Source organism: Bradyrhizobium sp. S69, assembly GCF_009766005.1.
Taxonomy (GTDB): domain Bacteria; phylum Pseudomonadota; class Alphaproteobacteria; order Rhizobiales; family Xanthobacteraceae; genus Bradyrhizobium.
The window spans coordinates 288,947-338,440 of the sequence record NZ_LMUK01000024.1 but is presented as its reverse complement, the minus strand read 5'-3'; the positions used below and the strand labels follow the sequence as shown (position 1 = coordinate 338,440).

General features: G+C 62.3%; 48 protein-coding genes (1 of these 48 running past the window's edge). 32 read left to right on the top strand and 16 right to left on the bottom strand.

What is annotated here, in order from left to right:
- Positions 1-409: 409 nt before the first annotated feature.
- From GSQ88_RS09315 to GSQ88_RS09305, 3 genes are all read left to right on the top strand, one after another.
- A complete protein-coding gene (locus GSQ88_RS09315; protein ID WP_159007326.1) occupies positions 410-1,987 on the top strand; it encodes a TolC family protein in 1,578 nt (525 codons plus the stop codon).
- 30 nt (positions 1,988-2,017) lie between these two features.
- Positions 2,018-2,830 (top strand): efflux RND transporter periplasmic adaptor subunit, encoded by an 813-nt coding sequence (locus GSQ88_RS09310; RefSeq protein ID WP_159007324.1) that lies wholly within the window; start codon positions 2,018-2,020, stop codon positions 2,828-2,830.
- 359 nt (positions 2,831-3,189) lie between these two features.
- Positions 3,190-4,164 carry a zinc-dependent alcohol dehydrogenase family protein gene (locus GSQ88_RS09305; protein ID WP_159007322.1) on the top strand — a complete coding sequence of 325 codons (975 nt, stop codon included), beginning with the start codon at positions 3,190-3,192 and terminating at the stop codon, positions 4,162-4,164.
- 272 nt (positions 4,165-4,436) lie between these two features.
- Here GSQ88_RS09305 and GSQ88_RS09300 read toward each other — a convergent pair whose 3' ends face one another.
- On the bottom strand, positions 4,437-5,258 hold the full coding sequence (locus tag GSQ88_RS09300; protein WP_159007320.1) for an enoyl-CoA hydratase-related protein: 822 nt from the start codon (positions 5,256-5,258) through the stop codon (positions 4,437-4,439).
- 272 nt (positions 5,259-5,530) lie between these two features.
- Here GSQ88_RS09300 and GSQ88_RS09295 point away from each other — a divergent pair, with 272 nt between their 5' ends.
- Both GSQ88_RS09295 and GSQ88_RS09290 read left to right on the top strand, forming a co-directional pair.
- Positions 5,531-6,730, top strand: a complete 1,200-nt coding sequence (locus GSQ88_RS09295) for an ABC transporter substrate-binding protein (protein ID WP_159007318.1) — start codon at positions 5,531-5,533, stop codon at positions 6,728-6,730.
- A 138-nt stretch (positions 6,731-6,868) separates the two neighbouring features.
- Positions 6,869-8,431: a class I adenylate-forming enzyme family protein gene (locus GSQ88_RS09290; protein WP_349628211.1), complete on the top strand. Its 1,563-nt coding sequence runs from the start codon at positions 6,869-6,871 to the stop codon at positions 8,429-8,431.
- 125 nt (positions 8,432-8,556) lie between these two features.
- On the opposite strand, the gene GSQ88_RS09285 is transcribed toward GSQ88_RS09290, so the two are convergent.
- Positions 8,557-9,066 (bottom strand): winged helix-turn-helix transcriptional regulator, encoded by a 510-nt coding sequence (locus GSQ88_RS09285; RefSeq protein ID WP_159007316.1) that lies wholly within the window; start codon positions 9,064-9,066, stop codon positions 8,557-8,559.
- 234 nt (positions 9,067-9,300) lie between these two features.
- On the opposite strand from GSQ88_RS09285, the gene GSQ88_RS09280 reads away from it, so the two are divergent.
- Together GSQ88_RS09280 and GSQ88_RS09275 are read left to right on the top strand one after the other, a co-directional pair.
- Positions 9,301-9,936, top strand: coding sequence for a 2-hydroxychromene-2-carboxylate isomerase (locus GSQ88_RS09280; protein WP_246735165.1), 636 nt, complete (start codon positions 9,301-9,303; stop codon positions 9,934-9,936).
- Between the two features lie 59 nt (positions 9,937-9,995).
- Positions 9,996-11,195 (top strand): CaiB/BaiF CoA transferase family protein, encoded by a 1,200-nt coding sequence (locus GSQ88_RS09275; protein ID WP_159007312.1) that lies wholly within the window; start codon positions 9,996-9,998, stop codon positions 11,193-11,195.
- Between the two features lie 254 nt (positions 11,196-11,449).
- Here the strand turns inward: GSQ88_RS09275 and GSQ88_RS09270 are convergent, their stop codons facing one another.
- Together GSQ88_RS09270 and GSQ88_RS09265 are read right to left on the bottom strand one after the other, a co-directional pair.
- Positions 11,450-12,127, bottom strand: coding sequence for a glutathione S-transferase family protein (locus GSQ88_RS09270; protein ID WP_159007310.1), 678 nt, complete (start codon positions 12,125-12,127; stop codon positions 11,450-11,452).
- A 1-nt stretch (position 12,128) separates the two neighbouring features.
- Positions 12,129-12,869, bottom strand: a complete 741-nt coding sequence (locus tag GSQ88_RS09265; RefSeq protein ID WP_159007308.1) for an SDR family NAD(P)-dependent oxidoreductase — start codon at positions 12,867-12,869, stop codon at positions 12,129-12,131.
- A 302-nt stretch (positions 12,870-13,171) separates the two neighbouring features.
- Here GSQ88_RS09265 and GSQ88_RS09260 point away from each other — a divergent pair, with 302 nt between their 5' ends.
- The 10 genes from GSQ88_RS09260 to GSQ88_RS09215 all read left to right on the top strand — a co-directional run bounded on the left by GSQ88_RS09260 (position 13,172) and on the right by GSQ88_RS09215 (position 23,593).
- Entirely contained in the window at positions 13,172-13,909 is a 738-nt protein-coding gene (locus GSQ88_RS09260; RefSeq protein ID WP_159007306.1) for an SDR family oxidoreductase, read from the top strand.
- A 12-nt stretch (positions 13,910-13,921) separates the two neighbouring features.
- Positions 13,922-15,103, top strand: a complete 1,182-nt coding sequence (locus GSQ88_RS09255) for an acyl-CoA dehydrogenase family protein (protein ID WP_159007304.1) — start codon at positions 13,922-13,924, stop codon at positions 15,101-15,103.
- Between the two features lie 22 nt (positions 15,104-15,125).
- Positions 15,126-16,256, top strand: coding sequence for an acyl-CoA dehydrogenase family protein (locus GSQ88_RS09250; RefSeq protein ID WP_159007302.1), 1,131 nt, complete (start codon positions 15,126-15,128; stop codon positions 16,254-16,256).
- Between the two features lie 37 nt (positions 16,257-16,293).
- Positions 16,294-17,478 carry an acetyl-CoA C-acyltransferase gene (locus GSQ88_RS09245; protein ID WP_159007300.1) on the top strand — a complete coding sequence of 395 codons (1,185 nt, stop codon included), beginning with the start codon at positions 16,294-16,296 and terminating at the stop codon, positions 17,476-17,478.
- Between the two features lie 128 nt (positions 17,479-17,606).
- Positions 17,607-18,617: an NAD(P)H-dependent flavin oxidoreductase gene (locus tag GSQ88_RS09240; RefSeq protein ID WP_159007298.1), complete on the top strand. Its 1,011-nt coding sequence runs from the start codon at positions 17,607-17,609 to the stop codon at positions 18,615-18,617.
- A gap of 60 nt (positions 18,618-18,677) precedes the next feature.
- Positions 18,678-19,451, top strand: a complete 774-nt coding sequence (locus GSQ88_RS09235) for an enoyl-CoA hydratase (protein WP_159007296.1) — start codon at positions 18,678-18,680, stop codon at positions 19,449-19,451.
- 930 nt (positions 19,452-20,381) lie between these two features.
- Positions 20,382-20,978 carry a cytochrome b gene (locus GSQ88_RS09230; protein ID WP_246735164.1) on the top strand — a complete coding sequence of 199 codons (597 nt, stop codon included), beginning with the start codon at positions 20,382-20,384 and terminating at the stop codon, positions 20,976-20,978.
- 31 nt (positions 20,979-21,009) lie between these two features.
- Positions 21,010-21,780: a 5-oxoprolinase subunit PxpA gene (locus GSQ88_RS09225; protein WP_159007294.1), complete on the top strand. Its 771-nt coding sequence runs from the start codon at positions 21,010-21,012 to the stop codon at positions 21,778-21,780.
- Complete coding sequence (locus GSQ88_RS09220) at positions 21,780-22,532, top strand: 5-oxoprolinase subunit B family protein (protein ID WP_159007381.1); 753 nt, start codon at positions 21,780-21,782, stop codon at positions 22,530-22,532. Before GSQ88_RS09225 ends, GSQ88_RS09220 begins: the two co-directional genes overlap by 1 nt.
- A complete protein-coding gene (locus GSQ88_RS09215; RefSeq protein ID WP_159007292.1) occupies positions 22,529-23,593 on the top strand; it encodes a 5-oxoprolinase subunit C family protein in 1,065 nt (354 codons plus the stop codon). Before GSQ88_RS09220 ends, GSQ88_RS09215 begins: the two co-directional genes overlap by 4 nt.
- Before the next feature lie 27 nt (positions 23,594-23,620).
- On the opposite strand, the gene GSQ88_RS09210 is transcribed toward GSQ88_RS09215, so the two are convergent.
- Together GSQ88_RS09210 and GSQ88_RS09205 are read right to left on the bottom strand one after the other, a co-directional pair.
- Complete coding sequence (locus tag GSQ88_RS09210; RefSeq protein WP_159007290.1) at positions 23,621-25,093, bottom strand: GH1 family beta-glucosidase; 1,473 nt, start codon at positions 25,091-25,093, stop codon at positions 23,621-23,623.
- Positions 25,094-25,138: 45 nt separating this feature from the next.
- Complete coding sequence (locus GSQ88_RS09205; RefSeq protein WP_159007379.1) at positions 25,139-26,083, bottom strand: glycoside hydrolase family 16 protein; 945 nt, start codon at positions 26,081-26,083, stop codon at positions 25,139-25,141.
- A 301-nt stretch (positions 26,084-26,384) separates the two neighbouring features.
- Here GSQ88_RS09205 and GSQ88_RS09200 point away from each other — a divergent pair, with 301 nt between their 5' ends.
- The 4 genes from GSQ88_RS09200 (at position 26,385) to GSQ88_RS09185 (ending at position 30,424) form a co-directional block, all read left to right on the top strand.
- Complete coding sequence (locus tag GSQ88_RS09200) at positions 26,385-27,923, top strand: Do family serine endopeptidase (protein ID WP_159007288.1); 1,539 nt, start codon at positions 26,385-26,387, stop codon at positions 27,921-27,923.
- A 101-nt stretch (positions 27,924-28,024) separates the two neighbouring features.
- Entirely contained in the window at positions 28,025-28,879 is an 855-nt protein-coding gene (locus tag GSQ88_RS09195; protein WP_159007286.1) for an SDR family oxidoreductase, read from the top strand.
- Positions 28,880-29,023: 144 nt separating this feature from the next.
- Positions 29,024-29,449 carry a hypothetical protein gene (locus tag GSQ88_RS09190; protein ID WP_159007284.1) on the top strand — a complete coding sequence of 142 codons (426 nt, stop codon included), beginning with the start codon at positions 29,024-29,026 and terminating at the stop codon, positions 29,447-29,449.
- A 156-nt stretch (positions 29,450-29,605) separates the two neighbouring features.
- Complete coding sequence (locus GSQ88_RS09185) at positions 29,606-30,424, top strand: aldo/keto reductase (RefSeq protein ID WP_159007282.1); 819 nt, start codon at positions 29,606-29,608, stop codon at positions 30,422-30,424.
- A 58-nt stretch (positions 30,425-30,482) separates the two neighbouring features.
- Here the strand turns inward: GSQ88_RS09185 and GSQ88_RS34925 are convergent, their stop codons facing one another.
- Together GSQ88_RS34925 and GSQ88_RS09180 are read right to left on the bottom strand one after the other, a co-directional pair.
- Positions 30,483-30,656, bottom strand: a complete 174-nt coding sequence (locus GSQ88_RS34925; protein ID WP_174247958.1) for a hypothetical protein — start codon at positions 30,654-30,656, stop codon at positions 30,483-30,485.
- A gap of 171 nt (positions 30,657-30,827) precedes the next feature.
- Entirely contained in the window at positions 30,828-32,075 is a 1,248-nt protein-coding gene (locus GSQ88_RS09180) for an aminotransferase-like domain-containing protein (protein WP_159007280.1), read from the bottom strand.
- A 156-nt stretch (positions 32,076-32,231) separates the two neighbouring features.
- On the opposite strand from GSQ88_RS09180, the gene ribB reads away from it, so the two are divergent.
- The 3 genes from ribB (at position 32,232) to GSQ88_RS09165 (ending at position 35,785) form a co-directional block, all read left to right on the top strand.
- Positions 32,232-33,311, top strand: coding sequence for a 3,4-dihydroxy-2-butanone-4-phosphate synthase (gene ribB, locus GSQ88_RS09175; RefSeq protein ID WP_159007278.1), 1,080 nt, complete (start codon positions 32,232-32,234; stop codon positions 33,309-33,311).
- Positions 33,312-33,442: 131 nt separating this feature from the next.
- Entirely contained in the window at positions 33,443-34,657 is a 1,215-nt protein-coding gene (locus tag GSQ88_RS09170; RefSeq protein WP_159007276.1) for an acyl-CoA dehydrogenase, read from the top strand.
- A 201-nt stretch (positions 34,658-34,858) separates the two neighbouring features.
- A complete protein-coding gene (locus GSQ88_RS09165) occupies positions 34,859-35,785 on the top strand; it encodes an MBL fold metallo-hydrolase (protein ID WP_159007274.1) in 927 nt (308 codons plus the stop codon).
- A 60-nt stretch (positions 35,786-35,845) separates the two neighbouring features.
- Here the strand turns inward: GSQ88_RS09165 and GSQ88_RS09160 are convergent, their stop codons facing one another.
- The gene (locus tag GSQ88_RS09160) at positions 35,846-36,697 is read right to left on the bottom strand and encodes a DUF1499 domain-containing protein (RefSeq protein WP_159007272.1); all 852 of its coding nucleotides are present in this window, start codon (positions 36,695-36,697) and stop codon (positions 35,846-35,848) included.
- 199 nt (positions 36,698-36,896) lie between these two features.
- On the bottom strand, positions 36,897-38,525 hold the full coding sequence (locus GSQ88_RS09155) for a fatty-acid--CoA ligase (RefSeq protein ID WP_159007270.1): 1,629 nt from the start codon (positions 38,523-38,525) through the stop codon (positions 36,897-36,899).
- 57 nt (positions 38,526-38,582) lie between these two features.
- Between GSQ88_RS09155 and GSQ88_RS09150 the strand changes: the two genes are divergently transcribed.
- Positions 38,583-39,728, top strand: a complete 1,146-nt coding sequence (locus tag GSQ88_RS09150; protein WP_159007268.1) for an extensin family protein — start codon at positions 38,583-38,585, stop codon at positions 39,726-39,728.
- A gap of 68 nt (positions 39,729-39,796) precedes the next feature.
- On the opposite strand, the gene GSQ88_RS09145 is transcribed toward GSQ88_RS09150, so the two are convergent.
- Together GSQ88_RS09145 and GSQ88_RS09140 are read right to left on the bottom strand one after the other, a co-directional pair.
- Positions 39,797-40,477: a L,D-transpeptidase gene (locus tag GSQ88_RS09145; protein ID WP_159007266.1), complete on the bottom strand. Its 681-nt coding sequence runs from the start codon at positions 40,475-40,477 to the stop codon at positions 39,797-39,799.
- Between the two features lie 38 nt (positions 40,478-40,515).
- Positions 40,516-40,827, bottom strand: a complete 312-nt coding sequence (locus GSQ88_RS09140; RefSeq protein ID WP_159007264.1) for a hypothetical protein — start codon at positions 40,825-40,827, stop codon at positions 40,516-40,518.
- Between GSQ88_RS09140 and GSQ88_RS09135 the strand changes: the two genes are divergently transcribed.
- Both GSQ88_RS09135 and GSQ88_RS09130 read left to right on the top strand, forming a co-directional pair.
- Positions 40,826-41,806: a magnesium transporter CorA family protein gene (locus GSQ88_RS09135; protein ID WP_159007262.1), complete on the top strand. Its 981-nt coding sequence runs from the start codon at positions 40,826-40,828 to the stop codon at positions 41,804-41,806. The two genes, GSQ88_RS09140 and GSQ88_RS09135, sit on opposite strands and share 2 nt — an antisense overlap.
- A gap of 147 nt (positions 41,807-41,953) precedes the next feature.
- Positions 41,954-42,175, top strand: coding sequence for a hypothetical protein (locus tag GSQ88_RS09130; protein ID WP_159007260.1), 222 nt, complete (start codon positions 41,954-41,956; stop codon positions 42,173-42,175).
- A gap of 124 nt (positions 42,176-42,299) precedes the next feature.
- On the opposite strand, the gene GSQ88_RS09125 is transcribed toward GSQ88_RS09130, so the two are convergent.
- The gene (locus GSQ88_RS09125; RefSeq protein ID WP_159007258.1) at positions 42,300-43,052 is read right to left on the bottom strand and encodes an SDR family NAD(P)-dependent oxidoreductase; all 753 of its coding nucleotides are present in this window, start codon (positions 43,050-43,052) and stop codon (positions 42,300-42,302) included.
- A gap of 124 nt (positions 43,053-43,176) precedes the next feature.
- Positions 43,177-43,818: a pyridoxamine 5'-phosphate oxidase gene (pdxH, locus tag GSQ88_RS09120; protein WP_159007256.1), complete on the bottom strand. Its 642-nt coding sequence runs from the start codon at positions 43,816-43,818 to the stop codon at positions 43,177-43,179.
- Positions 43,819-43,983: 165 nt separating this feature from the next.
- Between pdxH and GSQ88_RS09115 the strand changes: the two genes are divergently transcribed.
- Entirely contained in the window at positions 43,984-44,349 is a 366-nt protein-coding gene (locus GSQ88_RS09115; RefSeq protein ID WP_349628210.1) for an RT0821/Lpp0805 family surface protein, read from the top strand.
- A 103-nt stretch (positions 44,350-44,452) separates the two neighbouring features.
- Positions 44,453-45,391, top strand: a complete 939-nt coding sequence (locus GSQ88_RS09110; RefSeq protein ID WP_159007252.1) for a DnaJ C-terminal domain-containing protein — start codon at positions 44,453-44,455, stop codon at positions 45,389-45,391.
- 333 nt (positions 45,392-45,724) lie between these two features.
- Here GSQ88_RS09110 and GSQ88_RS09105 read toward each other — a convergent pair whose 3' ends face one another.
- Entirely contained in the window at positions 45,725-46,495 is a 771-nt protein-coding gene (locus GSQ88_RS09105) for an anti-sigma factor family protein (protein WP_159007250.1), read from the bottom strand.
- Between the two features lie 190 nt (positions 46,496-46,685).
- Positions 46,686-47,174 (bottom strand): RNA polymerase sigma factor, encoded by a 489-nt coding sequence (locus GSQ88_RS09100; protein ID WP_159007248.1) that lies wholly within the window; start codon positions 47,172-47,174, stop codon positions 46,686-46,688.
- Positions 47,175-47,488: 314 nt separating this feature from the next.
- Between GSQ88_RS09100 and GSQ88_RS09095 the strand changes: the two genes are divergently transcribed.
- The 3 genes from GSQ88_RS09095 to GSQ88_RS09085 all read left to right on the top strand — a co-directional run.
- Positions 47,489-48,088: a histidine phosphatase family protein gene (locus tag GSQ88_RS09095; protein WP_159007246.1), complete on the top strand. Its 600-nt coding sequence runs from the start codon at positions 47,489-47,491 to the stop codon at positions 48,086-48,088.
- A 236-nt stretch (positions 48,089-48,324) separates the two neighbouring features.
- On the top strand, positions 48,325-49,413 hold the full coding sequence (gene aroC, locus GSQ88_RS09090; RefSeq protein WP_159007377.1) for a chorismate synthase: 1,089 nt from the start codon (positions 48,325-48,327) through the stop codon (positions 49,411-49,413).
- Positions 49,414-49,460: 47 nt separating this feature from the next.
- Positions 49,461-49,494, top strand: partial view of an adenylate/guanylate cyclase domain-containing protein gene (locus tag GSQ88_RS09085; protein ID WP_159007244.1) — the 5' end (the start) only. Its footprint extends 1,151 nt past the window's final position; the window shows 34 of its 1,185 coding nt (coding positions 1-34); it begins with the start codon at positions 49,461-49,463; the stop codon falls past the right edge of the window.

Here is a 49,494-nt window from a genome sequence, read left to right as displayed (position 1 = left end):
GCGGTGGTGATCCGGGAAAGCGGCGCCTGAACCGGTCTAGAGCCCGGTTCTGATGGAATCAGAACGGGGCTCTAGATTCCTGTTTGACGCGTTTTCTTGACGCGAACCGGTACCCACGGAGCCTGTCATCGGGCGCGCGTTCGCGCGACCCGTTGGCTCGAAAACGCTCCAGGCGTGCCAATTGTGGAAATCCGGCGCTAAAACAGTTGCATAAGTGCAACGTAACAACTCCATCTGGGCTCGGAGCGTCGATGTCTCGCTATTGTCCTTGCTGGGCATGCGCGGGCTGAAATAACGTCAGGTTTATCTGGCGTTAGTCAGGGGCGGGGACGGATTTATTTTGATGCTGGGGGCAAGTTCTTTTGCGTCGCTTTCTTTTGCGTCGCTGCGGCGGTTGGCAGGCCTCGCCATGGTGTCTGTCTGGCTTGGCGGCTGCGCCTTCGTTCCGCACCCGCTGACCGATGCTGAGCGCGCCGCCGAGGCCAGCCGGGACATGGCGGACGTGTTCGCGCCGCAGGAGCCGCTGACCCACGCGCTGACGCTGGAAGAAGCTTTCGCCCGGGCGATCGCCTACAATCTTGACGAGCGCGTCAAGTTGATGGAGCGGTCCGTCGCCGAGCGCGATTTCGAGATCAGCAAATTCGACATGCTGCCGAAGGTGATCGCCACCGCCGGGGCCTCGACCCGCAACAATGTGCTGGCCAGTTCGAGCACCGCGGTCGGCACCGGGCAGCAATCGCTGGTGCCGTCGACCTCGACCGACAGTGACCTGAAATTCGCCGACCTCACGACGTCCTTCAACATTCTCGATTTCTGGGTCAGCTATTACAACTCCAAGCAGCAGGCCAACAAGGTGCTGGTCGCGGAGGAGCAGCGCCGCCGCGTCTTGCAGGGCCTGTTCCAGGATGTACGCCGTGCCTTCTGGCGGGCCGCCAGCGCGCAGCGGCTGAGCAACGACATTCGCGAAGCCACCCGCGAGGCCAAGAACGCGCTGGAGTCCTCGCGCAAGAGCGAGACGTTGCGCGCGCCGATCGACGCGCTGCGCTATCAAAAGGCGCTGCTCGATGCGCTGCGCGATCTGCAATCCGTCGAGCAGCTTCTCGGCGCGTCGAAAATCGAACTTGCACAGTTGATCAATCTGCCGCCGGGCACCAATTATTCGCTGGCGGTGCCGCGAAATCTTCGAATCGAAGGCTTGAGGTTGCCGATACGGCAGATGGAAGACGTGGCGCTGATCCGCAATCCCGAGATTCGCGAATCCAGCTACCAGGTGCGCATCAGCGCCGACGAGACCCGCAAGACGCTGGCGCGCAATTTGCCGGGCATCAATTTCAGCTACGGGCCGAACTACGACAGCAACAGTTTCCTGGTCAACAACAGCTGGGCCGCCGGCGCGGTGCGGTTGAGCGGCAACTTGGTCAGCATCATATCGATCCCGGAGCAGTTGAAGCGCGGCAATCTCGCCGAGGCAACCGCGATCACTCGGCGCGAGGCGCTGAGCGTCGCGACGCTGGCGAAATTGCATATCGCCTATCAGCAATATCTGGCGGCGGCGCAGGAATATCGCTGGGCCGATCAACTCGCCTCGGTCGATCGCAAGCTCTACGAGCAGATCTCCAATCGCACCGAGACCGACGCGCAGTCGGAACTGGAGCGGGTGTCGGCTCGCGTCAGCACGGTGCAGTCGGAGTTACGGCGCTACCGCGCCTACGCCGAGGCGCAGGCCGCACTTGGGCGGCTGTATGACGTGGTCGGAATCGACCCGGTGCCGGAGGCGATGGCCTCGCTGGATATTGCAAGCCTCAGCGCTGCGATCCGGCGCAGCGCCAGCGACTGGAAAAGCGACCGGCTCGAACATCTGAGCGAAGGCGCGCCGGGCGCGACGCCGGCTCCGGATGCCGCAACGGCCGCAGCGCCACAAACCGCGCAGGCGCCGTCACCGCAGCGGAGCGCGCAGGCATCCGACAGTCAGCCGGTCGTGCAATAGCGCTTGCCACAAGCTTTTTGAGGAAACGCCGTGCCGTCACAGGGTGAACGCCGTCCTTGCTCGCGTCGCACGGTTGCGCGTTCGGTCGCGTCCGTTCTGTTGAGCCTGGTAGCGATCGGCCTTGGCGCCGTTGTGCACGCGCAAGGCGCGGCGACCGATTCGATGCCGCCGCTCGGCGCGGCAGCGGAAATCCGCGCCCAATTGACGGCGCGTAACTATACGACGCTGTCGAGCGAGACCTCGGCGCGGATCGATCGCATCACGAGCCGGGTCGGCGATCATTTCAAGAAGGGTGATTTGCTGATCGCGTTCGATTGTGCCACGCAGCGGGCGCAGGTGGCGCGGGCCAAAGCGGTCGAGACCCAGGCGGAGAAGGCCGCGGCGATCAACCAGCGACTGGCCAATCTCAAATCGATCGGCCAGCTCGAACTCGACGTCTCCCGCGCTGAAGTCGAAAAGGCCAAGGCGGACCTCGATATTGCCGACGCCGCGGCGTCCAAATGCGAAATCGCGGCACCCTTCAACGGCATCACCGTCGAGCAGAAGGCGCAGCAATTCCAGTACGCCACGCCGGGCCAGCCGCTGCTGGAAATCCTCGACGACCGCAGCCTCGAGATCGAGCTGATCGCGCCGTCGCGCGGGCTCGCCTGGTTGAAGCCGGGCTACGGCTTTCAGGTTCATATCGAGGAAACCGACAAGACCTATCCGGCCGAGATCACCCGGGTTGGCGGCCGGGTCGATCCGGTCAGCCAGACCATCAAGGTGTTCGGCGAGATCAAAGGTGATGCCCCGGAATTGATGGCCGGCATGAGCGGCCGCGCCAATATCCCGCCGCCGAAATAGCCAGGCTTGCGATGTTCGCCGCGTATCCAAAGCTTCGTTCCGATGGAATCGGAACGGAGCTTTAAAGCAGGATGAGATCAGGTTGAATCGTCATTGCCGACCTCTGGCCGGCCCGATGACAGGCTCCGCCATAGCGTCAACGAAGAATGGATTGCTTCGTCGCTGTCGCTCCTCGCAATGACGGCTTAGTCGGTGATCGAACGTCATCTCGTCGCGCTTTAGGTCATTCGCGAATGAATAAGGGGGGTGACAAATCTTTCCTGTCGCGTCCGGTTCAAAGCGGTCATGTTCCGCTGCGGTCCCAAAATCTGGCGGATCGGCCCGAGCGGGCTCGATGTTCCGCGACCGGAGGCGAGTGCATGCGAGCCATTCAAATAGCCGCATTTGGCGAACCGCGCGACGTCGCACAGCTCGTCGACCTGCCGGATCCCGCGGCACCGGGATCCGATGAAGCGCTGGTCGAGGTCGAATACGCGCCGATCAATCCGTCCGATCTGTTGCTGATCCGCGGTCTTTATGGGGTGCGGCCAAAGTTGCCGGCAACGGTCGGTAGTGAAGGCGTCGGCCGGGTTCGCGCCGTCGGATCCCGCGTTCGCGAGCTTGCGGTCGGCGACCGGGTTCTGCTGCCCAGGCAAAGTTTTGCATGGCAGGAGCTGATGCTCGCGCCGGCAAAGGATCTGTTCGCGGTACCGGACGGGGATCCACAGCAATTGAGCATGCTCGCGGTCAATCCTCCGACCGCGGCATTGATGCTGAAGAGCTATGTCAGCCTGTCGCCGGGAGACTGGATCATCCAGAACACCGGCAATTCGGGCGTAGGGCGCGCGGTCGTGGCCTTCGCCAGGGAGTCGGGCCTGCGCCTGATCAGTGTGGTCCGGCGGGAATCGTTGATCGACGAGCTCAAAGATTCAGGAAGCGAAATCGTGCTGACCGACGGCCGCGACCTCGCGGCGCGTGTTGCGACGGCGACCGGCAAGGCTCCGGTCAAACTCGGGTTGGATGCGCTGGCGGGCGAGGGCGGATTTTCGTTGGCGACGACACTGGCGCCCGATGCGACGATGGTCGTCTATGCTGCACTGAGCGGCAAGCCCTCGTCGATCAATCCGTTGAACGTGATCTTTCGCGGATTGACAATCAAGGGCTTCTGGCTCGGGCATCCCAACTTCAAGGACACGCCAGCCTATCACGAAGCGCTGCGCGACAGCGCAGGCCTGGTCGCCAGCGGAAAACTACGGGTCCCGGTTGCCGCGACCTATCCGATCGGCCGTGTCGAGGAAGCGATTGCCCACGCCCAGACCGGAGGAAAAGTGCTGTTCGACCTGCGGGCGGGGTAGAAGCGCGACTGCAAGGTTTCGAAGATGACCGCCGACCAGGGCTAGACGATTATGGATTGAATCGGCCGCGATGTCCCTTCACCTCTCCCGTTGGGAGAGGTCGGCGCGTAGCGCCGGGTGAGGGGTTAGGGCCTCTCGTTTGGCATAAGAACCCTCACCCGATTTGCGCCGGACGATACTTCGCATCGCCGGGAGCAAATCGACCTCTCCCCACCGGGGCGAGGTGAAGGGAAGCGCGCGGATAGCCCGGCTCAATCTCATCTCATCCCGCGCTAATCGCCAACGAAAGTCGGTTTGCGCTTTTCGACGAAAGCGCGAACGGCTTCCTTGTGGTCGTTGGTGCGGGCCGACCGCACCAAATTGTCAGCCTCGTAATCCATCGAGTCGAGCAAGTCCGAACGGAGTGCGTAATCGAGATTGTCCTTGATACGGCCGAACGCGACCTGCGGTCCTTCCGAGAGTTGCTTTGCCAGCGCAAACGCGGCTTCGCGCAGCTCGCTGTCGGGCACGACGCGATTGATCAGGCCGAGCGCCTCGCATCGCCTTGCATCGATCCGTTCCGACAGGAACATCAATTCGCGCGCACGCGCCGGGCCAGCCAATCGCGTCAACAGCCAGTTGATGCCGTAGTCGCCGGTGAGGCCGATCCGGGCATAGCCCGTCGCCATGATCGCCGATTCTGCTGCGATACGGATGTCGCAGGCCAGCGCGATCGCCAGGCCGGCGCCCGCCGCCGGTCCGGGAAGTGCTGCAATGGTCGGCTTGCGAACCGCGACCAGCGCGCCTGTCAGTGTCCGTTGCTTGGTCCTCAAATCGGCGATGCGATCTTCCAGCGGCACTTCTGCTTTCGCGATGCCGTTGCCCATGCCCTTGACGTCGCCGCCGGCGCAGAAGGCGGTGCCGGCGCCCGTGATCAGGATCGATCCGATGGCGGCGTCATCGCCGCATTGCTTGATCATCCGCCGCAGCGCGGGCGTTAGGTGATCCGAAAGCGCATTCCTCGCTTCGGGCCGGTTCAGCGTGATCGTCGCGACCCGGCCGTCGATGTCGCAAAGCAGCTCGTCCGTTCCCGTCTCGATGGATTGCTTGGGCATCGGTTACCTTCCCAGGTCTTTTAATATGCAGGTCTTTTGGTATGGCGCTCTTTTAGTATGACGATAGAAATATAACAGCGGCCGTTCGGATATCAACCGGACTGGCATCGGTATCTTCGCGCGGCGCTTGACGAGTTCTAAAAAAGAACTATAGGATGCGCCGCTGTGGATGGCCGGTAATCGATCCGCCGGTATTTTTTCGATCCCTGAAAAACGAGGCACCGCGCCTTCGGCAGCGGGCCCGCTCGAACCAACGGAGGAGAAGCCGCCCCATGTTCAGAGCACCTGTGATCGCATCCGCGCTCGCCGTCTCATTGATGAGCGGCGCATTTGCCGCCGACGCGCCGGGCGTTACCGTAACCGAGATCAAGGTCGGTGGGATCTTTCCCTTTAGCGGACCGGCCTCATCGATCGGACAGGTCGGCAAGGCCGTGATGGCCTATGTGCAATCGATCAACGACCGCGGCGGCATCAACGGCCGCAAGATCAACTATATCGCCTATGATGACGCCTATAGTCCGCCGAAATCGGTGGAGCATGCAAGAAGGCTGGTCGAGAGCGACGAGGTGTCGTTTATTTTCAGCGAGCTGGGGACGCCGGGAAATTCGGCGACCGCGAAATATCTGATGGCCAAGAAAGTGCCGACGGTCGGTATCGTCTCGGGATCAAACAAGTTCACCGACGTCGCGAATTATCCGCTGACCACGACGAGCCTTGTCAGCTTCGATACCGAGGGAAGAATCTACGCCAAGTACCTGACCAAGGCGCTGCCGAACGCGAAATACGCGATCCTCTACCAGAACGACGATCTCGGCAAAGACTATGTCAATGCCTTTAAATCCATACTGAAAGCGGATTTCGACAAGAAGGTCGTTGCGATCTCCTACGAGATCAGCGACCCGACGGTGGACTCGCAAATCGTCAGTCTGAAAAGCTCGGGCGCCGAAGCTCTGGTCATCGGGGGGACACCGAAATTCGCGGCGCAGGCGATCCGCCGGGCTGCTGAAATCGGCTGGAAACCGACGATCCTGTTGAACTATCCCTCGGGCTCCGTCGGCGCCACGCTCAAGCCGGCGGGTCTCGAAGCCTCGACCGGTGTCATCAGCGGAACAATGATGATGGATCCGACCGACTCGCAGTGGGACAATAATGAGGGCATGAAGAACTTTCGTGCCTTTATCGGCAAATACATGCCCGGCGTCGACATCTCCGATAACAACTACCTGTTTGGCTACATGCAGGGCATGCTGCTCGAGCACCTGATCCAGCAATGCGGTAACGATCTGTCCCGCGAAAATATCATCACGCAGGCGAGAAGCTTCAGGGATGTCGCGCTCCCCACCGCGCTGCCCGGCATCCTGGTGAACACTTCCGACAAGATCGACATGAACTTCACCCAGATGCGTTTGCAGCGCTGGACCGGTACGCATTGGGACCAGTTCAGCGAGGTTCTGGACGGCGCGTCGGAATAGCCGCTTGCAGGTCGGTCGCTTGCGAGGCCACCGATGAAAATATGATTTTATAGTTTGAAAAAGGAACTTTAGAGATAGCGGCCGAAGGTCTCTGCGGTCAGGCCGTTCTCGTAAAAGTCCTAAACGAAAGGTCAGTCAGTGGCAGAACCGACAATCGACATCGAAACGCTCGCGACGGCGCTTCCCCGCCGCATCCATGAGGTGATGGACCGCTATGTGACCGAAATCCCTGACCATGCCGCACTGATCGAGGATGGCACGGTCTGGAGCTACCGCGATCTCGACAGGCATGTGCGCGAGGTTGCCGACCATCTCGGGGCGCTCGGCGTCAGGGCCGGCGACCGGGTCATGATCGTCAGCGAAAACTGCATCGCGCTTGCGGCACTGCTGCTGGCGGCGAGCCGGATCGATGTCTGGGCGATCGTCTCCAATCCGAGGCTGTCGGCGCGCGAGCTCGACCTGATCCGCGACCATAGCGGGGCGCGGCGAATGTTCTTCACCAACGGCGTGTCAAAGGAAGCGGCGGCTCACGCGTCGCGGTGCGATGCGCAGACGCATTCGATCGGTCCGCTCGAAGAAATCGGCGTCACCGCGTTGAACGAGAGCGCCTCCGCGGAACCGGTCGAGCAGGATCCGGCGCGGCAGGTCGCGGTGCTGATCTATACGTCAGGAACCACCGGCACGCCGAAGGGCGTGATGCTCACCCACGAAAATCTGCTGATCAGCGCCGGCATCACCGCGCAATTCCGGCAGATGGGTCCCGACGACAAGGTCTATGTCGTGCTGCCGATCTCGCACATCGTGGGCATCTCGCTGCTGGTCATGACGCTGATGGTCGGGGGCGCCGTTCGATTGGTCAGCCGCTACGACCCGGCCGCGCTGGCGAAGGCGATGGCGGAAGAGGGCATCACGATCCTCAATGGGGTGCCCGCGACCTATCAGCGCCTGCTCGAATACAAGGCGGTCTCCGGCCTGAAGCGGCTCGATCGCGGTTCGCTGCGGATCATCGCGGTGGCCGGCGCGCCGCTCGATCTCAGTCTGAAGCAGCGGGTCGAGCAGGAGCTCGGCCTGTCGCTCTCGAACGGCTATGGCATCACCGAATGCTCGCCGGGGATATCGGGGGTGCGCTACGATGCGCCGCGCGCCGATCATGCGGTCGGCACGTTGCTGCCGGGTGTCGAAGCCCGGGTGCGGACGCTTGATGGCATCCCGGTCGCGAATGGCCAAACCGGGGAGCTTCATGTTCGCGGCCGCAACGTCATGCGCGGCTATTATCGCGATTCGGCGCTGACGGCGGCGGTGATCGACAGCGAGGGCTGGTTCAACACCGGCGATCTCGCGCGCTTCGAGGGTGATATCCTCTATATCGTCGGCCGCACCAAGGAGATGATTATCCGCTCCGGCTTCAACGTCTATCCCGCCGAGGTCGAGGCGGTTCTCAACTCGCACAAGGCCGTGGTCCAGTCGGCGGTGGTGGGACGCCGCGTCGAGGGCAATGAAGAGGTTGTCGCCTTCGTCCAGCTGCTTTCGGGCTCGGATGTCACGGCTTCCGACCTGATGGCCGAAGTCGCACCGCAGTTGACGTCCTACAAGCGGCCGTCGGAAATCATCGTGCTGGATGCGCTGCCGGCAACATCGACCGGAAAGATTCTCAAGCACAAGCTCGCGGAGAGCTTGAGGCAACCCGGCCACGTGAGCTGAAGCGCGATGAGATGAGGTTGAATCGTCATTGCGAGCGAAGCGAAGCAATCCATAGCGTCAAACGGAGAATGGATTGCTTCGTCGCTGTCGCTCCTCGCAATGACGGCTCAGTTGGTGATCGGCCACTACGCCGCGTGCGTTCGCGATTTCACGGCGGGCTCGGCGGATTTCTTCGCCGCAGCGGGACGCGCGCCGGGGCCGGGACGGGTGGTGACTTCCTTCGCCGACAGTGGTTCGTTGCATTCGGAGCACACCATCACCGGATCGAACAGCTTGCCGCATTTGCGATGCTCATGCAGCAGCGGCCGGCCGCGCTCGTCGACCATATGGGTGTCGCCCCAATGCACGATGGCCATCATGATGGGATAGAGATCGAGCCCCTTCTGGGTCAGGATATATTCGTGTCGTTTCGGTGATTCCTGGTAGGGAATGCGGCGCAGGATGCCCGTCCTGACCAGCTTCTTCAGCCGTTCGGCGAGCAAATGACGGGTGATGCCGAGCGCCGATTGAAATCCTTCAAAGCGCCGGGTCCGCAGAAAGCACTCACGCAGGATCAGAAGCGTCCAGCGGTCGCCGATGACGCCGATCGTCCGCGCCACCGAGCACGGCTCTTCCTCCAGGGCATCCCACTTCATTGCCGTCTCCAAAATTCCGCGTTTCGGGCGCGAGCTCCAAAACCACATCCAAATTCTAAATAGGTACTAAGGGTGAAGCAACCACCCCAGCGTGAATCGGTTGAATATACTGGCTGATCTGCATTAATGGAATTGACAGTTCATTTTTGGAACTATAAGAAAACGACGGTCGGGCCGATCGTTCGCTTTGATTTTGGCGCCGGCTGGTTGACGCATTTACGCGAGGAGAGGCCGGTGGCAAGTCCCCTGAAGGTTGAATTTCAGTTCGACTTCGGCAGCCCGAATGCCTATCTGGCCGAGTTCGTCATCCCCGCCATCGAACGCCGGACCGGCGTCACGTTCGACTATGTGCCGGTTCTGCTCGGCGGGATCTACAAGGCGACCGGCAACATGTCGCCGAACGACTCGCTGCGCGGCATCAAGAACAAGCCGGAATACCAGGCGCTGGAGACGCAACGTTTCCTGCGTCGGCACAACATTACAAAATTCCAGCAAAATCCGTTCTTCCCGGTCAACACCTTGATGCTGATGCGCGGCGCGGTCGCGGCCCAATTCGAAGGCCTGTTCGAGCCGTATTTTCGTGCCGCCTATCACCACATGTGGGCGGAACCGAAGAAGATGGACGACCTGGAAGTGTTCCGGGAAGCCTTCAAATCCTCCGGCATCGATATCGACCGCCTGATCGCGCGGGCCCAGCAGGACGACGTCAAGAAGCGCCTGATCGAGCTGACCAACCATGCGGTGGCCAGGGGCGCGTTCGGCTCGCCGACTTTCTTCGTTGGCGAGGAGATGTTTTTCGGCAAGGATCAGTTGCGCGACGTTGAAGAAGCGATCGTCGAGCAGAAAAGCCGGCTGGCGAAGGTGGGCTGAGCGGCGATTTCCGCCGCGGCACTTCGCGTCGTAACAGAACAAGATCAAGGGAGAAGTTCATGCCCGGTCCACTCAACGGCGTTCGCGTCCTCGACCTCACCGGCGTCGTCTCGGGTCCATTCGCGACCATGTTCCTGGCGGACCAGGGCGCCGACGTCATCAAGATCGAGCCGATCGGTGGCGATATCACCCGCCGCAGCCGCGCCAGCATCGACAAGAACGGCGAATTCTCCGCGCTGTTCATCTCGTCGAATCGCGGCAAGCGCTCGCTGTCGATCGACGTCAAGAGCGAGGCCGGCCGCGAGGTGCTGGCCAAGCTGGTCGCGCAAGCCGATGTGCTGGTGCAGAATTTCCGTCCCGGCACCATGGAGCGCCTCGGTCTCGGGGCCGATGAATTGCGGCAGCGGCATCCGCGCCTGATTTATGTGTCGATCAGCGGCGTCGGCGAGACCGGCCCCTACGTCAAGAAGCGAGTCTATGACCCGATCATTCAGGGGCTGTCGGGTTTTGCGGATATCCAGTCGCAGCCGGTGACCAACCGCCCGCAGATGATCCGCACCATCGTCTGCGACAAGACCACCGCGGTGATGACGGCGCAGGCGGTGGCCGCGGCACTCTATGCGCGCGAGAAAACCGGCAAGGGCGATCACATCAAGGTCGCGATGCTCGATGTGATGATCTCGTATCTGTGGCCGGAAGGCATGTCACAATATACCGTGGTCGGCGCCGAGGCTGCGGCGGGCGATCCGAACGACAGGCCCGATCTGGTGTTCAAGACCACCGACGGCTACATCACGGCCGGAACGATTTCGGACTCGGAGTGGCAGGGGTTCTGCAAGGCGACGCGCGATCCCGAACTGGCCAATGATCCGCGTTTTGCCACGCCGGGCGCCCGCAGCGTCAATGCCACCGCGCGCATCCACAAGATGCAGGAATATATCGCCCAGCATTCGACCGCGGAGTGGCTCGAGAGACTGGATGCCGCGGACGTGCCGTGTGCGCCGATCCTGCGTCGCGGCGAGATCATCCATAACGAACAGGTGGTGGCGCGCGGCATCATCACCGAATTCGACCAGCCGACCGTCGGACGGGTGCGCCAGCCAAAGCCCGCCGCGCGCTTTGAGCTCAACGAATCCGCGATCGGCGGCCCGGCGCCGCGGATCGGCGAGCACTCCCGCGAGGTGCTGGCCCAGCTCGGCTATGATGAGCGTTCCATCGACAAGATGGTGAGCGACAAGGCAGTCCGGCTGGCGGGCTAGGCGGGTTGAGTTCAGTTAAATAGGCTCGCCGCGGTTTCCCTTCACCTCTCCCCGTCGGGGAGAGGTCGGATTGCGAAGCAATCCGGGTGAGGGCTCTTGCGCTCTCGATAGACCGTAACCCCTCACCCGATTTGCACCGGACGATGCTTCGCATCGCCGGGAGCAAATCGACCTCTCCCAAGGGAGAGGCGAAGGGAAATGCCGGCCGATTCAATCAACAATCAAGACTATCCGAAAATCCCAAGCCTTAAATCTCAAACCTTGGCTTGCACCGGCACGATCGGCGCAAGCGGCACGTTCGCTGCGGTTCCGCGTTGATAGGCTTCGCGCTGGTGGATGCGTTCGAGATAAGGCTGCGCGACGTCACAGATTCCGACGCCGTAGGCGATCGCCCAATCGAGACAGGTCGTGAGCAGGATATCCGCGCTGGTGAAATGATCGCCCATCAAATAGGTCCGATCATCGCGCAAGGCTTTTTCGACGTGCCGCAATTGCTCCCGGAAATATTCGCCGGCCTTGGCGACGACTTCCGGCGCGATGCCATAGATCGGTCCGAGCGCGTTGGCGCTGTGCCGCCGCATCACGTACAGGCTGGTGGAGTCGAGTTCGGTGACGATGAAGAAGCACCATTCGAGCCAGGCCGCATAGTCGCGTTGCGCCGTCGGTATCAGCGCGCGATCCGGGCTTGAATAGGTGCTCGACAGATAGGCCACGATCGCCGCACTTTCGCCGATGCAGAAATCGCCGTCCTGCAACAGCGGCACCTTCTGGCGCGGATTAAGCGCGGTGTATTCCTCGGTCTTGGTCTCGCCGGTGCGGGGGCCGATCGGTTTGACCTTGTAGGGCAGGCCGAGTTCGAACATGGCCCAATGCGGACGCACCGTGCGGCTGGTGCCGACGCCCCATAAAGTGAGATCCGGTGTGCCAGTCATCTCACCATTTCTCCCCGGCGGGGCGCAGGTCGAGTTCGTGGGTCCAGCCGTCCTTGGCTTGCTGGTGCGCGAACCAATAGGCCTCCGCGATCGAATCCGTCTTGGTCAGGCTGTCCGGCGCGATATCCCTGGCCTCGACGCCGCTCGCCGCTTTCATGCGGGCGTGGATCGCCGGGCTGTCGACGCCGGCGTCGATGATCAGGTGCACGACGTGAATGTTCTTTGGCCCCAACTCGCGGGCCATGGCCTGGGCGACCGCGCGCAACCCGAATTTTGCGGAAGCAAATGCCGCAAAGCCCTTGCCGCCGCGCAGGCTCGCGGTGGCACCAGTGAACAGGATGGTGCCGTGGCCCCGCGCCGTCATCACCCGGGCCGCCTCGCGTCCGACCAGGAATCCCGCATAGCACGCCAGCTCCCAGGCCTTGAAGAACAGTTTCTCGGTGGTCTCGATCAGCGGCTTGTTGACGTTCGAGCCGGCGTTGAAGAGGCACACCTCGATCGGCCCGATCTCCTTCTCGACCTTGGCAAAGAGCTCCTGGACCTCGGATTCCTGCCGGGCGTCCACGCTGAAGGCATGGATCTTGTGGCCGGCCGACGTAAGCTCGTCGACGAGCCCCTGCGACTTGGCGCCATCGCGCCTGCCAATACAAACGGTGTAGCCGCCCTTGGCAAAACGTCGCGCCACCGCGGCGCCGATCGCGTCGCCGGCGCCCACCAGCATAGCCACCTTCTGCGCTTCCATCTGAATCTTCCCTATAAGTTCTTATTTAGAACGTTATGATTAAGCCCCGGCGCTTTGATTGTAAATCGGTTTCTTGTCGAAAATCCCTCAAGACGCTGTGTCATGCATGGCATGAGAAAATCTCCTCCATGCCGATGCAACGATCCCGATTGACGAGTTCTAAAAAAGAACGTTTAATTCGATCCGTCGATGCACCCGGTCTTCCGGGGGGCATCACGGACAACAAGACTGACGGATAACAAGCAGGACGGTGCCGGCCGTATGGGCCGCCGATCCCGCATTCAGAGGATGAGGAGACGCGCGTGCAGAAGAGAAACGCGACCGTGGCCGTGATCGGCGCCGGCGACTTTATCGGCGGCGAGATCGCAAAGAAGTTCGCCTCCGAGGGGTTCACGGTGTTCGCGGGCCGCCGCAATGGCGCCAAGCTGGACCCGCTGGTGAAGTCGATCGAAGCCGCCGGCGGCGAAATCCACGCGCGTTCGCTGGATGCGCGCAAGGAAGAGGAGATCGTCTCTTTCCTGGGCGATGCCGACAAGCATGCGCCGCTCGAGGTCTGCATCTTCAACATCGGCGCCAACGTCAACTTCCCGATCCTGGATACCACCGAACGGGTGTTCCGAAAGGTCTGGGAGATGGCCTGCTATTCTGGCTTCCTGGCGAGCCGCGAGGCGGCGAAGTTGATGCTGGCTCGTGGCGGCGGCAATATCTTCTTCACCGGCGCGACCGCGAGCCTGCGTGGCGGTACCGGCTACGCGGCGTTTGCCAGCGCCAAGTTCGGCTTGCGGGCGGTGGCGCAGGCGACCGCGCGCGAGCTTGGTCCGAAAAACATCCATGTCGCGCATCTGATCATCGATTCCGGTGTCGACACCGAATGGGTGCGGCAGCGCCGGGTCGAAGCCCTGGGACCCAATGCGCTCGACAATCCGGATCTGCTGATGCCGCCATCGTCGGTCGCCGAGTCCTATTGGCTGCTCTATCAGCAGCCGAAGAGCGCCTGGACGTTCGAACTGGAAATTCGCCCGTTCGGCGAGAACTGGTGACGGGAATCCGCCATGGAGCTGCAGCTTTCCAGCGAAGATGCCGGGTTTCGGGACGAGGTGCGCGTATTTATCGCGGAAAATTACCCGGCGGAAATGCGCGTTCCAAACCCGGAGACCGACCTCTCCAAGGAGCAGATGCTGCTGTGGCATCGGATCCTTTACGACAAGGGCTGGATCGCGCCGCTGTGGCCGAAGCAATATGGCGGCCCGGGCTGGTCGATCACCCAGCGCTTCCTGTTCGAACAGGAGACCTCCCGCGCCGGAACGCTGCCGCCGCTGGCCTTCAGCGTCACCATGGTGGGGCCCGTGATCTACACCTTCGGCAACGAGGCGCAGAAGCAAAAATTCCTGCCGCGCATCCTTTCCGGCCAGGACTGGTGGTGCCAGGGCTATTCCGAGCCGGGCTCCGGCTCCGATTTGGCGTCGGTCCGCACCAAGGCGGTGCGCGAGGGCGACCACTATATCGTCAATGGTCACAAGACCTGGACCACGCTGGCCCAACACGCCGACTGGATATTTTGTCTCGTGCGCACCGATGCCGCGGCAAAACCCCAGAGCGGAATATCGTTCCTCTTGATCGACATGAAATCGCCGGGCGTCTCGGTGCGGCCGATCATTACGATCGATGGCTCCCACGAGGTGAACGACGTATTTCTTGAAAATGTCCGGGTCCCGGCCGAAAACCTGATCGGCGAGGAAAACAAAGGCTGGACCTATGCCAAGTTCCTGCTGGGCAACGAACGTACCAGCATGGCCGGGATCGGCCGCTCGATCCGCGCCCTGAACAGCCTGCGCAAGATCGTTGAGGCCGAAATCCCCACGGAAGACCCTGCGCATCTCGAATTCATCAAGGAGATCGCGCGCATCGAACTCGATGTTCTGGCACTTGAGGCCACCGAACTTCGGGTGGTGGCGCAGATGTCGCGCGGCATAGACCCCGGCGCGGCGGCGTCTTTGTTCAAGATCAGGGGCACCGAAATATTCCAGGAAATCACCGAGCTCACGCACCGGGCGATCGGAAATTACGGTCTTGCGATCCGCGAGCACCCCGTGAGCGGCAACCATTTCATGCCGGGGCCGGAATACGGGCACACCGCATCCGAGCGCTATCTGAACTCGCGCAAGCTCAGCATCTATGGCGGCTCGAACGAGATACAGCGCAACATCATCGCGAAAGCGGTTCTGGGTCTGTGATCCGGCGCGTAAGAGAGGGCGAATGGACATTCAATTGACCGAAGAGCAGGAACTGCTGCGCGCGAGCGTCCAGCGTCTATTGCGCGATCAGTATGGCTTCGATGCGCGCCGCAAGATCGTCGCGACCGAACAAGGCTGGAGCCGCAAACACTGGAATTCATTTGCCGAACTGGGATTGCTGGCAGCGCCGTTTTCCGAGGACGCGGGCGGCTTGGGCGGCGGCCCACTGGCGACGATGATCGTGATGCAGGAATTCGGTCGTCATCTGGTGGTCGAACCGTTTGTCGAGACCGTGGTGCTCTGCGGCAGCCTGATCGAACATTTCGGGTCCGACGACCAGAAGCAGCAATTCATTCCGGACATCATCGCGGGAGATTCGATCTGGGCGCTGGCATGGAGCGAGAAGGGGTCGCGATACGACCTCAACAACGTGACCGTGACCGCAAAACAAGACGGCAGCGGCTATATCCTGAACGGCGAAAAGGCCGCCGTGATCGGCGCTCCCTGGTCGGACTGGCTGATTGTCTCGGCGCGCACATCGGGCGACCGCAGCGATCGTGACGGGGTGAGCCTGTTCATCGTCGACCGCCGCACCGCCAATCTCGACCTGCAGAATTTTAGGACTATCGACGGTCGCAGCGCTGCCGAAATCAGGCTGCGCGACGTCAAGGTCGGTGCCGGCGCGCTACTTGGGACCGAAGGCAACGGCGTGTTCGCGCTGGAGCAATGCCGGGATATCGCCATCGCCGCACTCTGCGCCGAAGCGGTCGGCGCCATGGCGGAATTGAATGCGGTGACCTTGGAATACGCCAAGACCAGGAAACAGTTCGGGGCGGCGCTTGGCAGCTTTCAGGTGCTGCAACACCGGATGGTCGACATGTTCATCGCGCATCAGGAAGCCATCTCACTGATGCAGCATCTCAGCCTGAGCCTCGTGACCCGGGAGCCCGGCGGCTCGAAGCTCGCCTCCGGGGCGAAATCGAAAATCGGCTACGCCGCCAAGTTCATCGCCGAACAGGCGGTGCAGCTCCATGGCGGTATGGGCATGAGCGACGAGCTCAATGTCGGGCACTATTTCAAGCGGATATCGTCCTTCAACATCCAGTTCGGTGATCCCGCCTATCACGTCCTGCGCTATGCGCGGCATAACTGAACGTACCCGTGAGTTTACGACAGGACAGAGGTGAGAGATGATCGAAGCAGTGATCGTATCCACGGCCCGCACGGCCGTCGGCAAGGCCTATCGCGGCGCCCTCAACAATACCGAGGGACCGACCATGGCGGGTCATGTGATCGCGGAGGCGGTCAAGCGCGCCAACATTGCGCCCGACGAGGTCGAGGACGTCGTGTTGGGCTGCGCGATGCAGCAGGGCACCATGGTGATGAATGTCGCCCGCAAGGGCGCGATCCGCGCGGGACTGCCTGTTACCGTGGCGGGAACCACGATCGACCGGCAATGCGCTTCGGGTCTGCAGGCCATTGCGGTCGCGGCGCGATCGGTGATGCTGGACGGCGTCGATATCGCGATCGGTGGTGGCATCGAATCGATCAGCCTGGTGCAGAACGAACATATGAATCTGTTCCACGCCGTCGACGACGAGCTGATGGCGATGAAGTCCGAAATGTACATGTCGATGCTGGAGACCGCCGAGGTCGTTGCCGAGCGCTACAAGATCGGTCGCGATCGGCAGGACGAGTACAGCCTGGAGTGCCAGCGGCGCGTCGGCGCCGCCTTGCAAGGCGGCCGCTTCAAGGATGAGATCGTGCCCATTACGACCAGAATGGCCGTGGTGGACAAGGCGACCAAGGAAGTATCGTACAAAGAGGTGACGCTGTCGCAGGACGAGGGACCGCGCCCGGATGCCACGGCCGAAGGACTTGCCAGCATCAAGCCGGTGTTCGAGGGCAAGACCATCAGCGCCGGAAATGCCAGCCAGTTGTCCGACGGCGCATCCGCCTGCGTGGTGATGAGCGACAAAGTCGCGGCGCAAAAGGGCATCAAGCCGTTGGGCATTTTTCGCGGCTTCGTCGCCGCGGGTGTCGAGCCGGACGAGATGGGAGTCGGACCGGTGGTTGCGATACCGCGGCTTCTGAAACGGCACGGGCTGAAGATCGACGATATCGATCTGTGGGAGCTGAACGAAGCCTATGCGGTCCAGGTGATCCATTGCCGCGACAGGCTCGGCATCGATCCCGAAAAACTCAACGTCAACGGCGGCTCGATCGCAATCGGCCATCCCTATGGTATGACGGGTTCGCGGCTGACCGGCCACCTCCTGATCGAGGGACGGCGGCGCAAGGCAAAATATGGCGTGGTAACCATGTGCATCGGCGGAGGCATGGGGGCTGCGGGACTTTTCGAATTCGTCCATTGATCCACGCGGCTAGAGCGTTTTCAAGCGAAGTGGCTACCGGTTCGCGTGAAGAAAACGCGTCAAAACAAAGACCAGAGCCCCGTTCCGATTCCATCGGAACGGAAAAGGCTCTAGAGGCAGGAGCTTTCATGAAAACGGCGATCACGGAATTATTCGGTATCGAGCACCCGATCATCCAGGGCGGCATGCACTATGTGGGGTTTGCCGAGCTCGCAGCGGCGGTCTCGAGCGCCGGTGGCCTCGGCATCATCACCGGCCTCACGCAAAAGACGCCGGAGCTGTTGGCCAAGGAGATCGCGCGCTGCCGCGACATGACGAACCGGCCGTTCGGGGTCAATCTCACCTTCCTGCCGATGCTGAGCTCGCCGCCATATCCGGAATACATCGCCGCCATCAAAGAGGGCGGGGTCAAGATCGTCGAAACCGCCGGCCGCAGCCCCGAGCAATATATGCCGGCGCTCAAGGCCGCCGGCATCAAAGTCATTCACAAATGCACCTCGGTGCGGCATTCGCTGAAGGCCGAGGCGATCGGCTGTGATGCGGTCAGCGTCGATGGTTTCGAATGCGGCGGGCATCCCGGCGAAGACGACATGCCGAACATGATCCTGCTGCCGCGCGCTGCGGATGAATTGAAAATCCCGTTCGTGGCCTCGGGCGGCATGGCCGATGCGCGCAGCCTGGTCGCAGCGCTCGCGCTCGGCGCCAGCGGCATCAACATGGGAACACGCTTCATCGCCACCAAGGAGGCGCCGGTCCACGCCAACGTCAAGCAGGCCATCCTCGATGCGACCGAACTGGACACGCGGCTGGTGATGCGCGCGCTTCGCAACACCGAGCGGGTGCTGAAGAACAAGGGTGTCGACCGCTTGATCGAGATCGAGCGGGAAAAGGGCAAGGCGCTCAAGATCGAGGACATCCTCGATGAAGTCGCCGGCGTCTATCCCAAGGTGATGATCGACGGCGAGATGGATGCGGGCGCTTGGAGCTGCGGCATGGTGGTCGGATTGATCAATGACATTCCGACCGTCAAGGAACTGATCGATCGCACCATGGCGGATGCCGAAAACATCATTCGCCAGCGGCTGACTGGATTCCTGGACGGCACCGTGACTAAAACAGCGGCGCGCGCCGTCGCCTGACCCATCGCTTTCAAGATATGGCGCTCAATATAATGCTTCCACGGTCAAGGACTTGATCCGATGAATGAGCACGTCAAAGCTGAACTGATCGACGGCATCCTGGTGCTGACGCTGCAACGCCCGGAAAAGAAGAACGCGCTGACCGGCGCAATGTACGATGCGCTGTCGGATAACCTCGAACGGGCCGAAACTGATAGCGCCATCAAGGTGGTGCTGTTCCAGGGCGAAGGCGACAGTTTCACGGCCGGCAACGATCTGGCCGACTTCGCCGCGCAAGCCAACGGCAGGAACAGCGAGGACAGCCCTGCTTTCCGCTTCATCGGAAACCTCGGCAAAATGACAAAACCGCTGATCGCGGCGGTGCAGGGCAATGCGGTCGGCGTCGGAACGACGATGCTGCTGCATTGCGATCTGGTCTATCTCGCCGACAACGCGCGCCTGATTACGCCGTTCGTCAATCTGGCGCTGGTCCCTGAGGCTGCCTCAAGCTGGCTGCTGCCGACGCGCATCGGCCATGTCAGGGCCTATCAGATGTTCGCGCTGGGAGAGCCAATGGATGCGGCGACCGCGGTTGCCTGCGGCCTCGCCAACGCGGTGCTGCCGCCGGCCGAGGTAAGGCAGAAGGCGATGGCCGCCGCCGTGACCTTGACCAAGCGCCCGGCCGGCTCGCTGAGCGCGACCAAAAAGCTGATGCGCGAGCAGGAGAAAATTGCACTGAAGATGTCAGAGGAAAGCGAACTCTTCCGGCAGCGCCTGACTAGTCCGGAGGCTGCCGAAGCATTCGCCGCGTTCGCCGAGCGCCGTCCGCCGGATTTCACGAAATTGTCGAACTGAGCCGGTGCTGCCGTCATCCTGAGGTGCGAGCTCTTGCGAGCCTCGAAGGATGGCCGCGCGCACTGTGCTGAACACCATCCTTCGAGGCTCGCCGAAGACGGCGCGCTCCTCAGGATGACGCAGCATGCGTCGCATCCGAAAAATAAATCTTGACAGCATTTTGCTGATTTGCCCGTCGTGCCAATGTGTCGCAGCGGTTGCGCTTGATCGCGAAGGCAAATCAGCTTCACTTCTTGTGCCATCCCGTCCCACCAGAGGGGCGTATGCGCATTCGTCACGAAACGCGGGTCGGGGAGCGATGGACGCAAAAGCTGCGACTGACGAGCGCGGCTAGTGCGGACGGCAAAGTCGTGTGGTCCTGACGCCCCAATGGCTGGTGTCAAATTCCTAAGAAGCTCACGCTCCTTGGGAACGACGGTGACAAACAAGCCAGGTCTCGCCGGGGAGAGCACGATATAAGCCGTAACACCATTGCGCAGGGAAGGCCGGGCTGCTTCCGCTGAACCTGTATGCTCATGTGCGTTTTTTTATCTACCTTTGCACATGAGACCGCGGGTGCAGCGCGCACCCGGTCTTCCCTGCGCCCTCTCTTGAGGGTCGCCTGCGCCCTCTTCTTTTTGGGGCGAACGAATTTGCAAACCTCGGGCGCAGCGTGCCGCGAGAATGCGGAAGTGTGCTTTCTTCACCCTACCCTGGAGGGGGAGGGTGAAGTGAAGCGGATGATCTCTGACATTTCAGCCGTCATTGCGAGGAGCCCTTGCGACGAAGCAATCCACTCTTTCTTTGCGGCCCCTGGATTGCTTCGCTGGCGCTCGCAACGACGACGTTGGAGCTCGACGCCATTCTCGTCGGCGTCCGGCGTCGCTGCCGTCAGGGTATTCCCAAAACGCACTTGAGCAGGACCTCCGCTCTGTGCCAATGATCGCGGGCATGTCGGCTGCCGATCGCCAAAATATCCGCCACGATGAAATCCCGGATTCCGGCCGCCAATTCAACTATGACGGCGCCCAGAGGGGCTTTCACTGGACGATGGCGGTCTTCATCATCGTTGCGATGATGCTCGGGATCTACGCCTCGTTCTTGCCGCCGGGAACTTCGCCGCGCAAGGAGCTGTTGGACATTCACAAGTCCCTTGGCATGACGGTGCTTGTGCTGGTTCCGCTCAGGCTGGCCTATCGATTTGTCGTGGGCGAACCGCCGTACCATGCAGCTCTGAGCCGACTCGTGCACCTTGGCGCCCGGCTCGGGCATTTTGGGTTGTATGGTTTGATGCTCGCAGTGCCGATATCAGGATATATCTACTCGGCCGCGGGCGGTTATTCGTTGCCCTGGTTTGGCCTTTTCTCCTGGCCGCGGTTGCTTGCCCGCAACGAGGCGCTGGCCCGGTTTGGCGAAGACATTCATTTTTGGGTCGGCTGGAGCTTTGTTGCTCTGCTTTGCACGCATCTTGCAGCGGTGGCTTGGCACGTCTTCGCCAAACGGGATGAGGTCATGAGCCGCATGCTGCCGCGGAAGCAGCGCAGGTAATGAGCGCCAATCGCGCAAGCAAGGAGCAGCGATGCCGTATGTCGATTTGAATTCCGATCTTGGCGAAGGTTTTGGCACCTATCGCTGTGGTGACGATGAGGCCATGCTCGCCATCGTCACCTCGGCCAACGTCGCCTGCGGTCTGCATGCGGGCGACCCTGAAATCATGGCGCGGACGTTCACCATTGCCCGCGAGCGCGGCGTCGCCGTCGGCGCCCATCCCGGATTTCCCGATCTGTGGGGTTTTGGCCGCCGTCGTCTGCCGTTCTCGACCGGCGAGATCGAAAGACTGATCGCCTACCAAATTGGCGCCGCCACGGCGCTGGCGGCCTATGCCGGTCACCGCATCAGCTATGTGAAGACCCACGGCGCGCTGGGTAACATCGCCTGCGAGGAGCGCGACGTCGCCGATGCGGTGGTGCGCGCGGTGAGGGCTGTCGATCGCAATCTTCCTCTGCTGGGTATCGCGCTGACCGAACTGGTCGCAGCCGGCGATGCCTTGGGGCTCGAGGTGATCCAGGAAATCTATGCCGATCGCGGTTACACCGAAACCGGGCAGTTGATCCCGCGCGGCCAGCCCGGCGCGATGATCGAAGGCGCGGAGGAGGCGGCGGCGCGGGTGCTCGCGATGGTCGAGGCTGGTGCTGTGATCACCGCAAGTGGAAAACATCTGCCGACGCCGATCCGCTCGGTCTGCGTCCATGGCGATTCCAGCCACGCGGTCGCAACCGCCAGCCGCGTTCGCGGGGTGTTGGAGCAGGCCGGGGTTACGCTCAGGCCATTCGTATCAAGCGGAAAATGATGCCGCACGTCGCAGCGGACCCAGCGATCGCGCCGGCGGTCCCGCGCTTTCTGAACGCCGGTGAAACCGCACTGGTGGTCGAATTCGGCGAGACCGTCGATCCCGCCATCAACGATCGGGTGCTGGCGCTCGATGCCGCGCTGCGCGCCGATCCTCCGGCGGGAACACGGGAGTTCGTGCCGACCTATCGCTCCCTGATGATTCATTATGATCCCTTGCAGATCGACCGGCAGACGCTGGTCGGCCTCGTCCACAAGGCGCTGGCTGTGCCCGCGGCACGGACCGCGCTGGCTGCCAACTGGATCATCCCGTGTTGCTATGATTCCGGGTTCGGCGAGGACATCGAGGAGGTGGCGCAACTGCTGAAAATAACGCCAGGCGATCTGATTGCCCGGCACACGGCGGCGACCTATCGCATCTATATGTACGGCTTTGCGCCCGGCCAGATCTATCTCGGTGGCCTGCCCGAGGCGCTCGCTATTTCCAGGCGTCCGGCGCCGCGGCCTCCGCATCAGCCCGGCGCGGTACTGATCGGCGGCGGCCTCTGCGTGATCACCAACTTTGCGATGCCGACCGGCTGGTATGTCATCGGGCGCACGCCCGAGCGTCTCTATGCCGTCGCCAGGGCTGACGCTTTCCTGTTCCAGGCCGGCGACAATCTGCGATTCGAGGCCATCGACGCTGCGACATTTCTGGCGCTGGAGCAGCGCGTGGCAAGCGGCGAGATCGTTGCCCGCAAGAGCGCCGCATGAGCAGTGTGCCCGCGCAGGCAGCCCTTCGCGTGCTTTCGGCCGGGCCCGGCGTCACGCTGCAGGATGCCGGCCGCCACGGATATCTGCGCTATGGCGTCACCGCGGCGGGGCCGATGGACCCGCTGGCTTACGCAACAGCCAATCTTGCCGCCGGCAATGCCGCAGGTTCGACCGCGATCGAAATCTCATTAGGCGGCATCGAGCTTACCGCCGAAGCCGAACCGCTGGCCGTTGCGCTCGCCGGCGGCGATTTCGCCATCAGTCTTGATGCGCGCGTGCTGCCACGATCGTCGCTTTGGGCCGCCATGGTCCTGACCATCGAGCCCGGCGCCGTGCTGAACATCCGCGCCGGACAAAGCGGCGCCTGGTGTTACCTCGCCGTCGCGGGGCGTCTGGTGGTGCCGCAACTGCTCGGCTCCAACGCCACCCACACGCGGACCGGCTTTGGCGGCGTCGATGGCCGCGCGATCCGCACCGGCGACCGTTTATCCGTCGAGCCGTCCCGCAGCTCGACGCTGTCCTTCGGTGCGATCGCGGCGCCCTGGCTCGATCGGCCGCCCGAAATCATTCGCGTCGTGCTCGGTCCGCAGGACGACTATTTCAGCGCCGAGCAGATCGCGGCGTTTCTCGAGGGGCCCTGGCGCGTCTCCATCAAGGCCGATCGCATGGCCTATTTTCTCGACGGGCCGCGCCTGACCCACGCCAAAGGCTACAACATCGTCTCCGACGGGATCGCGATGGGCGCGATCCAGGTGCCGGGAGACGGTCGTCCGATCGTCCTGATGGCCGATCGTCAATCGACCGGCGGTTATCCAAAGATCGCAACCGTGATCGGCCCCGACCTCGGCAGGCTGGCCCAGGCGCGGCCGGGAACGGCTTTCAGGTTCGAGGCGGTGTCGATTGCCGAAGCGGTGGCGGCGCGGCGCGAAGAGGCCGCCGCTCTGGCGCGCGACCTCGTCGTCGATCCCTTGGTGCGGACGCAGTTCTCATCCGAATTCCTGCTCGGCCTCAATTTGATCGACGGCGTCGTCAACCCGATCGAACACGTCAAGATCGCTTGACGGGAATCGGGTTGGTTCGCCGCGTGCTCAAGCCCCGATCGCATTGCGCGCGATGACGTCATGGTAGAACGACACGCTGAGTTTCGGGATCCGTTGCTGCGTCTCGAAGTCGACGCGGTACAGCCCGAAGCGCTGTTCGAAGCCGAATACCCACTCGAAATTGTCCATCAGGCTCCACAGGAAATAACCGCGAACCGGCACGCCCTCGGATGTCGCGCGCTGCAACTGCGTCAGATAGTTGCGCAAGTACATGATACGGTCGAGATCGTACACCTTGCCGTCGGCGGACACCTTGTCTTCGGAGGCTGTGCCGTTCTCGCTGATATAGATGGTCTCGACATTCCAGATCTTTGCCACGATCCGCGGCACCCAATAGGCGGTCTCGGGCCCGACCCTGAGCCAGTCGGACTTCATGTGCGGAAACGAAGACGGGAAAGGCAGCACGTCGAAGCTCGGCGCGCCATCCTTGGCGACCACGTAAAATTGCGGCGCGTAGATGTTCACACCGACGAAATCGATCGGCGAACCGATGATCTTCAGCTCGTCGGAGGTGAATTTGGGAGCGTCCTTGCCGGCATATTCCAGATACCCGTCGGTGTATTTGCCTTCCAGCACCACGCCCATGAAGCCCGCATTCAATTCGCGCGTCGCGATCTCGGTGGCGCGAATGTTCTCCGGCGTGTCGATCGCCGGCACGCAGGCCGCGATATTCTCGGCGAACCCGACTTTGGTGCCGGCGCGCCCGTGGGCCCGGATCGCCTGCACGGCGAGGCCGTGGCCGAGCGCGACGTGGTGCCGTGCCTGATTCAGCTCGGCGGTCGGCAGCTTGAGCCCGGGAGCATCGATGCCCCATCCGTAACCGAAATTCAGGAACCTTCCGACTTCGTTGACCGTAAAGAAGTTCTTGACCCGGTCGCTCAAGCGCTCCGCGACATGCCCTGCGTAATTCCCGAACGCCCGCGAGGTCTCGCTGGACTGCCATCCGCCGATTTTGTCCTGCAGCGACTGCGGCAAATCCCAATGATACAGCGTCGCGAACGGCTCGATGCCGTTGCTCAGGAGTTCGTCGACCAGGCGGTCATAAAAGTCGAGGCCTTTGGGATTTGGTGCGCCGTCGCCGTCCGGAAAAACCCGCGGCCATGCGATCGAAAACCGGTAGGTCTTGGCTCCCAGCGCCTTGATCAGGCCGACGTCTTCCTTGTAGCGATGATAGTGATCGTTGGCACGGTCGGCGTTGCTGTGATCCGAAATCTTGCCCGGCACACGGGTAAAAGTATCCCAGATCGACGGGCCCCTTCCGTCCTCATGGACGGCGCCCTCGATCTGGTAGGCCGAGGTGGCCGTGCCCCACAGGAAGCCTTCGGGGAATTTGGCCGCGGCATGCCGGTCGATGGCCGGTTTGGCCCCGTCGTCCGCCGACTTCGCCGGCGCCGTGGTCATTGCAAGCGCCGAAAGGCCGGCCAGGCGGGCAAATTGCCGACGCGAGAACTCACCGAACATTGCCTGCCCCCGTCAGCTTTCTGGATATCGATCCGAGCACACGGATTAATTCGGGTCAATTTGATAGACGGTAACCCTGTCGATCTCGAAGGCGACCGTGTCAGGGGATTCGCCGTCGACAAATCCGACGCCCTGGAAATTCTTCGCGCCCATTGCAAGGTTCACAATCATGTACATCGGGTCGTCGAAGCCGACCGGGACCTTGATTTCCGACACCGGCCGCCGGTCGATCATGTAGATGATGCGGTCCGGTTGCCACAGCACGCCATAGTCGTGAAAATTAACCGACGCGTCCGGGCGCAGGAAGTCCATGCCGCAGGATTCCACGGAGCCCGCGGGCCTGGTCCGCCAATGCGTCGTCATCACGAGGTCGCCGGGCTCCTGCCCGCGGCCTTCCATGACGTCGATTTCGGGAGGCCAGCCGCCATCATTGGCGAGCATCCAGAACGCCGGCCATACGCCGGTCCCGATCGGTATCTTCGAGCGGATTTCGAAATATCCGTATTTCTGCGAAAACGAATTCTGTGTGGTCAGGATGCCCGATGTGTATTCATTATTGAACAGCACCGATCTCAGTTCGGGCGGCATGCGGCTGGCGACGATCGACAGAATGCCATTTTGAACCTTGAACGGATCAAGACCGAGCGGCGTCGATCCCCGTCCGGCATAGCGTGGATCGACATAGATCTGCTGTTCGCCATTGTAGGTGGTCTTGCGCTTGAAATCGGAGCCGTCTCCGCCCCAGTAGCGGGCTTCCGGCCACGCGGCGCCGCCGGCATAATGAGGCTCCCACTTGCCATGCGCCAGGGGATGCTCGTCGAAATCATCATGGAAGGTCCGGTGCAAGGACACAGTTGCGACGGGATCGGACGGTCCGATGCGGCGGCATAATTCGTCGAACGCATCGTTGGTCGCCGTCAGCGAGAGCTGCCCAGGCGCCGCCTTGAGGTCGCTTCGCAGGTCCTCTCCCGCAACCGCCGGCGCCAGCATGAGGAAGAAACAGATGAGAATCAAAAGTCTCGGTGTCAATTTGTTGAACCTCGGTTCGCAGGGAGCCGACAGGAACGTTCCAGGCGTATTGTACGATGAAAAAATGCTCCGTTAAAGATCGTTCATGCGAAGGCATGCGGTGGTTGGTCGCAGAGTTCTTGCTAAATCGTAATCAGCCGAAAAGGACCACGTAATGTGACGTCGCCATGTTGAGCACAGAAATTCTCACAAGGGATTTTCAAAACGGATTCCTCGGGGACCTCCCTTGGAATTGTCCCGCGCTCAGCATCGGAGATGCAACATGAACGATCAATCGAACACCTCCCGTCCCGCACCACGAAAGATTCTGAAGCCGCGGCGCCTGGCGCTGCTCGCCTCGGTCGCCGGCCTCAGCATGGCGGTTCTCGCCATCGGCCCAAGCGGCTATCTGCCATTCAATATTCCGGCCCTGACGTCATCGGCGCAGGCAGCGGAAACCGTCCAGAACGCCGGCTTCGGCGACCTCGTCGCCAAGGTTAAGCCGGCGGTGATCTCGGTCCGTGTCAAGATTGACGGCGATGCGGAGAACAACGGCGTGACGCGGGAGAACGAGCGGATGGATTCCGATCAATCCGGTTCGCCGCTTGACCAGTTTTCGAAGGAATTCGGCTTCCCCGGCACGCGCGGCATGCCGCAGCGGCACCAGGTGATCACCGGCGAAGGCTCGGGCTTCTTCATCTCGCCTGACGGCTACGCCGTGACCAACAACCATGTGGTCGATCACGCCCAATCGGTCCAGGTCACCGCCGATGACGGCACGATCTATACCGCCAAGGTGATCGGCACCGACAAGAAGACCGACCTTGCGCTGATCAAGGTCGACGGCAACAAGAAGGACTTCTCCTATGTGAAGTTCGCGGATGCCCCGCCGCGCGTCGGTGATTGGGTGGTCGCCGTCGGCAATCCGTTCGGCCTCGGCGGTACGGTCACGGCCGGTATCGTTTCGGCCCGCGGCCGCGATATCGGCGCCGGTCCCTATGATGATTACGTCCAGATCGACGCGCCCATCAACAAGGGCAATTCCGGCGGTCCGGCGTTCGACACCAACGGCAACGTCATCGGCGTCAACACCGCGATCTTCTCGCCGTCGGGCGGATCGGTCGGCATCGGCTTCGACATTCCGGCTAGCACCGCTAAGCTCGTGGTCGCCCAGCTCAAGGACAAGGGCTATGTCACGCGCGGCTGGCTCGGCGTGCAGGTGCAGCCGGTCACCGCTGATATCGCCGACAGCCTCGGCATGAAGCAGGCGAGGGGTGCGATGGTCGACAATCCGCAGGACGGCAGTCCGGCGGCCAAGGCCGGGCTCGAGGCGGGTGACGTGATCACCGCGGTCAACGGCGCAGAGGTCAAGGATGCACGCGATCTCGCTCGCAACATCAGCACGATCGCGCCCGGAAGCTCGGTGAAGCTCGATGTCCTGCACAAGGGTGAAGCCAAGACGCTGACCCTGGCGCTCGGCGAAATGCCGAACGACCGTCAGGCCAACGCCGGCGACCAACCGTCGAAGGAACTGGCGGGCACACCCCATCTCGGCCTCCAGTTGGCGCCGGCGGGTGAGGTCGACGGTTCCGGTGACAAGGGCGTCGTGGTGGTCGCAGTCGATCCGCAAGGGCCGGCGGCGGAGCACGGCTTCCAGACCGGCGACGTCATCCTCAATGTCGGCGGCAAGACGGTCTCCAATGCCGGCGACGTGCGGGCGGCGCTCAATGCCGCCAAGCAGGGCGGCAAGAACAGCGTCCTGATGCGGGTCAAGACCGCGGATGCGACACGGTTCGTCGCGGTTCCGCTGGCGAAGGGCTGATCGGCGTTTCCGCTCGAATGGCGGGAACTGAATCGGACCTGAAAAGTAGGACAAGGCCGGGCGTGATGCCTGGCCTTGTTTTCAAGGATTGGTGCGTCCCAATGAGCTCAACAGCCACGTCCTCAAGCCAATCGACCGCGCCCGCGGTCACGGTTCATAGGCTGCTCGCCGGCCAGAAGGCGCTGGTGACCGGCGCCAATTCCGGGATCGGCAAGGCCGTCGCGATCGCGCTGGGGCAGGCCGGCGCCGATGTCGTCGTCAATTACGTCGCCGATGATGCCGCTGCCGGAGCCGTGGTTGAGGAGATCGAAAAATCCGGCTCAAAAGCCTATGCGCACCAGGCTGACGTTTCGTCGGAAGACCAGGTCGCGGCGATGTTTGCCAGGATGAAGCAGGAATTCGGCACCATCGACATTCTCGTCAGCAATGCCGGCTTGCAGCGCGACTCGGCGTTTCACGAGATGACCCTGGCGCAATGGAGCAAGGTCCTGGACGTCAATTTGACCGGGCAATTTTTATGCGCGCGCGAGGCGGTCCGCGAGTTTCTGCGCCGCGGCGTGGTGCCCTCGGTATCGAGCGCCGCCGGCAAGATCATCTGCATGAGTTCGGTGCATCAGCAAATCCCATGGGCCGGGCACGCCAATTACGCGGCGTCGAAGGGCGGCATCAAATTGCTGATGGAGAGCCTGGCGCAGGAAGTCGCGCTGAAGCGGATCCGGGTCAATGCGATCGCGCCCGGTGCGATCCGGACCCCGATCAATACCGAGGCCTGGAATACCAAGGCGGCCTACGATGAGCTGATGAAGCTGGTTCCCTATGGCCGCATTGGCGAGCCTGAGGATATCGCCCGCGCGGCGGTCTGGCTGGCCTCGGATAACTCCGACTATGTCGTGGGCACGACGCTGTTTGTCGACGGCGGCATGACGCTCTATCCGGGCTTTGCCACCGGCGGCTGAGGCATCGAATACCCCGGAATCGCGACATTCCAGGGTCGTCAGGTCGGGAGGGGGTAACCTTGCCGGCAACATCCGCTGGAATTAACCAATGCCGCTTCCTACATCAGGTGCTGTTGCATTTTTTGGTTGTTCAGGGGATTTCAGATGATCCTGAAAAATGAGTTCGGAAGAAACATTTTCACCGCCGCCGTTTGCGCCGGCCTGTTGGCGTGGGGTGGCCTTTCGGCCGCGGCCGATGACCTGCCCAATCAATATCGGCCGAGCGAATTCTTGAACCTTGACCTCTCGAAGGCCGTGCTGTCGCCGAAGCCGCTTGGGCCGCCGAGCACCTTTGCGGCGGTTCCGATCGAGGCTGATTCCGGTAGTCCGGGCGCGCAGGCGCGTGCCGAGCCGAAACCCGCTTCCGGCAGCGTCATTCGCAAAACCAGAGTGGCGGAGAAGCCGCGCGGCGCGGCGCGAACGAGGCTCGCGCGGCGGCACAGCAATCCGCTCGATGCCGAGGCGTTCGACAGGCGGATTCAGGTCTGGCCCTGCAAAACCGGCGGCATCTGCGATTGGCAGCGTCGGTAAAGCGTGCGCCGCCGACCGCCCGGTCCACGCGGTCTTGATTTGGACTGACCCCTCCGGACGGGCTATTGAAGCTGCGGTCTCGCCTATCCCCCTCAACAAGCGCCGCTCAAGCGGCCTCGCCAGCTTTAGCCCGCGCTTTCGTCTTCAGGAGCCATCATGGAATCTCTGCAAACCCAGGGCATCAGCCTGCCGCGGCTCGGGCTCGGCACCTTTCGCCTTCAAGGCGATGCCTGCCGCGCGGCGGTCGAAAGCGCGCTGGGTCTCGGCTATCGGCATATCGACACCGCGGAAATGTATGCCAATGAGGAAGCCATTGGTCCGGCCATCGCGGCGTCCGGTATCGCGCGCAAGGATCTGCACGTCACCACCAAGGTCTGGAATGAAAATCTGGCGCCCGACGCCATCCGCAAGGCATTCGACAGCAGCCTGAAAAAATTGCAGCTCGATCATGTCGATCTCTATCTCGTGCATTGGCCGTCGCCGAACATGAAGCTGCCGGCGGTGCTCGAGACGCTGATGAAGCTGAAGGAAGAGGGCCGCACCCGCGCCATCGGCGTCGCCAACTTCAACATCGCGCTGCTCAAGCAGGCGGTCGAGGAGATCAAGGCCCCGATTGCCTGCAACCAGATCGAATATCACGTGCTGCTCGATCAGACGCCGATCCGCAAATATATGGCGGGAAAATCCATTCCGCTGGTGGCCTATTGCCCGCTGGCGCAGGGCCGTGCCGCGAGCAACGAGACGCTGATGGCGATCGGCAAGAAGCACAACGCCAGCGCCGCGCAAGTGGCGCTGAAATGGCTGCTCGACCAGGACGGTGTTGCTGCGATCCCCAAAGCGTCGCGCGGGGAAAGCCAAAGGGCCAATCTCGGCGCGCTGAAGGTGAAGCTCGACGATGACGACCGCAAGGCGATCGCGGCGCTGCCAAAAGATCAGCGGTTCGTGAAGCCGGGTTTTTCACCGGTCTGGGATTGAGACCGGAAAATCAGATTAAAAAATGGCCCCGCGAGGGGCCATTTTTGCTTAAGGCTTATTAGTCGTGATGATGGTGACCATGCCGGATCACGACCATGCGGTCGTGATGCGGATGCCAGTGATCGCGATGCATCCCGCCGTGTTTGACCACGATGGTTTCGGCGCTTGCAATCGACGGCGCCGCGATGGCGATGGTGGCGAGCGCGGCAATAACGTAAGCAAACTTCTTCATGAATGTCCTCCACGGTTGTATGGGGAGCCAACGTTACGTGCCATGCAACGTTCCCAAGGAACCGCGTAGAAACCGAGGAAAATTCTGAACAGCTGTTCAGCTTGAGATTGATGCGCGCGCTTGCGAGGCGCCGTTCGCGGTGAGGTCACCGCGAGCGCTATCAAAGCGGACTCAAACGGACGTGCTGGCGTGTTTCTCGACATTGGCGCTTCGGGCGGGCACGCCGAACTCCTTGCGGCAGACTTCGGCCAGCAACGCGATGCCCTCGCGGATCTGGTCATGCGACGGGCTGGCAAAGCAGAGTCGCAACCGGCTGACGGCATAGCCCTTGTTGGTCGACCATTCCGGTCCCGGATTGATGGCGACGCCGGCGGCGAGCGCGGCCTGGTAAAGCTTCAGGGTGTCGACATTGTCGGGCAGTTTGACCCACAGAAAGATGCCGCCTTTGGGGTCGTCGAATTCGGCCGAGGTGCCGAACTGCTCGTTGAGGGCTTCCATCAGCGTGTCGAGCTTGGCGCGCAAACCGCGCGTCAGCTTTGGCACGTGCGAGGCAAAATGCGCCGCGCAATATTCCGCGAGCACCATCTGCTCCAGCGCGCCGGAGCCGGCGTCGGTCTTCAGCGCCAGCATCCGCGACAGCATGGCCCAGGGGGCTACGATGTAGCCGACCCGTAGCGCCGGCGCGATCGATTTGGAAAACGAGCCGATATGGATGACGTTGCTGGTTTCACTCATCGCATAGATCGCGGGCGGCCGTTGGCCGTCCCAGATCAGATCGGCGTAGCAATCGTCCTCGAAGACCGGCACGCCATATGCTTGCGACAGTCTCAGAAGCTCGGCGCGGCGGGCCTCGGGCAGGATGGTGCCGGTCGGGTTCTGCACGGTCGGGATGGTGTAGATGTATTTCGGCGTGATGCCGCGGCTTTTGAGGTCGGCGAGCGCTGATGCCAGGACGTCCATCCGCATGCCATCCTGGTCGAGCGGAATGCCGACCACGTTGACGCCGAGCCTGGTGAGCCGGTTCAGCGAGCCCTGATAGGTCTCTTGCTCCATGATCACGGTATCGCCGCGCGCCAGCAGCGACTGGTTGACGAGGTCGAGCGCCTGCAGCGAGCCGGAGACCACCAGAATGTCGTCGGCGGCGCAGGCGATGCTGGCGTCGCGTTTCAGCTTGGCGGCGATGAATTCGCGCAGGGGCCGATAGCCCTGCGGGCCGCTGGCGAGGCCGTAGGTGGCGAGCGTCCTGCCCTCGCGCGTGAGCACGGCGTTGACCGCATCGATCAGGCCCTCGAGCGGGAGCTGGTCGGGGTCGTTATTGCCGCCGATAAAACTGTATTTCGCAAGGCCGGTCCATCTAGCCGCGGGCGCGGGCAGGCCCGCCGGAAGCAGGGGGGCGAAATCGAATGGTGCCGAGGCCATGAACGGCGTCTCCTTTGTTATTGGTTATTATGGATATTAGCCAAGTCCGGGGCGGTTGTCTCGCGGCCCCCTTTGGAGCCGTGCTGCCTTGCGTAATCCTGCTGGCGCAGGCTTCCGAGTCCGGCTAATGCTCCTTTCCCAACAGCGAGAATTTAAATGGCCGACCCGATCCAGGACGTATTGCAAGCCTTTGCCCGTGGCGAACTCGTCGTCGTCACCGATGACGACGATCGCGAGGGTGAAGGCGATTTGATCATCGCAGCCTCGTTATGCACCGCCGATAAGATGGCATTCATCATACGACACACCTCGGGCATCGTCTGCGCGCCGATCACCACCGACGATGCGCGGCGGCTGCGGCTCGATCCGATGGTCGCGCACAATGAATCCAATCACACCACGGCTTTTACCGTATCGATCGACTACAAGCCCGACGGCGGCACCGGCATCTCGGCGGATGAACGCGCGTCCTGCTGCCGCGCGCTGGCCAACCCGAATGCCGGCGCCAATGATTTTGCGCGTCCCGGCCATGTGTTTCCGCTGATCGCGCGCGACGGCGGCGTGTTGCTGCGCTCGGGCCACACCGAGGCCGCGGTCGACCTGTGCAAGCTCTCCGGCCTGCCGCCGGTCGGCGTCATCAGCGAGTTGATGAACGATGACGGCACCGTGATGAAGGGCGAGCAGGTGTCGCGGTTCGCCGCCACCCACAAGCTCAAGCACGTCACCATTGCCGACATGATCGCCTACCGCCAGGCGCGGGAGAAACTGATCGAGCGGGTCGCAACCTTTACCACCGACAGCCCGATCGGGCCGTTGCAGGGCTATGCCTATCGTTCGCCATTCGATCCGATCGCGCATGCCGCCTTCGTCTATAACGGCATTGGCGATGGCAAGAATGTCCTGACCCGGTTGCACAAGCCCAATATCGTCAAAGATCTCTTTACCACCGGTCCTGCGCGCATGCAGGCCGTGCTTCAGCATTTCAAGAAGGCCAACCGTGGCGTGCTGGTTTATATGCGCGACGGCGCCGCCGGTGTCCCGGTAGAACCGGTTGGGCAGCCGAAATCGGCGGAAGCGGATCGTAACAAGCAGTGGCGCGAGGTCGGTGTCGGCGCGCAGATCCTGCGTGACCTCGGTGTCACCTCGATCCGGAATCTCACGTCTTCCGTGCATGACTACAAGGGATTGTCCGGTTTCGGAATCGAGATCGTCTCGAACGAGCGTCTCGAAGACTAAGCCCCAAGTCGTTCCAAGCCCCAAGTCGTTCCCGGGTAGCTCGAACGGTGCGCCAATTCAATTGCGCTTGAGCCCGTATGGCTTTAATTTGGCGAGGAATTCAGAACGGCAATGATACGAAAGGATGTTTCATGAGTGTGCGCCCTCAGTCCAAGGACAAGCCGTCGTCGGTGGCTTTCCAGTGGGACGATCCGTTCATGCTCGATGAGCAGCTCACCGAAGACGAGCGCATGATCCGCGACACCGCGCGCGCCTATGCGCAGGACAAGCTGTTGCCGCGCATCACCAAGGCCTATCTGGAAGAAAAGACCGACCGCGAAATTTTCAACGAAATGGGTGAGCTCGGCCTGATCGGCATTACGTTGCCGGAAGAATATGGCTGCGCCAATGCAAGCTACGTCGCCTACGGCCTGGTGGCGCGCGAAATCGAGCGTGTCGATTCAGGCTATCGCTCGATGAATTCCGTGCAGTCCTCGCTGGTCATGCATCCGATCTTTGCCTATGGCGATGAGAACCAGCGCAAGAAATATTTGCCCAAGCTCGCCACCGGCGAGTGGGTCGGCTGTTTCGGCCTGACCGAGCCGGACGCCGGCTCCGATCCCGGCGGCATGAAGACCCGGGCCGAGAAGACCTCCGACGGTTATCGGCTGTCCGGTTCCAAAATGTGGATATCCAACGCGCCGATCGCCGACGTGTTCGTGGTGTGGGCGAAATCCGTCGCGCACGACAACCAGATCCGCGGATTTATCCTGGAAAAAGGCATGAAGGGCCTTTCGGCGCCCAAGATCGAGGGAAAGCTTTCTCTTCGCGCGTCAGTGACCGGCGAGATCGTGATGGACAGTGTGGAGGTGCCGGAGAGCGCACTGTTGCCCAACGTGTCCGGCCTGAAGGGGCCGTTCGGCTGCCTCAACCGTGCCCGCTACGGCATCTCCTGGGGCGCGTTGGGCGCCGCGGAAGACTGCATGCATCGCGCCCGGCAATACACCCTCGATCGCAAGCAGTTCGGCCGTCCGCTGGCGGCGACCCAATTGGTGCAGAAAAAGCTCGCGGACATGCAGACCGACATCGCACTGGGCTTGCAGGCCTCGTTACGCGTCGGCCGCCTGATGGACGAGGGCAAGATGGCGCCGGAGATGATCTCCATCGTCAAGCGCAACAATTGCGGCAAGTCGCTCGACATCGCGCGGATGGCGCGCGACATGCACGGCGGCAACGGCATCCAGATCGAATACCACGTGATGCGTCACGCCGCGAATTTGGAAACCGTCAATACCTATGAAGGCGCCCACGACGTTCACGCCCTGATCCTCGGCCGCGCCATCACCGGCATTCAGGCGTTTTCGTAAGGGGCGATAGGAATTCTGGACATGGCCCCAAGTACTGGCCCCATGTACTGGCGTCATCGTCCGCGAAGGCGGACGATCCAGTATTCCAGAGCCTCTCGTGTTACCCTTGAACGTCAGTGATTACTGGATCCCCCGCCTTCGCGGGGGATGACGGCCGTACTTGTTTTGCCGGTCGCTTCACTACCTAGATGCAGGTACCCCATGGCCGATAACGACGACATTCCGTTCAATCGTAACTTTCCGCTGTCGCCGGGCGTGGCCGAGGAAGTCCGCCCCGGCGTGCGGCGGGTTCTCTGCAACAATCCGAGCCCCTTCACCTTTACCGGCACGGTGAGTTACATCGTGGGCAAGGGCAAGGTCGCGATCATCGATCCCGGGCCGGACGATGAGGCCCATGCGGCGGCGCTGCTCGATGCGGTGCGCGGGGAGACCGTGACGCACATTCTGGTCACCCACACCCACCGCGACCATTCGCCGAACACCGCGCGGATCAAGGCTGCGACCGGCGCTCCCGTTTATGCCGAAGGTCCGCATCGGGCATCGCGGCCGCGTTACGAGAGCGAGAAGCACAATCCGGAATCCGGCGCCGACCGCGACTTCAATCCCGATATCAGGGTAAGCGACGGCGAAACCATCGAGGGCGACGGCTGGGCGCTGCAGGCGGTGGCGACGCCGGGCCATACCGCCAATCATCTGGCGTTCGCCTGGCCGCAACGAAAGATCAGTTTCGTCGGCGATCACGTGATGGGCTGGTCAACCTCGATCGTGGCACCGCCGGACGGCTCGATGGTCGATTACATGGCCTCGCTGGACCGGCTGGCGGCGCGCGAGGAGGATTTGTATTTCTCCGGCCACGGACCGGAAATACCCGAAGGGCCGCGCTATGTGCGTTTCCTGACCCGGCACCGCCGGGCGCGCGAGGCCTCGATCCTGCACCGGCTCGGCAAGGGCGAATCCGACATCCCGACCATGGTGCGCGCGATCTATATCGGCATCGATCCTCGCCTGATGAACGCGGCGGGCTATTCCGTGCTGGCCCATCTGGAAGATCTGGTCGCGCGCGGAATTGTCGCGACCGATGGCGATCCGGTAATCGGTGGCAGGTACAAAATGGCGAGTGGCCAGTAGCGAATGGTGAATAGGGAAGGGCGTAAAGTCTAACCCTTCCTCTATTCGCTATTCGCCTCGCTACTTCTTCACCGTCTTCGCCGGCAGCTTCACCGGTAATTGCGGCTTCTTGGCCGGCTTGAGGTTGTCGCTGTCAACCGCGGTGTTGAGGTCATCGATCAGCTTGGCGACCCGCGCGGCGTTGCTGCCGAGATCGCCCTCGAAGTAACGCGACGACGAGCGGATATCGACCCGCGAATCCTCGCCGTCGGGGGCAACGCGGATCGAGACGTCCTCGCGAAAGCCCATGATCGGGGTCCGCGCCACCGCCTCGATATGGCCGATCTGTCGCGGCGGTTGCGGCGGCCGCTCGTCGATCACCAGCCATTTTCGCTTGTTCACCAATTGCAGCGTGATCTGATAGGCGCGTAGCACCGGCGTTTCGAGGTCCACCGGCTCGATGTCGGGATAGGCCTGCCGCTGCTGCTCGGCGGAATACAACCCGGCATAGACGGCGGTGTTGGCGCCGTCGCCGGCACGCAGGCGCGCCAGCGCGTCGAAACGCGGTGGATCGATCGGATCGGTGGTGATGTCGTGGATCGGCGGCAGCTTGCGATATTGCAGGCCGAGATAGGCCGGGTAGGCCAGCACCATCACGTCGATCACCAGCGCCAGCAGGATGCGGCTCATGCCGCGCGAGCCGTTCTGCCAGATCGCGGCAAAGGCGGCGAGGCTGACCAGGATAGACAGACCGGCGCAGGCCAGCGCGCCGAAAAACGTCGCCAGCGCCGGCTTCATTTCGAGGAAGCCGAAGCGGACGATCAGGATCGAGACCACGACCGCGACCACCGAAAACACCGCGAGATTGCGCGCCCATGAGGCGAGGCCGGACACGGGCTCCGACTGATAGGGAGCGGAAAACCTGCGGGCCATCGCGTTAATTCTGCTTGAGTGGGAACCTGGCCGGGCGAAATGCGCCGGGCTGTCAAATATGCCCGTTTGAGACCACGGCTCCGCGGCGAATTCAAGGGAAAGTAAGCGGCGAATGGCGAATAGCGAGTGGCGAGTAGGGGAAACAGCAGGCCTCGGCCCAACCTTCCCTATTCGCTATTCGCCACTCGCCATTCGCTGACTACGCTGCCGCATTCGGAAAACTGTAGGCCTTGAACTGATCGCGCAATGCGGTCTTGAGGATCTTCCCCGTGGCGGTGTGCGGAATGCCATCGACGAACGCGACGTCGTCGGGCATCCACCATTTGGCGATCTTGCCGTCCATGAATTTCAGGATGTCCTCGCGGGAGGCGTTCTGGCCCTGCTTGAGTTGCACGATCAAGAGCGGCCGTTCGTCCCATTTCGGATGATGGATGCCGATCACGGCGGCTTCTGCGACCGCGGGGTGCCCGACCGCGAGGTTTTCCAGGTCGATCGATGAAATCCATTCGCCGCCGGATTTGATCACGTCCTTGGAGCGGTCGGTGATCCGCATATAGCCGTGCGGATCGATGGTCGCGACGTCGCCGGTGTCGAAATAGCCGTCCTCGTCGAGGATGTTGGCGTCGACGCGGAAATAGGCTTTAGCGACTGCGGGGCCGGAGACCTTGAGCCGGCCGAAGGTCTTGCCGTCCCACGGCAACTCCTTGCCGGCATCGTCGGTGATCTTCATCTGCACGCCGTAGGGCGGATAGCCCTGGGTCTGCAGCACATCCAATCGATCATCGCCCTGGAGGTTCGAGAACGGCGGCTTCAGGGTGGCCAGCGTGCCGAGCGGGCTCATCTCGGTCATGCCCCAGGCGTGACGCACCTGCACCCCCATATCGACGAACGACTTGATCATCGAGCGCGGCATCGCCGAGCCGCCGCATACCACCATCTTGAGGTGGGGCAGCTTCAGATTGTTGGCGGCCATGTGGTTCAACAGCATCAGCCAGACCGTCGGAACGCCCGCGGTGAAGGTGACCTTCTCGGTGTCCAGCAGTTCATAGACCGAGGCGCCGTCGAGCTTGGGGCCTGGCATCACCAGCTTGGTGCCCATCGTCGGCGCCGAGAACGCGATGCCCCAGCTGTTGGCGTGGAACAGCGGAACCACCGGCAGCATGGTGTCGGCTGCCGAGGTGCCTAGCGCATCCTTGGTATTGGCCATGAAGGAGTGCAGCACGTTGGAACGGTGCGAATACAGCACGCCCTTCGGGTCGCCGGTGGTGCCCGAGGTGTAGCACATCGCGGCCGCGGTATTTTCGTCGAAATTCTGCCATGCGAAATCGCCGTCGGCTTGCGCGATCCAATCTTCGTAGGCGACCGCGTTCTTCAGCGTGGTCTCCGGCATATGCGCTCTGTCGGTGAGGACGATGAAGCGGTCCACGCTCGGCAGCTTGTCGGCGATCTTTTCCAGCACCGGCACAAAGGTGGTATCGACCATCACCACGCGGTCTTGCGCATGGTTGATGATCCAGGCGATCTGTTCGGGGAACAGCCGCGGATTGACGGTATGGCAGATCGCGCCGATGCCCATGATGCCGTACCAGGCTTCCAGGTGGCGCCAGGTGTTCCATGCGATGGTGGCGACGCGGTCGCCGAGCTTGATGCCGTCACGTTGCAGGCCTTGCGAGACCTTGAGCGCGCGGGCGTGAATTTCGGCGTAATTGGTGCGATGAATGGGGCCTTCGACCGATCGCGTCACGACCTCTTGCGTGCCGTGGAACAACGCCGCGTGTCCGATAATGCGGTGACAAAGCAAAGGCCAATCTTGCATCAATCCGCGCATGCGAACATTCCTCCTGGGACTGTGTTATCGCTTTCCGCGGGTGATCACGGAATTGACATGAAGTTTAGCGCGGAGAACGCCACCCGCAAATGGCCTTGTAGCCGCACTGAGGCGGTGATGGTTACCGTCGCCGTGGTGCTGTTGTCGATCTGCGTGCCGGCAGGGCCGGCCGCGGCCGCCCGGAAGTCCGATTCGTTCCCCTGGGACGGCCTGTTCGGGGTTCACAAGCCGAGGCCGGGTAGATCTGGCTCGGCAAAGCCCCTCCGGCCCGCATCGGTACCCTTGCCGGCGCCACGCCCGGCCGAGGCGCCGGCGATCGAAGCCGCGAAGCCGGTGCCCGAGACGCCTCCCTCTGTCCCAAATGCCGCGGCGGTGCCCCCGGGCGAGAAGCCCGCCGAGCAGGCCACGGCGCCGGCGTCCGTAGTGCCCGGGCCGATAGTGCCCGGGCCGGCAGTGCCAGGGCCGGTGGTGCCCGCACCCCCGCCGCTCTCGGCCTGCCGGCTGGCGCTGACCGATGCGATCGCCGTTGCCCCCAGCATCCCCGATATCCATGGCCCCGGCGGTTGCGGCGGCGACGATCTGGTGCGGCTGGAGGCGGTGGTGCTGCCGGACAAGCGGCAGGTCGCGTTAAAGCCCCCGGCCATCCTGCGCTGCGCCATGGCCTCGCAAATTGCCGATTGGGTCCGAACCGACGTCGCGCCGCTCACCTCGAGCCTTGGCAGCGTCATCAGCGTTCTCGACAATTTCGACTCGTTCGAATGCCGCGGCCGTAATCGCGTCGTCGGCGCCCCCTTGTCCGAGCACGGTCGTGCCAATGCGCTCGATGTCCGCGCCTTTAAGCTTGCCAATGGCCAATCGATCTCGCTCACCGACCGCACGGCGCCGCGCGAGGTCCGCGAGAACGTGCTGCATTCGGTCTGCACGCGATTTACGACGGTGCTGGGGCCGGGCTCGGACGGCTACCATGAGGACCACATCCATCTGGATCTGATGCAGCGGCGAAATAACTACAAGATCTGCCAATGGTACGTGTGGGATGCGATGCCGCAAATTGCGCCGCTGCTGCCGGCCGAGCGGCCGGACGAAGCCCCGCCGCGCGAAGTCGCCGGCAAGGCGGATGTGGGCCAACCCGAGACGCCGCCATCGGATAGCGCTGCGCCGAGTTCCAAGGCGGTCACGCCTGCAACAAAAAAGCGCCGGTAAAACCGGCGCTTTGAGACGTTGCGAACCCTCGCAAGGGATCTGTCGGCGGCGGATCAATCCGCAGCCGATTACTGGAAGACCGCGTTGCCGCCGCCTTGCAGGGCCATCTGCGAATTATACGGCGAGTCGCCATGGTGCGGTTCGAGCACGACGACGACGGTTCCCGCCTTTACCCGGCCATAGAGGTCGATCACGTCTTCATTCGTCAACCGGATGCAGCCGGAAGAGATCGACGAGCCGATATATTCCGGCTGGTTGGTGCCGTGAATGCGGAACAGGGTGTCCTTGCCGCCCGAATAGAGATAGAGCGCGCGCGAACCCATCGGATTATCCGGACCGGGCGGCACGAAGGTCGGAACGCCGAGCCGCTCGATTTCGCCCTTGGTCGGATGCCACGGGGGCCACTCGGTCATGCTGCCGACCTTGGCGATGCCCGACCATGCCATGGCTTCCTCGCCAACGGTGATGCCGTAGCGGATCGCCTTGCCATTATCGAGCACGTAATAGAGGTAGTGATTGTCGGAATCGACCAGGATCGAGCCGGGCGCTTCCTTGCGATGATAGTCGACGATGGCGCGGCGGAAAGGTTCGGCCACGGCAACGTTGGTGTAGCGGATCTTGGCCAGCAGTTCCTTGTCGTGCGGCTTGAAATTGGCCGTATTGGTCGCCTCGTAGGTGGTGGCGTCCATGCAGCCCGCCAGCGTAATGCTGGCGGCCAGAATTCCCAAAATTGCCTTGAGCGACGACATGTGCACTTCCAATCGAAACACTTGCGCAGGCGGCGCCACTATTGCGCCCAAAACGCGACGATTCCATTAATCGCATTATCGCCAAAATCGGTCGGAATTCCAGAACTTAGATGCTTGTCCCGCGATGCGGGAGGGTGGTTGTGTCCTTTTTGCCGCATGTTTTTCGATTTCTGCCCGATTTCCGGACAACATCGGAGTTGATGCCGAATCGGCGCCATTTCTCCGCCATCCGGTCGCCGCAAATGTGGATCGGCGGTTAATGTTGCGTCATCAGTGCTTGCCAGAATCGAGCCGATCCCTGTTGGGTAACTCTTCGGGTGGCTGCGTGCCCAATTTCTGGAGTCGTCCATGCTCTCGGTGTTCGTCCCTTCGGAAACCTCGCTGAAGAAAGCCGCGACAGCCGATCTCGCCGCGCTGCCCGACGGCGCGGTCTGGATCGACCTCATGAAGCCGACCGCGGAGGAGGACCACGCCGTGGAGCGACTGGCCGGGATCGCGGTGCCGACCCGGGAAGACATGCAGGAGATCGAGATTTCCAGCCGGCTCTATATCGAGAACGGCGCCCGCTACATGACGGCGACCCTGATGTGCTCCTCGGACAGCGAGAACCCGCGCACCACCGCGGTGACCTTTATCCTTGCCGGCCACCGTCTGGTGACCGTGCGCTACGACGCACCGAAGCCGTTCCTTTTGGTGGAGAACAAGCTGGCGCGCGGCTGTCCGGCGGGCATCACCGGCGAAATGGTGCTGATGGAATTGCTCGATGCGGTGATCGACCGCAATGCCGATATTCTGGAGCGCGCCGGTGCCGACATGGACGCCATCAGCCACGATATTTTCGAACCCGACGGCGCCGCGCGCACCGGGCACGCCAAACGCTATTCCGACATCCTGATCGCGATCGGCCGCAAGGGCGACCTGACCTCGAAGGTCCGCGAGAGCCTGGTCTCGGTCGGGCGGGTGGTGACGTTCGTCACGGCCGCGATCGACGGCGCCAAATGGTCCAAGGACATGCGCGAGCAGCTCAAGACCATGCAGCGCGACGTGATCTCGCTGACCGACCACGCCTCCTTTCTCTCCAACAAGATCACCTTCGTGCTGGATGCGATGCTCGGCGTGGTCAATCTCGAACAGAACAACATCATCAAGCTGTTTTCGGTGATGGCGGTGGTGTTGATGCCGCCGACGCTGATCGCCTCGATCTACGGCATGAATTTCAAGATCATGCCGGAACTGGAATGGCAACACGGTTACCCGATTGCGCTTGCGATGATGGTGCTGGCGGCGGTGCTGCCTTACGTTTTCTTCACCTGGAAGAGGTGGCTGTAGGAATTAATGCGTTAAAGACGCGAGCGCCTTTACACGCCGCATCAAATGGAACCCTGCCTCAATTTCTCCGATAAAATTTGAGCGTTGCGCTGAACGTTTGAGCGAAACTTGTCTGCGATAACGCTGTCTCACGCCGCGAGGACAGCAATGGTTGAGAAATTAATAATACCCGAACCGAACGTCGTCGATTTCGCGCGCTATCAACAGGGCCGCAACGTTGCCGGCAAAGCGCTGGCGATATCGGCGCGGGTCTGCCGTCATTGCGGCGCGGCACTATCGGATGGCGAGAACGAAGACGATTGCTCAACCGTACTCGCGACCGAGGCGCCGCGTTTGCGCAACAGGCCCCGCAAGTTTCGGGTGGATTGAGGATTGTTCGTCGTTCCCCGGCACGCGCATCCAAGTCGGCTGTTGCCGACTTGGACAATAATATTTGCCGAACTCGGGTAAACCCGAGTCCGGTGGCGCAGCCCGGAATGACGAACGAACCGGCTTAAACGTGCTGCCCGCCATTGATGTGGATCTCGGCACCGTTGACGTAAGACGATGTCTCCGTGCACAGCACATAGATGATTTTCGCCACTTCGTCCGGCGTGCCCAGCCGATGCAGCGGAATCTGCTGATCGACGATCTTCTCGGTGCCCGGCGACAATATCGAAGTGTCGATTTCGCCCGGCGCGATCGAATTGACGCGGACGCCGATACGGCCGAAATCCGACGCCATTTCGCGGGTCAATGAAGCGAGCGCCGCCTTCGAGGTGGCGTAGGCCACCCCCGCGAACGGGTGCACCCGCGAGCCCGCGATCGAGGTCACATTGACGACCGAACCCCTGGTTGCCTTCAGTTCCTCGATCAGCCCGCGCGCCATCATGATCGGCGCGAAGAAGTTGACCCGGAACACGTGGCTCCACATCTCGATGTCGGTATCGACCGTGCCGAGCCGGGTGCCGTCGGCGGCTTTCGGCGAGATCGCGGCGTTGTTGACCAGTGCATGCAACTCGCCGCCTTCCAGTCGCCGGCGGATTTCCGAGATCGCACGCGCGGTGTCGGCATGGTCGGCGAGGTCGACCTGGACGTGATCTTCAGGTCCCGCGCCCCACGGGCATGTTTCCGGAAAGGCATGCCGCGAACAGGTGATTACGCGCCAGCCCGCGCTGGAAAAGCGGATCGCGGTGGCATGGCCGATGCCGCGGCTGGCTCCGGTCAGAAGCAGCGTGCGCCGCGGACCGTGATTGGAAGAAGACATAAACGGTTCTCTCGTTGTCCGTCATGCCCGGCCTTGTGCGGGGCATCCAGATCTTTTTAAAAGGACAGGTCTTTCTAAAAAGACATGGATGGCCGGGACGAGCCCGGCCATGGCGGCTTAAACCTCAGGGATAGAGCCTTACTTTGGTCCATGCATCATCCGGCGCGTCGCGGCGGAATTCGATGCGATCATGCAGGCGAAACGGGCGGTCGTGCCAGAACTCGAACCGCGCCGGGACGATGCGCCAGCCGCTCCAGCCCTGCGGCCGCGGTACTTCGCCGACGATGTGCTTGGCGGCGACCTTGGCGATCGCCTGCTCGAAGGCAAAACGGCTTTCCAGCGGCTGCGATTGCTTGCTGGCCCAGGCGCCGATCTGGGCCTGCTTGGGCCTGGTCGCGAAATACGCGTCGGCTTCCGCTTCCGTCACCGGCGACACGTTGCCGCGGATGCGCACCTGCCGGCGCAGCGATTTCCAGTGAAACAGTAAAGCGGCCTTAGGATTTGTGGCGAGTTCGCGGCCCTTCTGGCTCGTGATGTGGCTGTAGAACACGAAACCCCCGGCATCATAGCCTTTCATCAGCACCATCCGGACGTCGGGCAGGCCGTCGTCGTCGACGGTGGCGAGCGACATGGCGTTGGGATCGTTCGGTTCGGCTTTGACGGCTTCGGCGAACCACTCGGCGAACAACGCAAACGGCTCCTCGGCCGCGGTGAAATCACCGGATGTTAACGGTGTCGGGTGTCTGATGGAGGTCGTGTCCGTCATGTCAGGAGATCCGAATTGCGTTCGCCCGAGGCCCAGCGCGCGCCACCGCTCCAATATAGGCTCGTCCTATATAGGACATGCGAACGCGTTGGCCTATCGGCGATCGGGCCCGCCGGCACCGTGATGACATTGATTCTAATCGGTCTCGCCTCGAGCGGCTGTAGCATGTCCCGGCCCGATAACGCCTTTGCCAAGATGGAGGACCAGGAGATCACCGGTTCGATCAAGCCCCGGCTGGTCAGAGCGGTCGCTCCGACCGACGGCGATCTGGCTTTTGCCCGCAACGCCGCGTCCGACGTGCTAACCAGGGGCGACAAGGATTCCAGCCAGCCGTGGGAAAACCCTGAAACCGGCGCGCGTGGCTCGGTGACGCCGTTGGCCCAGGCCTATTCGTCGGAAGGCCGCATTTGCCGGGATTTCCTGGCCAGCTACGTCAACGGCTCGTCGGAAAACTGGCTACAGGGGGCGGCCTGCAAATCCGGTCAGGGCCGTTGGGAGATCCATACGTTGAAGCCGTGGCAGCAGGGGTGATCTCGCAACCCCGTTGCAAAAATGCCACGAAGACCCCAGATGAAGGCGAGACGGGCCGAAAACCCGAAGTTCACTATGGATATCCCTGAAGGAGACGTGACGGATGCGCGACCCCTATGAGGTCTTGGGGGTGCCGCGGGGCGCCAGTGCTGCGGCAATCAAGAGCGCCTATCGCAAGCTCGCCAAGAAGCATCACCCGGACAGTAACAAGAGCGATCCCAAAGCCGCGGACCGGTTTTCCGAATTGAACTCGGCCAACGAGATCATCGGCGACGAGGACAAGCGCAAGCAGTTCGATCGCGGCGAGATCGATGCCGACGGCAAACCGCGCTTCCAGGGTTTCCCCGGCGGCGACCCGCGGGCGCGCGGGGCTGCCCGAGGCGGCTTCCGCACCAGCGCCGGTCCCGGAGGCGGCGGTGGTTTCGAGGACATCCTCAACAGCATGTTCAGCGGCGGGCGTGGCGGCGCCCGGCCGGGCGGGGCTACCAGCTTCGAATTCGATCCAGGTGGCATCGCGCTCGATCTCGATCTCAACGTTGCGATGGCGGTATCGCTGGAAGAGTCGGTCAAGGGCGAGGAAAAGCGTGTCCGGTTGCCCACCGGCAAGGAGCTCAATGTCAGGATTCCGGCTGGCGTCGTTGCCGGCCAGGTGATCCGGCTGAAGGGGCAGGGCGAGACCGCGCCCGGTCACCCACCCGGCGATCTCCTGATTACGGTCAGCATCGCGCCGCATGCCTTCTTCAAGCTCGACGGCAACGATCTGCGCGTCGAGCTGCCGATTACGCTCTATGAGGCCGTTTTGGGCGGCAAGGTCCGCGTCCCGACGTTGGGCAACGCGGTCGAATTGTCGATCCCGAAGAACACGTCGAGCGGCCGGACTTTCCGCCTCAAAGGCAAGGGACTGCCCAAGGCCGGTACGGTGGGCGACCTGTTCGTCACCACCCGGATCATGCTGCCGGACGGGAACGACACCGAGCTCGAAGCGTTGATGCAGAAGTGGCGCGACGGACACCCTTATAATCCGCGCAGCGATCTTGGCTGATCGTTGCTTGATCGTGGCGCGCTACCCAAAAAGGGGCGGCCTCGACAGGGGGACCAGCGCGGTACCAAACCCCGATCGAGGCCGCGTGCGCCGATCGGCGGGATCGGGCGCGCCCTAGTTTCGCGTGAGCATCCGGTGCGATATTGAGACGCCCCCATGACTTGATTCCAGATTTTCGATGTCGGAATTGGGACGTCCGGAATGACCTAATTAGTTTAGGCCTCAATTAGAGCGTTTTCCGAGCAAAAGAGCACCGGTTCGCGTGGCAATCAGCTTTACGCAGGTTGCCTGAACTTGGCAGCCGTCGAAAAAGCGCCTCGAACGAAAACAGCGCTAACCGTCGATTTTTTCCATCTGGTCGTAGACGGCCTGGGCGATCTGGGTCAGTCGCCCGCGATCCGAGCTGCCGCTCACCACATAGGCGACGCCACGGTCGGCCCAGAACAACGCGCTATCGCCGCCCTCCGCCGCATAGCGCATCTGGGTCGTTTCACCCTTGGCTTTGGCCGAGTAGATCGTGAAGCGCTCGCCGGAGGCGCTTTCATACATGAAAAACGACGCGGGTCCGGTCGGGCCCGGCAACAGCCTGCCGCCGACGAGCTTCAATCCGGCCGCGGCCAATTCGGGTGCGTGAACGTTCCAGCCGCAGCGCTTGGTCAGCCATTGCTGAAGATGGGTGAGGTCGCTGCCGGGCACTTCGACCGGGTGACGCACCTCGACCACGTAGAGCCGATGCGCATCCAGCGCATCCAGCGTGAAGTTCTGAAACGCCGAGGGCGAAGCGGTCGCGCCCCGCGCCAACCAGCCGGTGCCGCCGCCGGCAATGAAGGCCAGCAGTGTCGCGGCTATCGCACCATAGACCCATCTGCGCGGCTCGCGCACCAGCCGCTCGATCTCGAGCCGCTTCGGCACCGCCTCGTCGGCGACCTGATCGTAGCGCGCATGCAGCGCATCCGCCATCGCACGCCACGACTGCACCCGCTCCGCATCGTCCGGATGCGCGATGAGCCATGCCTCGACATCGGCGCGACGCTCCGCCGGCAATTCGTTGTCGACATAGGCGTGCAGCTCATCTTCGGTGACGGGAATCCCAGGGTCGGTCATTGTCGTTATCTCTGCCTGATCCCGAGCGACAATTGCTTGCCGGCCGGTTGTGATTCCTCCGTTCGGAGGAAAATTGAGAAAAGCCGCCGTGATTCAAACGCGTTTGTTATTTCGACACTACATCCAGATCGTTCTTAGTCCTTGAAAGCATATTCCAAGCCATTATTTCGTTTCATCTTATTTCACCCTCTCACTTCACCTGCCGCAGCACCGGACGCGCGCCTTCGAGCGAGGCCTTGACGTGGGCGCGGGCACGGGCGAGGCGGGACATCACGGTGCCGATCGGCACGCCCTGGATGTCGGCCACTTCGCGATAGCTGAGCCCCTCCAGCATCACCAGCAACAGCACCGCGCGCTGTTCCTCGACCAACGTCGCCAGCGCGCGGGCGATGTCGCGGCCTTCCGCCTCGGTCCCGCTGGCGTCGGGATTGTTGTCGAGCAGCGGCATGAATTGCGGCCGCCGGGCCAGCGATCGCCGCCGGTTCTTGTTGAGGTTGGTCAGGATGGTATACAGCCAGCTCCTGACGTCGCCGCCGAGAAACAGCCGTTCCGAACGCAGCGCCCGCACCAACGTGTCCTGCACCAGATCGTCGGCGATATCGGCATCGCGCGCCAGCGCGCGCGCGTAGCGGCGCAGGGCCGGAATCATGGCTTCGACACTCTGACGAAATACGCTCATTAACGCCTGATCTTGAAGTCCGGTTTCAGGTTTGCTTCGGGCTCTCTTCGAAGTGCTCTCGGCCCGAACGCCTTCCACATCATAACACCCCGACGATCCAACTATTCCGGCTGTTGAGGCTCGCGGTTAACAACCGTATCAGGGCGCGGATTTTGGGCTGTACCGGCCCGGAGCGCTGGTGTACCCCGAAACACCGATCAACGTCCGATCGAGGTCCCGTTCCGGCTATCACGTCGTCGGCATCGAGCGTCCGGACGCGCCGGACATTTCACTTGGCCATTCGGCCGGGAGCCAAGGAATAGTTGCAAGCTTCAATGCCGATGCCGACGATCTATTACATCCGCCACGGCGAAACCGGCTGGAATGCCGAAGGCCGCTTCCAGGGTTCGAAGGACATTCCGCTCAACGACCTCGGCCGCACGCAGGCGGTTGCCGCCGGCGAGATCCTCGGCCGCCTGCTGGCGAGCGACGGACACCAAGCTGCCGCGATGCCGTTCGTCTCCAGCCCGCTCGGCCGCGCCCGCACGACCATGGAATTGGCGCGCGGCGCGCTGAAATTGGCGCCGGCCGATTACAGCATCGACGCACGGTTGCGCGAGATCGGCTATGGCCATTGGGAAGGGCTGACTTTGCCGCAGATGCAACTGAACGACGCCGCGACCTTTGCCTCGCGCCAGGTCGACAAATGGAGCGTCGCGGCACCGTCCGGCGAGAGCTATGCCAGCGTCACCTTGCGGATGCGCGACTGGTTCGATTCAGTGCGGGCTGACACCGTCGCGGTCGCCCATGGCGGCACCATGCGCGCGCTGATGGTGGCGCTCGGCATTGCGACGCCACTCGAGGCCGCCGATACGCCGATCGGGCAGGGCGTAGTCTATGTGTTCAGGGACGGCGGACTGACGAAATATAGTTAAGGCCAGAAAGGGCATCGTCCGCCGTCATGGCCGGGCTTAGCCGTCCAAGGGACGGCGTCGCTTCCGCTCGCCTGTGCCCGGCCATCCACGTCTTTCTTTTGCAGAAGAAAGACGTGGATGCCCGGCACAAGGCCGGGCATGACGAACGAGAGGTTTGACGTGCCAGACCACGCGAGTTACGACATGTTGACATGCACCGTCAGCGGTGCATGTCAACGAAACCAATCGCAGGCACCATGTCCTTCAACACCTTCGGCCACATGTTCCGGGTCACGACTTTTGGCGAAAGCCACGGGGTCGCGATCGGCTGTGTGGTCGATGGCTGCCCGCCGCTGATCCCGCTGACCAATGAAGACATCCAGCACGATCTCGATCGCCGCCGCCCCGGACAGTCGCGCTTTACCACCCAGCGCCAGGAACCCGACGCGGTCAAAATCCTGTCCGGCGTGATGGCGCATCCCGAAACCGGCGTGCAGGTGACAACGGGAACGCCGATCGCGTTGTTGATCGAGAACACCGATCAGCGTTCCAAGGATTATTCCGAGATCAAGGACAAGTTTCGTCCCGGCCATGCCGACTTCACCTATGAGGCTAAATACGGCCTGCGCGATTATCGCGGCGGCGGACGCTCGTCGGCGCGCGAGACCGCGACCCGGGTCGCGGCCGGCGCCATCGCCCGCAAGATCCTGCCCGACGTTCAAGTGCGCGGCGCGCTGGTGCAGATGGGGCCGCATAAGATCGACCGCGCCAAATGGGATTGGGACGAAGTCGCGCGCAATCCGTTCAATTGCCCGGACAAGGACAAGGCTGCCTTCTTCGAAACCTACCTCGACGGCATCAGAAAGAGCGGCTCCTCGATCGGCGCGGTGCTCGAGATCGTCGCCGAAGGCGTGCCGCCGGGATTGGGCGCGCCGATCTATGCCAAGCTCGACGCTGATCTAGCCGCGGCGCTGATGAGCATCAATGCGGTCAAGGGCGTCGAGATCGGCGCCGGCTTTGGCGCCGCGGAACTGACCGGCGAGGAAAACGCCGACGAGATGCGAACCGGCAACAACGGGACAAGGTTTCTGTCCAACCATGCCGGCGGGGTTTTGGGCGGCATCTCGACCGGTCAGCCGGTGGTGGCGCGGTTTGCCGTCAAGCCGACCTCGTCGATCCTGTCGCCGCGCCAGACCGTCGATCGCCACGGCGCCGACACCGACATCATGACCAAGGGGCGGCACGACCCTTGCGTCGGCATCCGCGCCGTGCCGGTCGGCGAAGCCATGATGGCCTGCGTGTTGGCGGATCATCTGCTGCGGCATCGTGGGCAGGTCGGCGGGTAGCTTGCCTGGGGTGCTTTATCTGAATTTGGTTTCGGCTGGAGAACCCCATGAACGTATCGGAGCTGCAAAAGATCATCGACT

Excerpts from the sequence above, each read along its gene's own strand:
- GSQ88_RS09315 (WP_159007326.1), top strand. The coding sequence starts at position 410 with ATGGTGTCTGTCTGGCTTGGCGGCTGCGCCTTCGTTCCGCACCCGCTG.
- GSQ88_RS09305 (WP_159007322.1), top strand. The coding sequence starts at position 3,190 with ATGCGAGCCATTCAAATAGCCGCATTTGGCGAACCGCGCGACGTCGCA.
- GSQ88_RS09300 (WP_159007320.1), bottom strand. The coding sequence starts at position 5,258 with ATGCCCAAGCAATCCATCGAGACGGGAACGGACGAGCTGCTTTGCGAC.
- GSQ88_RS09295 (WP_159007318.1), top strand. The coding sequence starts at position 5,531 with ATGTTCAGAGCACCTGTGATCGCATCCGCGCTCGCCGTCTCATTGATG.
- GSQ88_RS09285 (WP_159007316.1), bottom strand. The coding sequence starts at position 9,066 with ATGAAGTGGGATGCCCTGGAGGAAGAGCCGTGCTCGGTGGCGCGGACG.
- GSQ88_RS09275 (WP_159007312.1), top strand. The coding sequence starts at position 9,996 with ATGCCCGGTCCACTCAACGGCGTTCGCGTCCTCGACCTCACCGGCGTC.
- GSQ88_RS09270 (WP_159007310.1), bottom strand. The coding sequence starts at position 12,127 with ATGACTGGCACACCGGATCTCACTTTATGGGGCGTCGGCACCAGCCGC.
- GSQ88_RS09265 (WP_159007308.1), bottom strand. The coding sequence starts at position 12,869 with ATGGAAGCGCAGAAGGTGGCTATGCTGGTGGGCGCCGGCGACGCGATC.
- GSQ88_RS09255 (WP_159007304.1), top strand. The coding sequence starts at position 13,922 with ATGGAGCTGCAGCTTTCCAGCGAAGATGCCGGGTTTCGGGACGAGGTG.
- GSQ88_RS09250 (WP_159007302.1), top strand. The coding sequence starts at position 15,126 with ATGGACATTCAATTGACCGAAGAGCAGGAACTGCTGCGCGCGAGCGTC.
- GSQ88_RS09245 (WP_159007300.1), top strand. The coding sequence starts at position 16,294 with ATGATCGAAGCAGTGATCGTATCCACGGCCCGCACGGCCGTCGGCAAG.
- GSQ88_RS09240 (WP_159007298.1), top strand. The coding sequence starts at position 17,607 with ATGAAAACGGCGATCACGGAATTATTCGGTATCGAGCACCCGATCATC.
- GSQ88_RS09235 (WP_159007296.1), top strand. The coding sequence starts at position 18,678 with ATGAATGAGCACGTCAAAGCTGAACTGATCGACGGCATCCTGGTGCTG.
- GSQ88_RS09230 (WP_246735164.1), top strand. The coding sequence starts at position 20,382 with ATGTCGGCTGCCGATCGCCAAAATATCCGCCACGATGAAATCCCGGAT.
- GSQ88_RS09225 (WP_159007294.1), top strand. The coding sequence starts at position 21,010 with ATGCCGTATGTCGATTTGAATTCCGATCTTGGCGAAGGTTTTGGCACC.
- GSQ88_RS09220 (WP_159007381.1), top strand. The coding sequence starts at position 21,780 with ATGCCGCACGTCGCAGCGGACCCAGCGATCGCGCCGGCGGTCCCGCGC.
- GSQ88_RS09215 (WP_159007292.1), top strand. The coding sequence starts at position 22,529 with ATGAGCAGTGTGCCCGCGCAGGCAGCCCTTCGCGTGCTTTCGGCCGGG.
- GSQ88_RS09210 (WP_159007290.1), bottom strand. The coding sequence starts at position 25,093 with ATGTTCGGTGAGTTCTCGCGTCGGCAATTTGCCCGCCTGGCCGGCCTT.
- GSQ88_RS09205 (WP_159007379.1), bottom strand. The coding sequence starts at position 26,083 with ATGCTGGCGCCGGCGGTTGCGGGAGAGGACCTGCGAAGCGACCTCAAG.
- GSQ88_RS09200 (WP_159007288.1), top strand. The coding sequence starts at position 26,385 with ATGAACGATCAATCGAACACCTCCCGTCCCGCACCACGAAAGATTCTG.
- GSQ88_RS09195 (WP_159007286.1), top strand. The coding sequence starts at position 28,025 with ATGAGCTCAACAGCCACGTCCTCAAGCCAATCGACCGCGCCCGCGGTC.
- GSQ88_RS09190 (WP_159007284.1), top strand. The coding sequence starts at position 29,024 with ATGATCCTGAAAAATGAGTTCGGAAGAAACATTTTCACCGCCGCCGTT.
- GSQ88_RS09185 (WP_159007282.1), top strand. The coding sequence starts at position 29,606 with ATGGAATCTCTGCAAACCCAGGGCATCAGCCTGCCGCGGCTCGGGCTC.
- GSQ88_RS34925 (WP_174247958.1), bottom strand. The coding sequence starts at position 30,656 with ATGAAGAAGTTTGCTTACGTTATTGCCGCGCTCGCCACCATCGCCATC.
- GSQ88_RS09180 (WP_159007280.1), bottom strand. The coding sequence starts at position 32,075 with ATGGCCTCGGCACCATTCGATTTCGCCCCCCTGCTTCCGGCGGGCCTG.
- ribB (WP_159007278.1), top strand. The coding sequence starts at position 32,232 with ATGGCCGACCCGATCCAGGACGTATTGCAAGCCTTTGCCCGTGGCGAA.
- GSQ88_RS09170 (WP_159007276.1), top strand. The coding sequence starts at position 33,443 with ATGAGTGTGCGCCCTCAGTCCAAGGACAAGCCGTCGTCGGTGGCTTTC.
- GSQ88_RS09165 (WP_159007274.1), top strand. The coding sequence starts at position 34,859 with ATGGCCGATAACGACGACATTCCGTTCAATCGTAACTTTCCGCTGTCG.
- GSQ88_RS09160 (WP_159007272.1), bottom strand. The coding sequence starts at position 36,697 with ATGGCCCGCAGGTTTTCCGCTCCCTATCAGTCGGAGCCCGTGTCCGGC.
- GSQ88_RS09155 (WP_159007270.1), bottom strand. The coding sequence starts at position 38,525 with ATGCGCGGATTGATGCAAGATTGGCCTTTGCTTTGTCACCGCATTATC.
- GSQ88_RS09150 (WP_159007268.1), top strand. The coding sequence starts at position 38,583 with ATGAAGTTTAGCGCGGAGAACGCCACCCGCAAATGGCCTTGTAGCCGC.
- GSQ88_RS09145 (WP_159007266.1), bottom strand. The coding sequence starts at position 40,477 with ATGTCGTCGCTCAAGGCAATTTTGGGAATTCTGGCCGCCAGCATTACG.
- GSQ88_RS09135 (WP_159007262.1), top strand. The coding sequence starts at position 40,826 with ATGCTCTCGGTGTTCGTCCCTTCGGAAACCTCGCTGAAGAAAGCCGCG.
- GSQ88_RS09140 (WP_159007264.1), bottom strand. The coding sequence starts at position 40,827 with ATGGACGACTCCAGAAATTGGGCACGCAGCCACCCGAAGAGTTACCCA.
- GSQ88_RS09130 (WP_159007260.1), top strand. The coding sequence starts at position 41,954 with ATGGTTGAGAAATTAATAATACCCGAACCGAACGTCGTCGATTTCGCG.
- GSQ88_RS09125 (WP_159007258.1), bottom strand. The coding sequence starts at position 43,052 with ATGTCTTCTTCCAATCACGGTCCGCGGCGCACGCTGCTTCTGACCGGA.
- pdxH (WP_159007256.1), bottom strand. The coding sequence starts at position 43,818 with ATGACGGACACGACCTCCATCAGACACCCGACACCGTTAACATCCGGT.
- GSQ88_RS09115 (WP_349628210.1), top strand. The coding sequence starts at position 43,984 with ATGTCCCGGCCCGATAACGCCTTTGCCAAGATGGAGGACCAGGAGATC.
- GSQ88_RS09110 (WP_159007252.1), top strand. The coding sequence starts at position 44,453 with ATGCGCGACCCCTATGAGGTCTTGGGGGTGCCGCGGGGCGCCAGTGCT.
- GSQ88_RS09105 (WP_159007250.1), bottom strand. The coding sequence starts at position 46,495 with ATGACCGACCCTGGGATTCCCGTCACCGAAGATGAGCTGCACGCCTAT.
- GSQ88_RS09100 (WP_159007248.1), bottom strand. The coding sequence starts at position 47,174 with ATGAGCGTATTTCGTCAGAGTGTCGAAGCCATGATTCCGGCCCTGCGC.
- GSQ88_RS09095 (WP_159007246.1), top strand. The coding sequence starts at position 47,489 with ATGCCGATGCCGACGATCTATTACATCCGCCACGGCGAAACCGGCTGG.
- aroC (WP_159007377.1), top strand. The coding sequence starts at position 48,325 with ATGTCCTTCAACACCTTCGGCCACATGTTCCGGGTCACGACTTTTGGC.